The organism is Streptomyces sp. NPDC030245 (assembly GCF_055572995.1).
Genome location: NZ_JBVICF010000009.1, coordinates 1 through 57,671 on the forward strand (window position 1 = coordinate 1; position 57,671 = coordinate 57,671).

Below are 57,671 nucleotides of genomic sequence, written 5' to 3' on the forward strand. Positions count from 1 at the left end.
GACCAGCTGCTCCACACCCGCCGGCACCGCAACCGCCACCACATCACCAGGACCCACCCCCCGGCCGATCAACCACCGACCCAACCGGTTAGCCAGCCCAGCCAACTCCGCGTAGGAGTAAGCCACTTCACCGCAGACGGCAGCCGCAGCCTGCGGGCACTCCCGCACCCGAGCAGCGAACAACTCCGGCAACGTCACCAGTTCAGGCGCAGCACCAGTCGCCGACCACCCCAACAACCGATCCCGCTCGCCCTCCCCCAACACATCCAGCTCGCCCACGCGCGTGTCAGGTCCGGCAACCACCCCACCCAGCAACCGTTCCAGCCGCTCACCGAACAACTCCACGGTGCCCGCGTCATACAAGTCCGTCGCGTACTCGATGAACCCGGACATGCCGAGCGGCCGGCCGTCCTCGTCGAAGGTCTCGGACAGGCTCACCGTTACATCGAACTTCGCCGTCCCGGTGCCCACCGACTCCGTCCGGACCCCCAGGCCGGGCAGTTCGAACTGGGCCTCCTCGTTGTTCTGGAGGACCAACGCCACCTGGAACAGCGGGTGTCGGCCACCCGACCGGGCCGGGTTCAGCCGCTCCACCACCAGCTCGAACGGCACATCCTGATGCGCGAACGCCTCCAGACACCCCTCACGCACCCGACCCAGCAACTCGCTGAACGAAGGGTCGCCGGACACGTCCGTCCGCATCACCAACGTGTTCACGAAGAAACCGACCAGGTCGTCCAAGGCCTCGTCCATGCGCCCGGCGACCGGTGAACCGACGACGATGTCGGTTCCGGCGCCCAGCCGTGACAGCAGGCTCGCGAGCCCGGCGTGCAGCACCATGAACAGGGTGACGTCCGAGGAGCGTGCGAGGTCACGCAGTCCGGCGTGCAGGTCGGCGCCGATCTCGAAGCCGATCACTTCGCCTTCGTACGACGCCGAAGCGGGCCGCGGGCGGTCGCCCGGGACCGTCACCTCGGCCGGTGCGTCCTCCAACTGGCGCTTCCAGTAGCCGAACTGGCGGGCCAGCTCGGTTTTGGGGTCGTCCACGTCCCCCAGGACCTCGTGCTGCCACACGGTGTAGTCCGCGTACTGGACCGGGAGTGCGGTCCACTCCGGTTCCGCACCGCCGCGCCGGGCCGCGTACGCCGCCACCAGGTCGCGGGCCAGCGGTCCCGCTGACCACCCGTCCCCCGCGATGTGGTGCAGCACCAGCACCAGGACGGCGTCATCGGTTTCGGTGACGTCGAGCAGGTGGGCGCGCAGCGGCACATCGCGGTCGAGACGGAAGCCGTGCCGGATCGTCTCGGTGATGCGGGGGGTGACCTCGTCCTCGGCGACCGGTTCCACGGTCAGGAGTACTCGGGAGTCCTCCACCGGCAGCACTCGCTGGTACGGCAGGCCGTCACTCTCGGGGAAGACCGTGCGCAGCGCTTCGTGGCGTGCCACGACGTCGTTGATCGCGGCTTCCAGCGCGTCGCGGTCGACGTCGCCGGTGAGCCGGAGGGAGAAGGGCATGTTGTAGGTCGCCGAGGGGCCTTCGAGCTTGTGCAGGAACCACAGCCGCTGCTGGGCGAAGGAGAGCGGCAGCAGCTCCGGGCGCGGGCGCGCCTCCAGTGCCGGACGTGCCCGTCCCGTGCCGAGGTGGTGGGCCAGGCGTGCGACGGTCGGCGCCTCGAACAGCATCCGCAGCGGCAGTTCGACGCCCACGACGCGGCGGACCCTGCTCACCAGGCGGGTGGCGAGCAGCGAGTGGCCGCCCAGGTCGAAGAAGCTGTCGTCGACCCCGACCGACGGCACCCCGAGGATGTCCGCGAACAGGGCGCACAGGATCTCCTCCTGCGGTGTCCGGGGCGCTGTGGCGGTGTGCCCGGCGTATTGCGGGGTCGGGAGCGCGGCCCGGTCTGTCTTTCCGTTCGGCGTCAGCGGCAGCGCGTCCAGGAGGATGACCGTGGACGGCACGAGGTAGCCCGGCAGCACCTCCTGGAGGTCGGCGCGCAGGGACGCGGGAGTCACCGCGGCGCCGCTGGCCGGCACGGGGACAGCGTATGCGGCGAGCCGTGTCTCGCCCGCGTGGACGAACGGCGTCACGACCGCCTGGCCGACCGCGGGGTGGCGCCGCAGCGCCTCCTCCACCTCGCCCGGCTCCACGCGGAATCCACGGATCTTCACCTGGTCGTCGGCCCGGCCGAGGTATTCCAGCTGGCCCTCGGCGTTCCAGCGGACGATGTCACCGGTGCGGTACATCCGCTCGCCCGGCGCCCCGAACGGGCACGCCACGAACCGCTCCGCCGTCAGGCCCGGCCGGCCGACGTACCCGCGTGCCAGGCCGGGGCCCGCCAGGTACAGCTCGCCGGGCACGCCCGGGGGCACCGGGGCCAGACCGCTGTCCAGGACGGACACGCGGGCGCCGACGACCGGTGTGCCGATGGGGGCGTGCGCCCCGGTGAGCGGCCGGCTGGTGGTGGCGTAGACGGTGGCCTCGGTCGGGCCGTACGCGTTGATCATCAGGCGTCCGGGGGACCAGCGTTCGGCCAGGGCGGGCGGGCATGCCTCGCCGGCGACGACGAGGGAGGCGAGGTCGGGCAGGGCGGTCTCGGCGTCGGCCGGGAGGGTCGCCAGGACGGACGGTGGGATGAAGAGGTGGGTGGCCCGGTGGTCGGCGAGCGCGGTGGCCAGTTGCTCTCCGACCAGGTGCTCGGTGCCGGTCTGCACGAGCGCGGCGCCGACGGTGAAGCCCGTCAGGAGTTCCATGACGGACACGTCGAAGTTGGACGAGGTGAACTGGAGGGTGCGGCTGCCCTCGGTGAGGCCGAAGCGTTCGGCGGTGGCGGTCAGGCCGGCGAGGCCGGAGTGCGTGACGGTCACGCCCTTGGGGGTGCCGGTGGAGCCCGAGGTGTAGATGACGTACGCGGCGTTGCGCGGGCTCAGGGGTGCCGTGCGGTCGCTGTCCCGGGGCGCCCGTGTCGGCTGTCGGTCCCACGCGGTGACGGTGGCGGGGTCGTCGGTGAGGTGGAGCGGTGCCCTGACGTCCAGGGGGCGCGTGGACAGGACCAGTGCGGGCCGGGCGTCGGAGATCAGGTAGGCGATCCTGTCGGCGGGGTATCCGGGGTCGATCGGCAGGTAGGCCGCTCCGGCCTTGAGGACGCCGAGGATGACGGCGATCTGGGTGCGGGAGCGGTCGACGGCGACGCCGACCGGGGTCTCGGGGCCGGCGCCGCGGGCGATGAGCCAGTGGGCGATCTGGTTGGCGCGCGCGTCGAGTTCGGCGTAGGAGGCCGTGCCGTCGGCGTCGATCAGTGCGGGTGCCTGCGGGGTGGCGCGTACCTGCTTCTCGAAGAGTTCGGGCAGGGGCGCCGCTGTCTCGGTGCGCGGTGAGGTGCTCCAGGCGGTCAGGGCGCGCCGTTCGTCGGTGTCGAGGATGTCCAGTGCGCCGACGCGCCGGTGCGGGTCCTCGGCCGCGGCGGCCAGCAGGCGGGTCCAGCGTGCCGCGAAGGCGGTCACGGTGGTGGGGTCGTAGAGGTCGGTGGCGTATTCGATCGTGCCGGTGAGTCCGGCGGGCCCGCCGTCCGCGTCGACGCTCTCCACCAGGTTGAGGGTGAGGTCGAACTGTGAGCCGCCGGGCGCCGGGTGGAGGAGTTGGGTGTGCAGGCCGGGCAGGTCGAAGCGCAGGTCCGTGTTGTTCTGGAGGGCCAGCATGACCTGGATGAGGGGGTGGTGGGCGGTGGAGCGTTGCGGGTTGAGCTTCTCCACCAGGTATTCGAAGGGGATGTCCTGGTGGGTGTAGGCGGCCAGGCTCACCTCCCTGACCTGGGCGAGCAGGTCGGTGAACGCGGGGTCGCCGGAGGTGTCGGTGCGCAGGATCAGGGTGTTGACGAAGAAGCCGACGAGGTCGTCCAGGTTCTCGTCGGTGCGGCCGGCGATGGGCGAACCCACCGCGATGTCCGCGCCGGCGCCCAGCCGTGAGAGCAGGGCAGCGAGGCCCGCGTGCAGGACCATGAACAAGGTGGCGTCCGCCGAGCGGGCCAGCTCCCGCAGCGCGGCATGTGTCGAGGCGTCGAGCGAGAAGGTGATGTCGGCGCCCCGCTTGGAGGCGACGGGGGGCCGCGGCCGGTCCGTGGGCAGACTCACGACCTCGGGCAGGCCCGCCAGGTGCTCGGTCCAGTAGGCGGCCTCGCGGCTGAAGAGGGCGTCGGGGTCGGTGTCGTCGCCGAGCAGGTCGTGCTGCCAGAGGCTGTAGTCGGCGTACTGGACCGGCAGTGCGGACCACCTCGGCGGCTCCCCGTCGCGGCGGGCGGTGTAGGCGCTCTTGAGGTCGTCGGCGAGCGGGCCGAGGGACCAGCCGTCACCCGCGATGTGATGGATCGTCAGTACGAGTACGTGCACGTCCGGGCCGGTGCTGAGCAAGCGGGGCCGGACGGGGATCTCGCGGTCGAGTTCGAAGCGGTGGCGGACGCAGTCCTCCACCTCTGCGTCGAGCCGGTCGGCGGGGACCCGCTCGGGCGTCAGCTCCAGGCGTACGTCCGCGACGTCCAGGACCCGCTGGTGGGGTTGTCCGTCGGTGTCGGGGAAGACCGTGCGCAGCGGCTCGTGGCGCGCGACCACGTCGTTGAGCGCGGCCTGCAAAGCACCCACATCCAACTTCCCCGTCAGCCGCAGAACCAGCGGCATGTTGTACGTGGCCGAGGCGCCCTCGAACTTGTACAGGAACCACAACCGCCGCTGAGCAAACGACAACGGCAGCATCTCCGGCCGCTCACGCCGCACCAACACCGGACGCGAACCCCCACCCGACAACCGACCCGCAAGCCCCGCCACCGTCGGAGCATCGAACAACGCCCGCAACGGCAACTCCACCCCCAACACCGCACGCACCCGACTCACCAACCGCGTCGCCAACAACGAATGACCACCCAGATCGAAGAAGCTGTCGTCGACGCCCACCACCGGCACACCCAGGACGTCCGCGAAGAGGGTGGCGAGGATCTGCTCCTGCGGTGTGCGGGCGGCCCGCCTGGAGGTGCCGGTGAAGTCGGGGGCGGGCAGCGCGGCCCGGTCGAGCTTGCCGCTCGGCAGGCGCGGCACGGCGTCGAGCACGACGAAGGCCGAGGGCACCATGTAGTCGGGCAGCCGGTCGCGTACCGCGTCCCGTACCGCGGCCACCGACAGGCCGCTCCGCTCCTCCGGCACCAGATAGGCGACGAGCCGGCTCACGCCGTCCCGCTGTTCGTGCGCGGTCACCACGGCCTGGGCGACGTCCGGCCGGCCGCGCAGCACGGCCTCGATCTCACCGGGTTCGACGCGGAACCCGCGGATCTTCACCTGGTCGTCGGCCCGGCCCAGGTATTCCAGCTGCCCGTCGGCGTTCCAGCGGGCGAGGTCGCCCGTGCGGTACATCCGCTCGCCGGGGCCGGTGAAGGGGCAGGCGACGAACCGCTCTGCCGTCAGGCCGGGCCGGCCGACATAGCCGCGGGCGAGGCCTGCTCCGGAGATGTACAGCTCCCCCCATACGCCCGCCGGGGCCAGGTCGAGTCGTTCGTCGAGCACCAGCGCGGCCAGTCCGGGCAGGGGGCGGCCGATCGGGACGACACCGGTGCCCCGGCCGGCCGGCAGCGGGCTCATCGCGGCGCCCACGGTCGACTCGGTGGGGCCGTACGCGTTGATCATCCGACGGCCGGGGGCCCAGCGCGCGGCCACGTCGGGCGGGCATGCCTCGCCCGCGACGGCCAGCGTGGTCAGGTCGGTGAGCCGGTCCGGCCCGTGGGTGTCCTCCAGGGTGACCAGGACGGATGGCGGGAGGGTCGCGTTGGTGATCCGCTCGCGGTGGAGCAGTTCGCCGAGCTCCTGTCCGGCGAGGCCGGTCTCCTCGGGGATCACCAGGGTCGCCGCGGCGCTGAAGGTGGTGACCATCTCGGAGACCATGGCGTCGAAGCTGGACGGCGAGAACTGGACCACCCTGTCACCGGGGCGCAGCGCGAAGGCGGCCCGCTTGGCCGCCGCGAGCCCGGCGATCCCGGCGTGCGTGACCTCGACGCCCTTGGGGCGCCCGGTGGAACCGGACGTGTAGATCACATACGCGGTGTGTGCCGGGTCGACGGTGACGCCGAGGGCGGTGCCGGGGCAGTCCGCGAAGTCCTGCCGTACCCAGGCGTCGTCGAGGACCACCGACGGCGCCGCGTCGTCGAGCATGTACGTCCGCCGCTCCGCCGGGTAGTCCGGATCCACGGGCACGTAGGCGGCGCCGGTCTTCACCACGCCGAGCAGGGCGGCGAGCAGGCCGGGGCCGCGCCGCATCAGCAGCGCCGCCCGCTGTCCCGGCCCGAGGCCGCGGCCGGCGAGCAGCCGTGCGATCCGGTTCGACCAGGCGTCCAGTTCGGCGTACGTCACCTCTTGGTCGCCGCTCACGAGCGCGGGAGAGGCCGGGGCGCGCCGCACGGCGTCCGCGAACAGACCGGGCAGGGTGAGCGGTTCGGGCCGCGCCGCGCCGCGCGCACCCGACCAGGTGAGCAGTTGCCGGCGCTCCTCCGGGGCGAGCAGGTCGAGGGTGTCGACCGACTGGCCCGGGGCGGCCGCGGCGGTGTTCAGGAGCCGTATGTACCGCGCCCCGAAAGCCTGCACGGTCGCGGGGTCGTAGAGGTCGGTGGCGTACTCGACGAAGCCGGTGACACCCGCCGGGTCGCCGTTCTCGTCGAAGGTCTCGCCGATGTTCAGCAGCAGGTCGAACTGCGAGCTGCCCTGTCCCGGGTTCTCCAGCCGTGCCTCGAGTCCGGGCAGGTCGAAGTGCACCTCCGCGGTGTTCTGGAGGGTGAGCATGACCTGGACGAGGGGGTGGTGGGAGGGCGAGCGCTGCGGGTTGAGCTTCTCCACCAGGTACTCGAAGGGGATGTCCTGGTGGGTGTAGGCGGCCAGGCTGGTCTCGCGGACCTGTGCGAGGAGGTCGGCGAAGGACGGCCGTCCCGAGGTGTCGGTGCGTATGACGAGGGTGTTGACGAAGAAGCCGACCAGGTGGTCGAGGCCCTCGTCGGTGCGGCCGGCGATGGGCGAGCCCACCGCGATGTCCTGTCCCGCGCCCAGCCGCGAGAGCAGCGCCGCGAGGCCCGCGTGGAGCACCATGAACAGCGTCGACTCGTTGGCCCGTGCCAGCTCACGCAGGGCCGCGTGGGTCGAGGCGTCGATCTCGAACGGCACCATCTCGCTTCTGTGGGACGCCTCGGCCGGCCGCGGCCGGTCGGCGGGCGGTGACACGACGTCGGGCAGACCGCGCAGGTGCTCGGTCCAGTAGGCGGCTTGGCGGCGCAGCAGGCTGTCGGGGTCGGTGTCCTCGCCGAGCAGGTCGTGCTGCCAGAGGCCGTAGTCGGCGTACTGCACCGGCATCGCCGTCCACTGCGGCGGCCGGCCCTCGCGCCGGGCCGCGTACGCGGTCACCAGGTCCTCGGCCAGGGGTGCCATGGACCATCCGTCGCCGGCGATGTGATGCATGGTCAGCATCAGCATGGAGGTGTCGGCTCCCACCGTCAGGAGCGTCGCGCGCAGCGGCATTTCCCGGTCCAGCTCGAAGCCGTGCCGTGCCATGTCGTGCACCAGCCGCTCCCGCCGCTCCGTCGACCGGGCGTCCTCGACGGCGAGGGTGAGGTGGGCTTCGGCGGGTGTGAGGATGTGCTGGTAGGGCTCACCGTCGAGGTCGGGGTAGACCGTCCGCAGCGGCTCGTGCCGGGCGATCACGTCGTTGAGTGCCGCTTCGAGAGCGGCTGTGTCGACCTCACCGGTGAGGCGCAGGACGAGGGGAATGTTGTACGTCGCCGACGCACCCTCGAACTTGTACAGGAACCACATACGGCGTTGCGCGAAGGACAATGGCAGCCGCCCCGGCCGCTCACGCCGCTCCAGCACCGGACGCGACCCGACGCCCGACAGACGCCGCACCACACCGGCCACCGTCGGCTCGTCGAACAACGCACGCAGCGCCAGATCCACCCCCAGCACCGCCCGGACCCGGTTCACCAGCCGCGTCGCCAGCAGCGAATGACCGCCCAGCTCGAAGAAGCTGTCCTCGACCCCGACCGCCGGCAACCCCAGCACCTCGGCGAACAGACCGCACACGATCTCTTCCTGCGGCGTCCGCGCAGCCCGCGACACGGTCAACGCATACTCCGGAGCAGGCAGCGCACCCCGGTCCACCTTGCCGCCGACCGTCAACGGCAACGCCTCCAGCACCACGAACGCCGCCGGCACCAGATGCGACGGCAGCCGCTCCCCCAGACTGCGCCGCAACACCGACACCAGCTCGCCCGCCACCCGGGTGCGCACCGGATCACTCGCCAACGCCCCCAGCGACCGCACCCCCACCGACACGAACGCGTCCGACACCACACCCGTGCCGTCGGAAACGAACACCACGTCCATCGTGTCCGCGCCCTCGGACCCGATGGTCACCACCGCGTCCCACCCTCGCGCCCGTGCCCAGGCACACGCCGCTTCCGGGTCCAGCCCGCTCCGGGCGTCCAGCAGCTCCCGGACGCGCTCGACGGGCTCGCCCTCGACCACCGCGCGGGCGGCCGCGACCTCCCCGGTCAGCCGCGCGTTCGGCACCCCGGACACCCGCACCGGCAGCGACACATCACCCAGGTCGTCCAGGGAGTGGATGTCCCTGTTCCAGGCAAGTACCTGTACACCGGCCAGTGAGAGGGGCCGAGCGGGGGATTTGTGGATGACCGCGTCGTAGCGGTGCCGGGTCAGCTCGTTGTGCGCCGCACCCCGCTTCCACCGCACGTCCACTCCTACCGCCTCCGGCCGTCCGGCCGCCCAGGCAGCGAAGAAGGCGGGATCCAGGAGCAGTTCCTTCTCCGTGGTGACGGCCTGCTCCACCGCCGCCCGCAGCCGGGCCGTGTCCTGTATGCCCTCCTGGTGTGCATGCACTGCGGTCTGCAAGGCTCGCAGCAGGCCCCGGTGCCGTACGTCTCCCACGATCAGCCGGCCACCGTCGGCCAGCAGACCGAACGCCTGGTCCAGCACCCGCTCCAAGTACTCCCAGCCCGGGAAGTACTGCACCACGGAGTTGATGACGATCGTGTCGAACTCACCGGCCGGAAGCCCCGACACATCATCGGCGGCCTGGCAGCGCACCTCCACATGATCCCAACCGAGCCCCACCACCTGACCACGCAAGCGCTCCACGACCGACGACGAGAAGTCCGTCGCCCAGTACGACTCCACCCCCGCCGCCAGATGCCCCATCAACAACCCGGAACCGACACCGATCTCCAACACACGGCGAGGGGCGAACCCTCGGATGCGTTCCACGGCCGCACGGCGCCATTCCCGCATCTCCCGCAACGGGATCGGTTCGCCCGAGTAGGAGCTGTTCCACCCCTCGAAGCTCTCCCCCAGCGCATTCGACCCGGCCTCGTCGTACACCGAGTCGTAAATCTGCCGCCACTCCTCGACCTGCTCACCGGTCGTCCCCTCCGCCCCTGCTGAGGACGGCACGACATAGGCGACGAGGCGGGTGTCGTCGTTGTGGGGGCGGGCGACGACCAGGGCTTGGGAGACGCCGGGTTCGGCCTCCAAGGCGGCCTGGATCTCGCCGGGTTCGATACGGAAGCCACGGATCTTCACCTGATCGTCGGCCCGGCCCAGGTATTCGAGCTGGCCGTCGGCGTTCCAGCGGACGAGGTCACCCGTGCGGTACATCCGCTCGCCAGGCCCACCGAAGGGGCTGGCCACAAAGCGTTCGGCGGTCAGCGCCGGACGGCCCGCGTAGCCGCGCGCCAGGCCCGCACCGGATACGTACAGCTCTCCTGGGACGCCCATGGGGGCGAGACCGAGGTGCTCGTCCAGCACGAACAGGCCCGCACCCGGCACGGGCCGCCCGATCGGGACGCCTCCGTCAGTGGTCAGCGGGTCGCTGATCGCCGCAGCCACGGTGATCTCCGTCGGACCGTACGCGTTGACCACCCTGCGACCGGGTGCCCAGCGGGACACCAGCTCCGGCGGGCACGCCTCCGCACCCACCCCCAAAGCCACCAAGTCACCCAGGCGCTCCCACGCACCCTCGGGCAGCGTCGCCACCACCGACGGCGGCAGGAAGGCGTGCGTCACCCCACCCTGCGCCAGGGCTGCTTCCAGTTCCTCGCCCGCCAGACCCGAACGCTCGGGCAGGACTAGTGCCGCTCCGGAACCCCATGCCAGGACCAGTTCCAGCACCGATGCGTCGAAACTCAGCGAGGCCGTACGCAGCACCCGGCCCCCGGCACCAACACCCATCCGCTCCACCAGACCTGCCGCGAAGCCTGCGACACCCGCGTGCGTGACCTCCACGCCCTTGGGACGGCCTGTCGAACCAGAGGTGTAGATCACATACGCCGGATGCGAGGCCAGCAACGGCGCCACCCGGTCGCCGTCGGTGATCTCCTCTCCCGGCAGAGCTTCCACAGCGACCTCGTCGAGCAGGACGACCTCCGTCGGCAGCCCCTCGGGCAGACTCGACGCGGCCGCCCGCGTGCTCAGCACCAGCCCCGGCCGCGCGTCCTCCAGCAACCAGCCGATCCGCGCCCCCGGATACTCCACATCCACCGGCACATACGCAGCCCCCGCCGACAGCACCCCCAGCACCGCGAACAGCTGCTCCACACCCGCCGGCACCGCAACCGCCACCACATCGCCAGGGCCCATCCCCCGGCCGATCAACCACCGACCCAAACGATTCACCCGCACGGCCAACTCCGCGTACGAGTGCGTCGCTTCACCGCTGACCACAGCCACCGCGTCCGGGCACTCCCGCACCCGCTCGGCGAACAGCCCCGGCAACGTCACCGGCGCGGGCACACCGCCCGCCGCCGACCAGCCCAGCAGCCGCTCCCGTTCCTCCCCACCCACCACAGGCAGCTCGCCCACGCGTGCATCGGGACTGGCAACCACCCCACCCAGCAACCGAACCAGCCGCTCCCCGAACAGCTCCACCGTGCTGGCGTCATACAAGTCCGTCGCGTACTCGATGAACCCGGACATGCCGGCCGGCCGACCGTCCTCGTCGAAGGTCTCGGACAGGCTCACCGTCACATCGAACTTCGCCGTCCCCGTCCCCACCTGCTCCGAACGCACCCCGAGGCCGGGCAGCCCGAAGCGGCCCTCCTCGTTGTTCTGGAGGACCAACGCCACCTGGAACAGCGGGTGCCGGCCACCCGAGCGCGACGGATTCAGCCGCTCCACCACCAGTTCGAACGGCACATCCTGATGCGCGAACGCCTCCAGGCACCCCTCACGCACCCGGCCCAGCAACTCGCTGAACGAAGGGTCGCCGGACACGTCCGTCCGCATCACCAACGTGTTCACGAACAGGCCGACCAGGTCGTCCAGCGCCTCGTCCGTCCGTCCCGCGACCGGTGATCCCACCACGACGTCCGGGCCCGTGCCCAACCGGGTGAGCAGCGCCGCAAGCGCGGCCTGGAGCACCATGAACGGGGTCGCGTCCGTCAATCGGGCCAGGTCACGCAGTTCTGCGTGCAGCTCGGCGGCGAGCTCCAGGGGCACCAGGCGGCCCTCGTACGACGCCGAAGCGGGGCGCGGCCGGTCGCCCGGGACCGTCACCTCCTCCGGTACGTCCTTCAACTGGGCTGCCCAGTAAGCGAACTGGCGCGCCATTTCGCTTCCGGGGTCGTCCACATCGCCGAGAACCTCGTGCTGCCACACGGTGTAGTCCGCGTACTGCACCGGGAGTGCGGTCCACTCCGGTTCCGCACCGCCGCGCCGGGCCGCGTACGCCGTCACCAGGTCGCGGGCCAGTGGGCCCGCCGACCACCCGTCCCCCGCGATGTGGTGCAGCACGAGAAGCAGTACGGCGGTGTGCGGGGCTTCCTCGGTCCGGAAGAGCCATGCCTTGGCGGGGGTGTCGGTCGCGAGGTCGAAGGGGTGGCGGGCCGCGGCGCGGATCTCCGTTTCGAGGTGGTCCTGTGCGACGGTGAAGGTGTGCAGGGGCAGGTGTGCCTCGTCCGCGGGCAGGACGCGTTGGAAGGGCCGGTCGGCGGTTTCGGAGAAGACCGTGCGCAACGGCTCGTGCCGGGCGACCAGGTCGTTGATCGCGGTTTCCAGCGCGTCGCGGTCGATGTCACCGGTGAGGCGGAGGGCGAGCGGCATGTTGTAGGTCGCCGAGGGGCCTTCGAGCTTGTGCAGGAACCACAGCCGCTGCTGGGCGAAGGAGAGCGGCAGCAGCTCAGGGCGCGGGCGCCCCTCCAGTGCCGGGCGTGCCCGTCCCGTGTCGAGGTGGTGGGCCAGTCGTGCCGCGGTCGGCGCCTCGAACAGCACCCGCAGCGGCAGCTCGGCGCCGAGCACCGTGCGGACCCGGCTCGCCAGGCGTGTGCCGAGCAGCGAGTGGCCGCCCAGGTCGAAGAAGTTGTCGTCGGCCCCGACCGACGGCACCCCGAGGATGTCCGCGAACAGGGCGCACAGCGCGGCTTCGGTCTCCGTGCGGGCAGCGCGGGACGTGCTCTCGTACTCGGGGGTGGGGAGCGCGGCGCGGTCGATCTTTCCGTTCGGTGTCAGCGGCAGCGCGTCCAGCAGGACGGCGGCGGAGGGCACGAGGTGGTCCGGCAGCGCTTCCCGGAGGTCGGCGCGGAGCGCAGCGGGAGTCACGTCGGCGCCGGTGGCCGGGACGGCGTAGGCGACGAGCCGTGTGCCGTCCGTCGGGTGGGTGAGGGGCAGCACGACGGCCTGGGCCACCGCGGGGTGGCGCCGCAGCGCCTCCTCCACCTCGCCCGGTTCCACGCGGACGCCGCGGATCTTCACCTGGTCGTCCGCCCGGCCGAGGTACTGAAGCTGTCCGTCGGCGTTCCGGCGGACGAGGTCACCGGTGCGGTACATCCGCTCGCCCGGCGCCCCGAACGGGCACGCCACGAACCGCTCCGCCGTCAGGCCGGGACGCTCCACGTATCCGCGTGCCAGGCCGGGTCCTGCGACGTACAGCTCTCCTGTCGTGCCCGCGGGCACCGGGGCCAGTTGGTCGTCGAGGACGCAGACCTGGACCCCCGCCACCGGTGTCCCGATCGGGGGCTGCGCGAAGTCGCCGTCGGGGGCGGTGAGGGGTTCGGTCAGGGTGGTGGCGACCGAGCACTCGGTGGTGCCGTAGCCGTTGACCAGCTCGTGGTCGGCGGACCACCGGCGTACGAGGTCGGGCGGGCAGCTCTCGCCACCGATGTGCACCCGGCGCAGGTTCACCAATGTGGACTCGGTGCCGGCGGGGAGGGTGGCGAGCACCGAGACCGGCAGGGTGACGTGGGTGATGCGTTCGTCGGCCAGCACGCCGGCGAGTTCCTCACCGAGCAGGCGGTGCTGTGCGGGGACGACGAGGGTGCCGCCGCCGGCGAAGGTGGTGAGCACTTCCCAGATCGCCACGTCGAAGGTGGGTGGCGCCAGTTGGAGCACGCGGGAGCCGGGGCCGGTGGTCCGGTGCCGGTCCGCTGTGGCGACGAGGGCGGCGAAACCCGTGTGCGGGACGCCGACCGGCTTCGGGGTGCCGGTGGAGCCCGAGGTGTGGATGACGTAGGCGAGGTCGCTCGGGAGCAGCGGCGCGGTGCGGTCGCCGTCCCGGGGCGTGGTGGTGGGGCAGGCGGCGAGGGCGGCGCCGGTGGCGGGGTCGTCGAGCGTCAGTGGCCGGGCCGCGCCGGCCGGGAGGCGACGGGCGACGTCCGAGTGGAGCAGGACCGCTCGGGGGCCGCTGTCCCGCAGCAGGTGGGCGAGGCGTCCGGGGGGCTGCTCGGGGTCCAGCGGGAGGTAGGCGGCGCCGGCCTTCATGACGCCGAGGAGGGCGGCGATGTGTTCGGCGCCGCGCGGCAGGGCGACGGCGATGCGGTCGCCGGGGCCGAGGCCCTGGCCGATGAGCCACCAGGCGATGCGGTTGGCGTGTGCGTCGAGTTCGGCGTACGTCCAGGTGGTGGTGGACGTGCTGAGGGCGGTGGCCTGCGGGGTCAGCGCCGCCCGGGACCCGAAGATGTCCGGCAGCGTGACGGGGTCGAGTACCGCGCCGCGGTGTCCGTTTCCGTCCGTGGACCGACCGCTCGTGTTCGGCTCGTCAACGTTTCGCATGATGATGTCTTCTGCCCCTGGGGTCCGAGTGGTGCGCGACGCGGCGGAGTTGTGGTGGACGTGGGTGTTCGGGCGCTGTCGGCGGCGGGTCGGCGTCAGCCTCGTGCGACGGCGACGGGGAAGGATCGGAGTCCGGCGATGCTCGGGTTCCGGTAGTACTGGAGGGGGCCGTCGGTCCGCTCCAGGACGGGGAACCGCCGCAGCAGCGACGTGAGCGCGATCCGGATCTCGGTGCGGGCCAGAGGTGCGCCCAGGCAGTAGTGGACGCCTTGTCCGAAGCCGACGTGCTGGTTGTGCTGCCGGTGGATGTCGAAGCGCTCGGGGTCGTCGAACTGCCGTTCGTCGTGGTTGGCCGACAGCGCGGAGAGCGACACGAACTGGCCGGCGGGGATGTCCACGTCGCCGAGCCGGGTGTCACGCGTGGTCAGGCGCAGACTGTTCGGCACGGCGGGGCGGTGGCGCACCGCCTCCTCCACGGCGGCCGGTATCAGGCCGGCGTCCTGGCGTACGGCGGTCAGCGCGTCGGGGTGGCGCAGGAGCTCGAAGACGAGGCTGGCGAGGGAGCAGGCGGTGGTGACGTGCCCGCCGATGAGCAGCAGTTTGCCGATGTTGACGACCTCCTCCTCGGTGAGCCGTTCGCCGTCCACCTCGGCCTGGGCGAGCCTGCTGAAGAGGTCGTCCTTGGGTGCGCGGCGCCGCAGCCGGTAGTGCTCGCGCAGGTAGGCGAGCAGTTCGGCGCCCGCCGCGTCGATCGCCTTGACGAGGTCTTCGCCCGCCAGGTCACCCGCCTCGAAGGAGAGCAGCCGGTCGGCCCACCCGCGCAGCAACTCCCGGTCCTCGAAGGGGAGTCCGATCAGCTCGGCGATCACCATGACCGGCAGGGGGTCGGCGAGATCGCGGGCCACGTCGATCTCGGACCGGTCCGCCACGGCGTCCAGCAGGCTTTCCACGGTGGCCTCGATCTCCGGTGCGAGGCCGGCGACCGTCCGCTGGTTGAACGCCTTGCCGATCAACGCGCGCAGCAGCCGGTGCCGTGGCGGGTCCATCTCGGTGAGGCGGCCCTGGCTCCAGGCGTCGGACTTGCCCCACTCGGCGGGATAGGCCCGCCACAGTTCGGACGAGTACGTGGCGTGGTCCAGGCTGGCCGTGACGACGTCGGCGTACCGCAGGACCAGCCAGGCTCCCGTCGCGGGGTCCTGGTGGACGGGGCGCTGATCCCGCATGACACGGAACCAGTCCTGGAGGGCTTTCCCGTCGTCCTCGGAATAGGGCGGAGCCGGCGTCATATTTTTCTCCCCGCAGAATGAAGGAAACAAGACAGGTGACATTCGTCCCGAGACTCGATCACGGGCGGGCCGGTGTCAAGATTTCCGAATTTGAACAGTCGCCGCCCGAAGCCGGGCCAGGGAAACACCGCGGGGAGCAAAAGCGCGATTATTTTCGGATTCCCGCTCCGCTGCTAACGTCGCCGCATGACTCTTCCCGAGAATCGGCCGTTCCGTTTCGGCGTCAATCTCGTCACGCCCGCTCCGCGGCGCGCCTGGGCAGAAAAGTCCCGCAAGGTCGAGGACCTGGGATTCGATGTGCTCGGGGTGCCGGACCACTTGGGCGCGCCCGCCCCGTTCCCCGCCCTGGTGGCGGCGGCCGAGGCCACGGAGCGGATCCGGGTGACCACGTTCGTCCTCAACGCCGCGTTCCACAACCCGGTGCTCCTGGCCCGGGAGGCGGCCACCGCCGACCTGCTGACCGACGGGCGCCTGGAGGTGGGGCTCGCGGCGGGCTCCATCCGGCAGGGCACCGGTTCCGACGGGGTCCCCTTCCCGTCCGCCGGTGAGCGCGTCAGCCAGCTGGAGCGCACCGTCAAGGAACTGCGCGGCCTGATGGTGAACCCCGAGCACTCACCGCAGCCGGTGCGGCCGGGCGGCCCGCCGCTGCTGGTGGCGGGCAACGGCGACCGGGTGCTGCGCCTGGCCGCCGAGCACGCCGACATCATCGGCTTCACCGGGATCTTCGCGGGCCGCGGGGAGTTCCCCCAGCTCGCGAGCCCGGAGGAACTGGGCGAGCGGGTGGCTCTGGTCCGCGAGCAGCTCGGCGCCCGGGTCGCGGAAGTGGAGCTGAACCTTCTGGTGCAGCAGGTGCTCATCACGGACGATCCGCGGGGCACCGCCGAGGAGTGGGCGCGGCACCCACTGGCCCACTTCACCCCTGAGCAGGTGCTCGCGGCGCCGGCCTGGCTGATCGGATCGCAGCGCGAGATAGCCGATCGGCTGACGGAGTACCGGGAGCGGTTCGGCCTCAGCTACATCGTGGTCCTGGAGCCGTGGCTGGAGGCGTTCGCCCCGGTCGTCGAGATGCTGAAGTGACGCGGTCCTGAAGGGACGCCGCACATCGGGTGCCGGGCGGGCGGGCTCACCGTCCGCCCGGCTCCGTGCCGTCGTCGCCCGCTTCGATCGCGTCCGCGGCGCGGCTGATCCTTTCCAGTGCCTCCTCGCGCAGCTCGAGACCGTGCCGGTAGTACTCGCCCTGGCCCTCGGGGTGCTCGTGCAGGACGTCACGGACGGCGAGGAGTCCGGCCGGCCGGACCGGTTCGAGACACGGCAGAGGGCCGCCGACGGTGCCGTTGAGCAGGTCGACCGTGCGCCAGGCGAAAAAGTAGAAGGCGTCGGTGTACACCGACGCCCAGTCCCATGCCGCAAGGAATTGCCGACGTTCTTCGTCGGCGCTCCGCCCCTCGTTCGCCGATGCCCATGACGAGGAATCCAGAACCGCCACGATGGATTCCATCAGCATGTCGAGCTGTCCGAAACGGGTATGGATTTCCGCCAACACCCCCGGCGGAACACGCCAGGGGGTGCCGGGCCTGTCCACCAGTTTTGAATATCGCTTCCACGCGTCGATCACAGGCTCATACACGAGGCCTGATTATGGCATGCGCGCAGCGGCGGCCGTCAGTCTTTCGACGGTTATTCCTGGCCGTCGATGGCGTAACGCGCCGACGGGTCCGTGTGCCGCAGTTCAGGAGAGAAGTACGCCTTGAGCCGGGGGCGGCCGGGGCCCGGCCGCCACGCCACGTAGTTGTGGATGCCCCGGCCCGCGGCCGGCGGGCGTGACGACACCGCGCGCAGGGCCCGCTCGTAGAGGCCGGAGGGCCGGTCGCAGGCGGCCAGCGCCTCCTTCATCCGGCGCTGCACCGCCTCGTCGTCCGGGGCGTAGGTCCACATCGGGAGGTAGACGGTCGCCCCGCCGACCACGGCGGGGCGCTCCCCGGTGAACGACAGGCAGGTGACCGGGGGTTGGGCGGAGAGGTCGGCGGCCGCCTCGGGCAGCATCGTCCCGCAGAACTCGCGCACGGGCGCGGACGCGAACCCGGGATGGGGGGCCATGAGTTCGGCCAGGCCGTCGGCGTCGGTCGCGTAGTGCCGGAAGTACAGCTTCACGCGGGCCGCCGGGTCCGCCGAGAGATCGAGCGAGAACATCACCGGCCGGTCGAGCCGCTCGCCCCGCGCCATGTGCGCGGTCACCGCGGGCCAGGCCGCGCCGAGCCCGACGGCCGCGAGACCGCGTTCGCAGAGCTCGGCGGCGCGTTCGGGGCCACCGACGGCCGGGTAGAACCAGACCTTGAACTGGGCGTCCCCGCTCCGTCGCACCTCGGCACCGAACATCGCCACGTGCTCGGTGGCCGGCTTCTCCGGCAGGTACAGATCGGCGACCCGCGCCCACCGCCGCTCGTCCGCGCCGTGCCGGCGGACCAGGGCCGCCATCGTGGCGCGGGCGGAGACGACCCGGCCCACCGGGCAGTCACGGGGCCGCAGGGCCTCCACCGCGAATTGCAGGGCGGGATCGTCGTCGAGGCCGATCGCGAACTCCAGCGGCGACCCGTCGGACGACACGTCGGACTCGGGCAGTTCCGCGGGCGTCGCCGTCCCCCACGATCCCGTCAAGGTGTCGAAGGCCTCCGCGCACGGGCCGCTCCGCCCATGGAGGCCGAGGCCGGCCGCCAGCCGTGTCAGACGCGCCGCGCCCACCGCCCTGGCCGACGGGGCCGGCCCGGTGTCCGTCCCGCTGCTCGCGCTCACCCTCTTCATCGCCGCCGGTCCTCCTTCCGGTCAGCCGAGCGCGAGAGGCAGTCGGGACAGGCCGCGCAGCGTGCCGTTCGGCCGCACCACCGCTTCGCCCGCGGCGTGGGCGGCGGGGTGCCGCACCAGGGCCGCGAGCGTCACACGTGCTTCGATGCGGGCGAGGTTGAGGCCGAGGCAGGAGTGCGCGCCGCGGCCGAAGCTCAGGTGGTTGTTGGGCTTGCGGTCGAGCTTGAGCGTCTCGGGGTCGGGGAACTGCGCCGGGTCGCGGTTGGCCGCGCCGATCAGCGCGGTCACCACTTGGCCGCTCTTGACGGTCACTCCGCCCAGTTCGGTGTCCTCGGTGCAGGCGCGTGCCAGTGCCTGCACCGGGCCGACGTAGCGGATCAGTTCCTCGACGGCGGTGTCGAGGTCCACGTCACCGCGGACCAGGGACTCCCAGGCGGTCCGGTCGGCCAGCAGGGCCGCGAGGGCGTTGCCGAGGAAACGGCTCGGCACCTCGAATCCGGCGTGGAAGAAGGCGCGTACGGAGTTGACCAGCACGTCGTCGGCCTCGACACCGGAGGTGGGCAGGCCGTGCACCACCGCGGGCAGGACGCCCTGCGGGCCGGGGTCGGCGAGCCAGGTGCGCACCAGGTCGTTGAAGTGGGCGCGGGCGCGCAGGCCGGGTTCCTCCGCGTCGGGGTCGAGCTGCGCGTCCATGCTGTGGTCGAGGTCGTCGTTGAAGCGGGCGAACGCCTCATCGGTCTCGGGCGGTTCGACGCCGATGAACCGGGTGATGGCCCGCAGGGTGAACACGTCGGCGTAGTCGTGGATGAAGTCGAAGGACGGCCGCTCGGCCAGCTCGTCGAGCAACTGGTCCGCGAACGCCGCGAGTTCCTTGCGCAGGGCGTCCAGATCCTGTGCGCGGACCGCGTTGAGGGCGAGGTGGCGCAGCGGGGTCTGGTCGGGCGGGTCGAGGGTCTGGAGGCTGAGCAGGGTCGGCGGGGTGGGTATGCCGATCTTCCGGAAGTCGGTGCTGAACCGGGCGGAGTCGCGCAGGATCGCCGTGCAGTCGGCGTGCCGGGTCATCAGCCAGGAGTCGATGCCCGCGTGCCAGTGGACCGGCTGGGTCTCGCGCAGCCGCCGGTAGACCGGGTAGGGGTCGGCGAGCACCGCGGGGTCGAGGGGGTTGAACAGGGGGTCGGTGGCCTCAGGGGCGGGCGATACGGTCACGGCTGTCTCCGGTGTTGGCGCCGACGCCGACGCTGACGGGCGGCTTGGGGTCCGGTCCGGTGGTCTCGCCGTCGGGCGTCGGAGCGTGTCCGGCGACCGGGCAGCGGCCGGGGGCCGGTGCTTGCAGGAACGCGGGCGACGACTCGTGATCGTCGTAGTACCGGTGGAAGACGGGGGTCACCCCGCCCGAGAGCGGGGGCACGATCCAGGACCAGTCCGCGGGCACGGTGCGGCCGGCCTTCTCCTCACGGCGCAGGTGGCGCAGGAAGCGCTCCGACTCGGTGTGGTGGTCGGTGATGGTGATGCCGTCCTGTTCGAACGACCAGAGCACCGCGACGTTCAGCTCGACCAGCGCCCGGTCCTTCCACAGGGTCCTGTCGCTGGTGCGGTCCAGGCCCAGGTGGTCGGCGATCTCGGGCAGCAGGTCGTAGCGCTGGGTGTCGACGAGGTTGCGGGCGCCGATCTCGGTGCCCATGTACCAGCCGTTGAAGGGGGCGGCGCCGTACCGTACGCCGCCGATCTCCAGGACCATGTCGGAGATGACGGGCAGCGCGTGCCAGCGCAGGCCGAGGCCGGCGAACCAGTCGTGGTCGGGGTGGCGCAGCGGGACCTCCCGCACGGCTGCGGGCGGCAGGTCCAGGATCCGGGGCGGTCCGCCCCGTTCCTGGACGAGCAGCGGCAGGACGTCGAAGCGGGTGCCGGGACCGCCGGGCCAGCCGAGGGCGCGGAGTCGGTCGGTGAGGTCGGCGGACGCGGGGTCGCCGATGACCCCGCCGTCGGGGCGGCGGTAGCCGGCGTAGCGGATGAGCTGCGGGTTGTGGATGCGAGGTCCGGTGCCGTCGGGTCCGTCGGCGGCGAAGACACTGATCGTGGGGCGGATGCGGCCGCCGTTGAAGGCCGTTCGCAGGTGTTCGACGCACGCGCGGTGGATGTCCTCGGCCGTACGCAGGTGCCGCAGGTCGCGGACGACCAGGCCGGGCCAGTACAGACGGCCGATGCAGCGTCGGCTGTTGCGCCAGGCGACCTTGGCGCCGAAGGCGAGCTCCTCGGCGGTGTGCACATAGGTGCCGCTCTGGCGGATCTCGTGGCGGATCTCGGCCATGCGGTCGGCCGGCGGGCGGTCGACGGTGTTCTCCGAGCTGTAGAGCCGGATGAATTCATCGGCGCGGGCGGTCAAGCCTGCCGTGTCGATGTCTGCGGGCCCTGCCATTCGCAACCCCCCGTAAGCGGTGCCGTAGCCCGGCAAGTCTCCTTGCCGGGCTACGGCCATATGTGCTCATCTCTGCTTTCAGTGCAGGTAACGCATATCGGTTCACCTCCCTGCATGGTCCGCTTTTCCGCGGCACCTCCCCGCACTCTCGAATTTCTCGGGAGCGGTGCAATCAATTGCTTTTCGGGGGGCGGGAAATTCGGGCAGTCGTTAATCTATGGCCCGGTCCGGTGGCCGTCAATGAAGCACTTGAACACCGGGGGAATTCGGGACCGGCCATACCTCGCCTCGCCGAGGCATTTTCAGTGCTGTTCTCAGCGGACGGGTCAGGTGGCCCGGAGGGTGACCGGGAGCGCGGTGAGGTGCCAGCTCCCCGGGTTGGGCAGCCGCGGCACCTCCTCGGGCGGCACCGCGAGCGCGAGTTCCGGGAAGCGGCTGAGCAGCGCCTCGAGCGCCACCTCCGCCTCGACGGCCGCCAGGGAGGCGCCGATGCAGTAGTGGGCTCCGTGGCCGAAGCCGAACTGGACCGCGGTGCCGGCGGGCCGGGTGATGTCGAGCGTGTCGGGGTCGTCGAAGACGCGTGGGTCGCGGTTGGCGGAGGCGATCACCGCCACCACGGAGTCCCCGGCGCGCACCGGCGCGCCGCACAGCTCGAAGTCCTCCAGGACGTAGCGGATGGCGGTCAGCAGCAGCGGGGGCCGCCACCGCATCAGCTCCTCCACGGCCCGGGGCATCAGGGACGGGTCGGCGCGCAGCGCCGCGAGCTGCTCCGGGTGGGAGAGCAGGGCGACGACGGAGTTGGCGATGAAGTTGGCGAGGTTGTCCTGGCCTGCGAAAACGGTGTGCCAGACCATGGTGGTCAGCTCGGTGTCGCTGATCCGGCCCGCATCCTCGGCCTGGGCCCGCAGCAGGTCGGAGACGAGGTCGTCGCCGGGCTCCCGGCGGCGCAGTTCGATGACCCGCTTGGCGCCTTCGACGGCGTCGCGCAGGGCTTCCTCGTAGGTCTGTCCGGAGCCCATCCGGGCGACGTAGGCGCGCCACAGGGGCCGGTCCGCCTCGGGAATGCCCATGACGTCGCCGACCACGTGGGTGGGCAGCGGCTGGGCGAAGTGCTTCAGGAGGTCGACGGTGCCCTCTTCGGCGAGGCCGGGCAGGCCGTCGAGCAGGCGGTCGGCGCTGCGCCGGATCATGTCGCGGCGGGCGGCGGCGCGACGGGCGGTGAACGCCCGCACGGCGAGCTTGCGCAGCCGGCCGTGGTCGGCGCCGTCCATGTGCGACATGGTCAGCATGTACGGACGTACGTCGTCCGGTATCCGCTGGTTCCAGCTGTCGGCGGTCATGGCCAGGCGCGGATCGCTCAATATTGCTTTTGCGTCGCTGTGGCGGGTGACCGCCCATATCGACCCGAATCCCGGCGCCATGAGACGCACGATGGGAGCCTGTTCCCTTGCCCTCCCATAGGCAGCGATCGGATCACGCAATACCTCGGGGTCGACCATCGCCATCTCGGGGACGTCGACCCGGGAATTCTCACTGTTGAGCACGGCGCTCCCCCAATAAAATTCGGACGATTTCCGGTGCGGTGGGGACGATGTTATCCACGGTCGTCTCCACCGGCGGCAAACGTTCAAATTTATGGGGGAACGCCGGTCGGCGGGCCGGTGAAAGGCCCGCTCTTCTATTCGCTCTTGTTGTATCGCAGCAGGCTGAGCGGCACGAAGACGATGAGCAGCACCGCGCAGGAGATGAGGGCGGGGCCGAGATCGGCCGCGCCGTCCCCGCTCATGAGGGAGCGGCTCGCGGTGACCACGTAACCGATGGGGTTGATGTCGACGAACGCCTTCAGCCAGCCGGGCATGGTGGTCGGCTCGGCGAAGATGTTGCTGGCGAAGGTCAGCAGCGACAGCAGCAGCATGCCGAGCGCGGAGACGGCCTGGGGGGTGCGCAGCACCAGGCCGAGGAACGTCCAGATCCACGAGACGCAGAAGCCGAAGAGCACGGCGAGGAGCACACCGCCGGTGACGCCGAGCACTCCGCCGTCGGGCCGGAAGCCGAGCGCGAGCCCGACGGCGACCACGACGGCCGACGAGATCAGATAGCGCACCACGTCACCGATCAGCGCGCCGGTCAGCGGGGAGGGCCGCCAGATCGGCAGGGACTTGAAGCGGTCGAAGATGCCCTGTTGAAGGTCGGTGGTGAGGGCCACCCCGGTCTGCGTGGAGATGAACAGGACGCCCTGCACGAGGATGCCGGGCAGCAGGAACTGGAGGTACTCGCGGCTGCTGCCGGAGATCGCGCCGCCGAAGAGGTAGGTGAAGATCAGCGTGAACATCACCGGGGTGAGGGTCGCGTTGAACATCTGTCCCGGCGAGCGCTTGATCTTCACCAGCGCCCGCCAGCCCAGCGTGAGCGACGTGGACAGCGCCCCCGGCCGGTGTGCGGGGCGGGTGTCCTCGCCCAGGACCCGGTGCAGCCTCTCGTCCGCTTCGACGGGGCGTGCGGCGGTCGTCATCGGCTCTCCTCGGGGGTGGCGGGCCTGCGGCCCTGCTTGCGGCCCGGCTTGCGGGCGGAGGGCACTTCGGTGGTGGGGGGACGCCCGGTCAGCGCCAGGAACACTTCGTCCAGGCTCGGGCGGTCCATGGCGAAGTCGTCGACCTCGATGGTGCGGGTGAGTTCGCCGAGGGCGCGCGCCACGCTGCGGGGATCGGTGCCGCGCGCGGTGAGTTGGGCCGGTCCGGTGGTCTCGGCGGGCACACCGAGGGCGCCGACCAGGATGCGGCTCGCCGCCGGCAGGTCGTCGGGGTCCGTCAGCTCGACGCGCAGGGAGCCGCGCCCCACCGAGGACTTCAGCTCGCCGGGGGTGCCCTCGGCGACGAGCCTGCCGTGATCGATGACGGCGACGCGCTGCGCGAGCTGGTCGGCCTCTTCGAGGTACTGGGTGGTGAGCAGGACGGTCGTGCCGCGTTCGACGGTGGCTCGGATGATGGCCCAGACCTCGTTGCGGCTGCGGGGGTCGAGCCCCGTGGTCGGCTCGTCGAGGAACATCAGCTGGGGCCGGACGATGAGTCCGGCGGCCACGTCGAGCCTGCGGCGCATGCCGCCCGAGTAGCCGCGGGCCGGCCGGTCGGCGGCCTCGACCAGGTCGAACGCCTCCAGCAGGTCGCGGGCGCGCTCCCGCGCGGCGGTGGCGCGGTAGCCGTGCAGCCTGGCGAGCAGCAGCAGGTTCTCCATGCCCGTGAGGTCGTTGTCGACGCTGGCGAACTGGCCGGTGAGGCTGACCCGTTCCCGTACGCGGTTCGCTTCGCGGACGACGTCGTGGCCGAAGACCCGGGCGCTGCCCGCGTCGGGGGCGAGCAGGGTCGCCAGGATGCGCAGGGTCGTGGTCTTGCCCGCGCCGTTGGGTCCGAGGACTCCGTAGACGGCGCCGGCCGGGACGGACAGGTCGAGGCCGTCGACGGCCTTGGTGGCCCCGAAGGACTTCACCATGCCGACGGTCTCCACCGCGAGTTCAGTGCTCACATTCACCCTTGGGTTCGCTTGCGGCTGGGGTCTCGGGCCGGGCCTGTGGGGCTCCGGCCGGGCTCTGGGTGCCGCGTCCGGCCCGCTTCTGTGCCGCCTGGGGGGACCTGAGTCCGAGGCCGTAGGCGATGTCCTGCCAGGTGACCCCCATCTCCCGGGCGATGAACAGCAGGCTCGCCTCCAGTACGTCCAGGTCGGCGCGGGCGCGCGGCAGCAGCGTCAGGGCCGCCATGACGTCGGTCCTGTCCATCTCGGGCGCGTCGGCGGGCCGCCCGCCTCCGCCGGCCCAGGAGGCGATGAGGTGCACGGCCTGCTGGGCGGTGAGCCGGGCGGACGGTCCGGCCGGTTCCGGCCCGCCGCCGGCGGCCAGGCGCTCGGTCACGTGCCGCAGCGCCAGGTGCTCCCGACGGGCGCGGGCGTGGTCGGGGTCCTCGGCGCGGCTCAGGGCGTCGGGCCCCTCCGGTTGATCGGTCATGGGAGCGAGCCTGGCGACTTCAACCGTCGGTTGTCAACCATAAGTTGAACTCCAACGGTTGAAGTCACTCGTCCGGAGGAAGCGCTGCCCGTGTTCCTCGTCAGCCGACCGGCGCCCGCCGGACGGTGGTCCCGGTCCCGGCGGGTGTGAAGCGCGCCGCGGCGGCCAGGAAGACGTCGTTCTCGGCGGCCGTACCGACCGTCACCCGCACTCCTTCACCGGGGAAGGCCTTGACCAGGACCCGCTGCTCGCGGCAGTGCGCGGCGAAGGCCTCCGCAGCCGGGCCGATGGGCATCCAGAGGAAGTTGGCGCCGCTGACCGGCACGTCCCAGCCGCGGCCGAGCAGGGCGGCCCGGAGCCGCTCCCGCTCCCGGATGAGCTGCCGACAACGCGCCCGCACCTCCTGCTCGCACTCCAGCGCGGCGATCGCGGCCCGCTGTGCGAGGGTGCCGACCGCATAGGGAACCGCGACCCGGCCCAGCAGCTCGGCCACCGGCGGGGCGGACAGGCAGTAGCCGATCCGCAGCCCGGCCAGCCCGTACGCCTTGGAGAAGGTGCGCAGCGCGACCACGTTCGTACGTCCCTGCCGCAGCCGGTCGCGCACCAGGCCGAAGCCGTCGAGCGGGTCGGCCTCCTCCTCGGTGAACTCCGCGTACGCCTCGTCCAGGACGACCAGCACGTCCGGCGGCACCTCGGCGAGGAAGCGCTCCACGTCCGTCCGGGACACGGATGTCCCGGTCGGGTTGTTGGGCGAGCAGACGAAGACGAGCCGTGTGCGGTCGGTGACCGCCGCGGCCATCGCCGGCAGGTCGAGGGCGTGTCCCGCGGTCAGGGGCACCCGGCGCACCACCGCGCCCGCGGTGCCCGCGATGGACGGATAGACCTCGAACGAGCGCCAGGGGACGATCACTTCGTCACCCGCCGCGCAGGTGATCTGGATCAGCTGCACGCACAGGCCCACCGAGCCCGGCCCCAGCGAGAGCGTGGCGGGCGGCACCCCGTGGCGTTCGGCGAGCCGGCCGGTGAGGTCGGCGGACGCGTTGTCCGGATAGCGGTTCAGCTCCTGGACCGCGCCGGACAGCGCGCTCTGCACGGCGGCGGGCGGCGCGAACGGCGATTCGTTGCAGTCCAGGCCGATCGTCCCCGCCGCCGCGGTCCGCCCCCGGAACAACGGCAGGCCGTCCAGATCCGACCGGACCCGCGGCCGGGCCGCGGCCGGACGCTCCGGGCCGGGCGGGGTGTTCATTCCGCGCGGCCCTCGGCACCGGCGGCCGCGCTCACCGCGTCCACCAGGCTCTTGGGGCGCATGTCCGTCCAGTGCTGGTCTATGTACTCCAGGCACTCGGCCCGCGGGGCCTCACCGAACACCGTGCGCCAACCGTCGGGAATGTCGACGATGACCGGCCACAGCGAATACTGCAGTTCGTCGTTGATCAGGACGACGTACGTGGCGTTTTCGTCCTCGAACGGATTCGACATCGCCTCTCCAGTTCTCTTCGCGCTTTTCTCTTCGATGGCGTCGAAAAGACTCTCACGGGCGTTGCGGCATAACAAGGCTGCTCTGTACGAGATCCAGCAATTCCGCGGCGTTCTCTTCGATGAAGAAATGGCCGCCGGGGAGAACTCTGAATTCGAAGCCCGCGTCGGTGTGCGGCTGCCAGTCCACGGCGTGCTCCGGCCCGGCCTTCGGGTCCGCGCGCCCGACGAGCACGGTGAGCGGCAGCCCGACGCGCGCGCCGGGAGAAGGCCGGTAGGCGGCCAGTGCGCGGTAGTCGTCGCGCAGGGCCGGCAGCGCCTGCCGCAGTGCCTCGTCGTCGGAGCCCGGCCGGTCGCCGGTGCCGGCGAGTGCGCGTACCTCGGCGATGATCCGCTCGTCGGTCCAGTGCGCCCGCCGGTCCTCCTCCCGCGGGTGGGACGGCGCGCGGCTGCCGGACGCGAAGAGGTGCCCGACGGCTCCCGGCCGCTCCCGCTCCAGCAGCCGTACGGTCTCGAAGGCGACCAGCGCGCCCATGCTGTGGCCGAGGAACGCCGTCGGCAGGTCCTGCCCGGCCGGCAGCGCGTCGGCCACGCCGCGGGCCAGGCCGTGGATGTCGGTGACGGCCGGTTCGGTGCGCCGCCACTGGCGTCCGGGGTACTGGACGCCGACCACTTCGAGGCCGGGCGGCGCGGCGCGCGCCAGCGGGAAGAAGGAGGCGGCGGAGCCACCCGCGTGGGGAAAGCAGACCAGGCGCAGCCGTGCGTCCCGCCCCGGATGGAAGGACATGGTCCAGCCGCCGGTGTCACTGCTCATGGCTCGCCTCCTGCATGCCGTCGGTTTCCTCTCGGTCGCTCTTCCGCTGTTCTCCGCCGTTTTCTCCGCCGTTTTCTCCGCCGTTTTCCCTGCCGCTTTTTGTGCCGTTCGGATTTCCCTCCGCGGGGCGGGGCGCACCGCCGTCCGGCCAGTTGGGGCATTCCTCCCGCAGATGACCTGCCAATGCTTTCGGGGACGGAAAGTCGTAGATGAGGGTGGAGAGCAGCGGTACTCCGGTCGCGGCGACGATGCGGTTGCGCAATTCGATCGCCCCGAGCGAGTCGAAGCCGAGCTGCGGGAAGAGCGCCTCCGGCGCGATGGCGTCCGGGGAGTCGTGGCCGAGCACCGACGCGGCTTCCGCAAGCACCAGTTCGAGCAGCGACCTGCGGGCGTCGGCCGTGGGCGGCGCGGTGGGTCCGGCGCCGTTCGCCTCCACGGGGGCACTTGCGTGCACCGTCGCGGTGGCGGTGGCGGGCGGGGGTGTGGTGAGGCGGGCCGCGACCACGACCGGCGCCGCGGTGACCAGGGCCTCGTCGAACAGTTCCAACCCCCGGTCCGCGGACAGGGCACGGATGCCCTGACGGGCGAGCCGCTCGTGGTCCTCGGCGCGCAGCCGTCCGGTGATGCCGCTGGCCGGCTCCCACAGTCCCCAGGCGATGGACAGGGCGGGGAGCGACCGGGCGCGGCGGTACTCGGCCAGGGCGTCCAGGAACGCGTTGGCCGCGGCGTAGTTGCCCTGCCCCGCCGAGCCGGTGACTCCGGCCACCGAGGAGAACAGGACGAAGGAGGTGAGGCCGAGGTCCGCGGTCAGTTCGTGCAGGTTCAGGGCGGCGAGCGCCTTCGTCCGCAGGACGTCGGTCCACGCGTCCGGGGTCAGGGAGCCGATCGGCGCGTCCCGCGTCGTCCCGGCGGCGTGCACCACCGAACCGATGCGGATGCCCCGTCCCAAGAGCCCGTCCAGGAGTGCCGCGAGGGCCGTCCGGTCACTCGCGTCGCAGGCGGCGACGGTGACCCGGGCCCCCGATGCGCGCAGCTCCTCGGCCAGTTCGGCGCTGCCGGGGGTCGCCGCGCCGCGCCGCCCGATCAGGACGAGGTCCCGTACCCCGTGCCGCGTCACGAGATGCCGGGCGACGAGCCCGCCGAGTGTCCCGAGGCCACCGCTGACCAGGACCGCGCGCTCGGTGTCGAAATCCCTGACGGCGAGGACGACTTTGCCGACGTGCCGCGCTTCGGCGACGTACCGGTACGCGGCCGGGGCGTCACGCACGTGGCGCAGGGTGAGCGGTGGGGGCGTCAGCGTCCCGTCCTCGAAGAGCGGCAGCAGTTCGGCGAGCATCCGCTGGATGCCGTCGGGTCCTGCCTGCCGGATGTCGAAGACGGTGTACTCGGCTCCCTCGTGCGCGGCGGCCACCTGCTCGGGGTCGCGCGGGTCCGTCTTGCCCATCTCCAGGAACCGGCCGCCCGGCGTGAGGAGCCGCAGGGACGCGTCGGTGAGCGGTCCGGCAAGGGAGTTGAGCACCACGTCCATGCCGGCGCCGCCGGACGCGGTCCGGAAGTCGCTCTCGAAGGTGTCGTCGCGGGAGGAGGCGATGTGGTCGGAGGCCAGGCCCGCCGCGCGCAGCACGGGCCACTTCGCCGGACTGGCGGTGGCGAAGATCTCCGCCCCGGCGTGCCGGGCGAGCTGCCGGGCGGCGAAGCCGACCGCGCCGGTCGCCGTGTGGACGAGTACCCGTTCGCCGGCGCGGAGCCGACCGAGTTCGTTGAGGCCGTAGTACGCGGTGAGGAACGCCACCGGCACGGCGGCCGCCTCGGCGAACGACCAGTGCTCCGGCACGGGGGCGAGCAGACGCTCGTCAGTGACGGAGACCGGACCGATCCCGTCGAAGAGGCCCATCACCCGGTCCCCCGCCCGCAGACGGCCTGCTCCGGGGCCGACCTCGACGACCACGCCCGCGCCTTCCACGCTCTGCCGGCCCTCGCCCGCGGGCACACCGGCCCCCGGCTCGACGACGCCCAAGGTCAGCAGTACGTCACGGAAGTTGACGCCGGCGGCGTGCAGCGCCACACGTACCTGTCCCGCACCGAGAGGCGCCGCGGCGTCGGGCCACTCCACCAGGGCCAGCTCGTCAGGGGTCCCGCGGCCGACGAAGTCCAGCCGCCAGTTCACGTCGCCGGCCGGCACGTCGAGCGGTCGGCCGCTCACCGGCGTCAGCTCCGGGGCGAGCGGTACGCCGTTCCTCAGGGCGGTCTGGGGAAGACCGGAACGCACCACCCCGTCGAGCGCCCGCGCCGACTCCTCGCTCGCGTCGACGTCGATCAGCCGGACTCGTCCCGGCTCCTCCTGTTGCGCGCACCGGCCGAGTCCCCACAGGGCGGCGGCCACGGGGTTCGTCGCCGGGCCGTCGTCGGCGGTGCCGACCGCCCCTCTGGTCACCAGGGCGATCCCGCACCGGGCGAGTGCCGGTGCCGCGAGGATCTCCTGGAGGACGGCCAGCACGTCGGCGGTCACGGCACCGACCTCGCCCGGCGCGCCCGCCGGGCAGGGAATCACCACGGTTTCGGGCACTTCCCCGGGTGCCCGGCGCACCAGTTCGGCGACGTCGGCACAGCGCTCGGCGTCCAGGGCGTCCAAGGCGGACAAGGCGTCGTGGGCCTCGTGTGGGGTGGCGGTACCGGGGACGATCAGCGCGAGCCTGCTTGGCCGTTCGGCATGGTCGGCCCCTTGCCCGGCCGCGCCTGCGGTGTGCGGGCCGGCCGGGCGCCAGTCCAGGCGGCGCAGTCTGCTGTCGTCCGCGGTCGACGGCGAGCGCAGGGCCAGGCGCCCGACCGACAGGACCGGGTGACCGTCGGTGTCGGACAGTTCCAACGCGACCTCGTCGCGTCCCACGGCCGTGAGCCGAACCCTCAGCCGAGGGGTGCTCGCAGGCGCGTGGAGGGTCACGTCGCGCCAGCTGAAGGGGATGCGGAAGCCGAGGTCACGGACGCCGGTGGGGGAGGCCTCGTCGGCCAGGCCGAAGAGTTCGACCGGGTGCAGGGCGGCGTCGAGGAGGGCGGGGTGCAGGCCGAAGAGCGTGGTCTGCGAGGCGATGGGCGCCGGTGGTTCGAGTTCGGCGCAGATGCCGTCGGCCGTACGCCACAGGGCTCGCAGCCCCCGGAAGGCGGGGCCGTACGCGAGGCCCCGGGCGGCGAGGCGGGCGTAGTCGCCCTCGTGGTGCAGCGGCAGGGGCTCGGCGTCCGGTGGCGGCCAGGTCACCGACGGTATCGGGGCGGCGGAGCCGGCCAGCGCGGCGGCCAGTACACCGGCGGCCGTGGACTGCCAGGCGAGGGCGGGGTCGGCGGACGGGCGGGCGTGGAGGGTGAAGGGGCGGCGGCCGGAGCTGTCCGCGGCGCGTGCCACCACTCGCAGTTCGATCGCCGTCCGGTCGGCCACGACAAGGGGGGCGGCCAGGGTGAGCTCCTCCACCCGGTCGCAGCCCGCCTCGCGCGCCACCTGGCAGGCCAGTTCGGCGAGGAGTGCGCCCGGCACCAGGGCCTGTCCGGCCACCACGTGCTCACCGAGCCAGGGAAGTGCGGCCGGGTCGAGCCGCCCTGACCACACCATTTCGCCGGTGTCCGGCAGGTCGAGCGGGCGGTCGAGCACGGGATGGCCCGTGGCGCGCGGACCGCTGGCGCGGGACGGCTCGGTCGCGGGCTCGGTCGGATCGAGCCAGTACCGCCGGCGTTCGAAGGGGTAGGTCGGCAGGGTGGTCAGTTCTCCGCCCCAGGCACCGGCCACGGCGGGCCAGTCCACGTCGAGGCCGGCGGTGAAGCCCGCCGCGAGTCCCTCCGCCGCGGTCCGCGCCTCGTCGTGGGCGCCGCGCAGCAGCGGCACCGTGACGGCGCGGCCGTGTGTCTCGTCCTGCCCGGGGTCCCCGGCAAGGTCCGCGAGGACCGTCGACGCCATGGACGTGAGGGTGCTGTCGGGGCCGATGTCCACGAAGTGCCGCCCGCCTTCCGCGCGGGCCGCGGCGATGCCGTCGGCGAAGCGGACCGGGCGCCGTATGTGGTCCGTCCAGTAGTCGGGCGACATCAGCTCCGCCGCCTTCGCCATCTCGCCGGTCACGTTCGACACGAGGGGCAGCACCGGCCGCCGGTACGTGAGTCCCGCCGCGACCTCTCTGAACGCGGCGAGCATCGGCGCCATGAGAGGCGAGTGGAAGGCGTGGCTGACCGAGAGTGCCGTGGTCCGGTGCCCGGCGGCCTTGAGCTGGGTGACCACGGTCGACACCGCGTCGCTCGCGCCCGAGACCACGACCGCGCGGGGGCCGTTGACGGCGGCGATGCCCACCTGGTCCTCGAGGCCGTCGAGCAGCGGTGCCACCTCCGTGAGGCCCGCCCGTACCGCGACCATCGCGCCGCCCGAGGGCAGTGACTGCATCAACCTGCCGCGTGCCGCGACGAGTTCGGCCGCGTCGGCGAGGGAGAAGACGCCCGCGACGTGCGCGGCGACCAGTTCACCGACGGAGTGCCCCATGACGATGTCCGGCCGTACGCCCCAGGAACGCACCAGTTCGTACAGCGCGTACTCGGTGGCGAACAGCGCGGGCTGGGTGAAGGCGGTCCGGTGCAGTGCCGCCGCCTCGGCGGAGGCGTGGTCCGCGAAGACGACGGAGGCCGTCGGGCGCTCCAGGTGCGGGTCGAAGGCGGCGCACGCCTTGTCGAAGGCATCCGCGTACGCCGGGAAGCGCTCGTACAACTGCTTGCCCATGCCGGGGCGTTGCGTGCCCTGTCCGGCGAACATGAAGACCCGGCGTCCGTCGGCGGGACCCGCCGTGCCTCGTGTCAGGGCAGCGGCCGGGCGGTCCTCGGCCAACGCCGCGAGGCCGTCGAGGAGAGCCGCCCGGTCCTCGGCGACGACGGTGGCGCGGTGGTCGAACCCGGACTGGACACGGGCGGCGGTGTACGTGACCGCCGCGACGTCGGGGGTGTCCGGGGCGTCGTCCGTGGGGTTCTCCGACGAGGGTGAGGTGCTCGGCGGATTCTGCGATCCGGACGGCGTGCTGTGCGGGCGCCGCGATCCGGACGCTCCGCTCAGCAGGTCATGGAGACGGCGGGCCTGCGTGCGCAGGGCCTTCGGTGTCTTCGCGGACAGCACCAGCGGCAGCGCGTCATCGCGGTGGCCGGCCGCAGGGTCGCCGGGCACGTCCAGGGCGAAGGGGGCGCCGGGCACGTCGGGGGCCGCGGCGACATCGCGTGGGCCCGCGACCGTGAGGGCGTTCCGCACGCCCCGGCGAGTGGAGGCCGACGGCTCGGCAGGTGGTTCTTCGAGGATGACGTGCGCGTTCGTCCCCGAGATCCCGAACGAGGACACCCCCGCCCGACGCGGCCTGCCCTCCTCCCCCACCCACGGCACCGCCTCCCGCAACAAGCGGACACAACCCCACTCCACCCCACCCACCGGCTCCACCACATGCAACGTCCGCGGCAACACCCCATGCCGCAACGCCTCCACCATCTTGATCACACCACCCACACCCGCAGCCGCCTGCGCATGCCCGATATTCGACTTCAACGACCCCAACCACAACGGCCGCCCCACCGGCCGCCCCCCACCAAACACCTCCACCAACGCCCCCACCTCCACCGGATCCCCCAACACCGTCCCCGTCCCATGCCCCTCCACCACATCCACCCCCGACGCCGACACCCCCGCATCCGCCAACGCCCGACGAATCACCCGCTGCTGCGCCACCCCACTCGGCGCCGTCAACCCATTCGACGCACCATCCGAACCCACCCCACTCCCCGCCACCACCGCCAACACCCGATGACCCAACTCCCGAGCCACCGACAAACGCTCCACCAACAACATCCCCACACCCTCGGACCACCCCGTCCCCGAAGCATCCGAAGAAAACGAACGACACCGCCCATCCCCCGACAACCCACCCTGACGAGAAAACTCCACAAACGCCCCCGGAGTCCCCATCACCGTCGCCCCACCCACCAACGCCACATCACACTCACCCGACCGCAAAGAACCCACAGCCAAATGCAACGCAACCAACGACGACGAACACGCCGTATCCACCGTCAAAACAGGACCCTCAACACCCAACACATACGCCAAACGACCCGACAACATCCCCCCAGCCGAACCCGTCAACAAATAACCAGCCGAACCCCCACCCCCCTCCCACAAACGCGGCCCATACTCATAACCCATCCCCCCCACAAAAACCCCCACCCCACCACGCCCACGCAACGAACCCGGCGCCACCCCAGCCCGCTCCAACACCTCCCACGACACCTCCAACAACAACCGCTGCGCAGGATCCATCCCCGCCGCCTCCCGCGGCGACACACCAAAAAACCCCGCATCAAACAAACCCACACCCTCAACAAAACCCCCCTCACACACACCACACACCTCCCCCGACAACACCCCAGCACCCCACCCCCGATCCACCGGAAAACCAGACACCACATCCCCACCCGACACCACCACATCCCACAAACCCTCCGGCGACACCACCCCACCAGGAAAACGACAAGCCATCCCCACAATCACCACCGGATCATCGGAGGAAGCCACGTTCTCTGATTTCGGGTGCGCTTTCGCGCGTGCCGGTGACGCAGGCGCGATTGTTTCGGCAGACGAATTGCCGGAAGGCGGGTCGGCGAGGAGAGAACCCAGGAACGTGCCCAGTGCGACGGGCGTCGGATGGTCGAACACCACGGTCGGCGGCAGCCGCAGGCCGGTCACCTCGCAGAGCCGGTTGCGCAGTTCGACCGACAGCAGTGAATCGAAGCCGGCGTCCCGGAAGGCGATGGCGCCCTCGACGCCGCGCCCGCCCAGCACCTCGCCGGCGATCGACATGACGAGGCGGCGGCTCTCCGTCGTCCGTTCACCCTCCGGCAGTTCGGCCAGCCGTCGTGACCAAGGGGTTCCCGTCCGGTCGGCGGCGCGGGCAGCGACGGTGGCGGCGGCCGGGGCCGGAGCGGGGTCGAGCGCCGCGGCGACCACGGTCGGCAGGTCCGGGTGCAGGGCGCGGGCGGCGTCGTACATGCGCAGGCCCCGCGCCACGTCGAGCGGTCGCAGCCCGGTGCGGCGCCCGAGGCGTTCGACGTCGTCAGCCGTCAGCCGCCCCGCCATCCCGTCCGGCAGGTCCCACAGGCCCCACGCCAGCGAGCGGCCCGGGAGGCCGAGGTCGGCCCGGTGCTGCGCGAGGGCGTCGAGGAACGTGTTGGCCAGGGTGTAGTTCCCCTGTCCCGCCGCGCCGAGCGTCCCGGTGGCGGAGGAGAAGAGGTCGAAGAAGGCCAGCGGGGCCGAGCGGGTCAACTCGTGCAGGTGCCACGCGGCCTCGGCCTTCGGGCCGAGCACGGCGTCGAGTTGCTCGAACGTCAGCGAACGGACGGTGGCGTCCTGGACGACGCCGGCGGCGTGGACGATCCCGGTCAGCGGGTGGTCGGCGGGGACGGCGGCGAGGACCGCGGCGAGCGCCTCCCGGTCACCGCAGTCGCAGGCGGCTATCCGCACCTGGGCGCCCATGCCGCGCAGCTCCCGTGCCAGCTCCTGCGCTCCTTCGGCGCGGGTGCCGCTGCGGCTGGTCAGCAGCAGGTGCCGCACGCCGTGTCGAGCCACCAGATGCCGGGCGAACCGGGCGCCGAGCGCACCGGTGCCGCCGGTCACCAGGACGGTGCCGTGCGGGAGCACCGGCACACCGGTGGTCGCGGCGGGGCCCGTCGGCGTGGCCGGCCAGGGTACGGGCACCAGCTCGGGCGCGAGCAACGCACCGTCGCGCAGGGCGAGTTCCGGCGCTTCACCGACGGTCACGGCGGCCAGCACCTCGCGTGTCAGACGGCTCTCGTCGAGGTCCCCGTCCACGTCCAGGAGCATGAAGCGGTCCGGGTGCTCCGACCGCGCGGTGCGGATCAGGCCCCACAGCGGCGCGTGGACCAGATCCACCGGCGCCTCGGCGGTCCCCGCACCCGTGCGCACCGCTCCGCGGGTGATGAACACCAGCCGCGTACCGGCGAACCGGTCGTCGCCCAGCCAGCTCCGCAGCAGCGTCAATGTTTCCCGGGCCGCCCGGCGGACGTCGGCGGGTACCTGGGGCTCCCGGTCGGTGACGGGTGACGGCGGGCAAGGCACCAGTACGGCGGCGGGCGGCGCGGCGCCGGAGTCCAGCCGGGCGGCCGCCTCCACCATGTCGGGGACGGCGGTGAGACCCGAACGCGGGGCGGATCCGAGGATCCAGCACGCGTCGGTGTCCGAGGCCGCATCCGGCGCGGCGCCCTCGGCGAGGGGGGTCCACACCGTCCGCATGAGCCCGTCGTCCGCCGGGCCGTCCGCAGCGGCCCGCAGCACCAGCGCGTCCACGGCGGCCATCGGGGTTCCGTACTGGTCCGTGATCCGCAGCGCCACCGTGTCCGGGCCGACGGGTGACATCCGTACGCGCAGCTGCGTCGCGTCACCGCCGTACAGCCGCACACCGCTCCACGAGAAGGGCAGCCGTACGCGACCGTCGGCCGCACCCTGCCACACGGTGGCGTGCAGCGCCGCGTCCAGCAGCGCCGGGTGCAGGGCGTACCCCGACGTGTCGGTCCCCTCGGGCAGCCGTACGTCGAGGTACATGTCCTCGCCGAGCCGCCAGGCGGCCTCCAGGCCGCGGAAGGTGCTGCCGTAGGTGTATCCGGCCTCCGTCAGCTCGGCGTACAGGGGGCCGATGTCGACGGGCACCGCGCCGGGAGGCGGCCAGGCCGCCGGGTCGAGGTCCGCGGGTTCCCGGGGCGCACGCGGCGCGAGGGCTCCGGTGGCATGACGGGTCCAGTCGGCGGCCCGGTCCTCGTCGGTGTCCCGCGCCGCCCCGCGGGCGCCGCCGGGACGCGCGTACACGGTGAAGGGCTGCTCCCCCGTCTCACCGGCCGCGCCGACGACGAACTGGATCTCGACCGTCCTGCCGTCCTCGGGGACGCGGACCGGCGCCTGCTGCGTCAGCTCGGCGACCGTCGCGGCGCCGTCGAGTGCGGCGATGTGCGCGGCCAGTTCCACCAGCGCCGTGCCCGGCAGCACCGTGTGCCCGCCGATCCTGTGCTCGGCCAGCCAGGGGTGGGTGAGCGTGGAGAGCGCGCCGGTGAAGGCCCGTGCGTCCCGGTCCGCGAGCGTGACGGCGGTGTCGAGCAGCGCGTGCTCCCCGCTGTGCGGCGGGCGCGGCGCTTCGGCGTTCAGCCAGTACCGCTGCCGCTCAAACGGGTACGTCGGCAGGATGACCAACGGCCGCCTGGGGATGACGGCCTGCCAGTCCACGGGAAGGCCCTGCGTGTAGGCGGTGGCCAGCGCGCGCAGGAGCCCACCGGCGCCGTCCGCGCCCGGGTGCAGGGCGTTCAGCAGCCCCGTCCCCGGGCGGTCGTCCGCAGCCGTGCCGTCGACGTCCGGGGAGTGCGGCTCGACGACGAGCCCAGAGGCGGTCGGCATCGCCACGAGGGTTCGGCGGCCACCGCCGGTCAGGTGACGCAGCGCCGCGTGCAGGTCGGCCGGCTCCCGTACGGCGCGCAGCCAGTGCTCGGCCGTCAACTCTGCTTCTACGTCCAGTGCTTGGCCGGTTCGCGGCGAGCAGAGGTCGACACTCGTACTGCGCGGGGTCACTCCGGCCATGGCAGCGCGCAGTTCCTCGTCGGTGCCTCCGCGCACGAGGGCCGCGCAGACGCGTGCCGCGTCGTCCAGGGTCAGCGCCCCCGCGACATGTGCGGCGACGATCTCTCCCACGCCGTGGCCCAGCACCGCGTCCGGCCGCACACCGCACCGCTCCCAGAGCCGGGCGAGAGCGGTTCCCGCCACGAACGCCACGGCCTGCCGGGGCTCGGCGGGGCTCAACTCGCTCACGTCGCGGCCGAGATGGGCCGCGAGGGCGGCGGCGCAGTCGCGGACGTGCTCGGCGAAGGCGGGCGAGGAGGCCAGCAGCTGGCGTACGGCGGACGCGACGTCCTGCCCTTCCGCGCCGTCACCCCCGTCCTTGCCGTCACCTTGGCCGCCGCCGAAGACGAACACGGCCCGGCCACGCCCGGTCGCGACGCCGGTCGACAGCAGCACGTCCGGGCGCCCGGCGGCCAGAGCGTCCAGTGCGCCCCGGTAGTCGCCGTCCGCCCCGGGCAGTACGGCGGCGCGGTGGTCGAACCCGGACTGCACACAGGCGGCGGTGTACGCCACGGCGGACGGATCGACGGGGCCGTCGTCTCCTGACCGGGACTCCGTGCCGCCGGAGAGGAAGTCACTCAGGCGGCGGGCCTGCGCCCGCAGGGCCGTCGGTGTCTTGGTGGACAGCACCAGCGGCAACGACATGGGGCCGCCGCCGTGATCGACAGCGCCGGGCTGGCCGCTGTTGCCGGTGGGGGCGCCGGTGCCGGGGCGGTCGGGCCCGTCGGTGCCGGGCCCGTCGGTGCCGGGCTGGTCGGGAGCGGGGGCCCGACCGCCGTCGCCGGCCGAAGCATCAGCGCCGGTCCGATCGACGCTGCCGGGCCCGTCGGTGCCGGGCTGGTCAGGAGCATCGGCGCGACCACCGTCACCGACCGGGGCATCGGCGCCGGACCGATCTACAGCACCAGGCCGGTCGGGAGCGTCGGCGCGACCGCCGTTGCCGGCCGGCACGTCGGCGCCGGGCCGACCCGCATCACCGGCCCGACCTTCGGCGCGGGCCAGCACATCAGCGCTGACCGGCGCATCAGCGCGGGCCGGGACGCCGGCGCCGGCGCCGGCCCGATCCGTACCGCCGACCGCGCCCTCGCCGGCGCGGCCCTCGGCGCCGGTTCCCTCGGGGCCCGTCCCCGGAGCACCCGCCGCGGCACCCCGCAGGTCCAGAAGGATCGGGGCCGGCGACTCGGCGGTGCCGGCCGCTCGTTCGGCGCCCGGCGCCGGGTCGTCGAACTCAGGTGGTTCTTCGAGGATGACGTGCGCGTTCGTCCCCGAGATCCCGAACGAGGACACCCCCGCCCGACGCGGCCTGCCCTCCTCCCCCACCCACGGCACCGCCTCCCGCAACAAGCGGACACAACCCCACTCCACCCCACCCACCGGCTCCACCACATGCAACGTCCGCGGCAACACCCCATGCCGCAACGCCTCCACCATCTTGATCACACCACCCACACCCGCAGCCGCCTGCGCATGCCCGATATTCGACTTCAACGACCCCAACCACAACGGCCGCCCCACCGGCCGCCCCCCACCAAACACCTCCACCAACGCCCCCACCTCCACCGGATCCCCCAACACCGTCCCCGTCCCATGCCCCTCCACCACATCCACCCCCGACGCCGACACCCCCGCATCCGCCAACGCCCGACGAATCACCCGCTGCTGCGCCACCCCACTCGGCGCCGTCAACCCATTCGACGCACCATCCGAACCCACCCCACTCCCCGCCACCACCGCCAACACCCGATGACCCAACTCCCGAGCCACCGACAAACGCTCCACCAACAACATCCCCACACCCTCGGACCACCCCGTCCCCGAAGCATCCGAAGAAAACGAACGACACCGCCCATCCCCCGACAACCCACCCTGACGAGAAAACTCCACAAACGCCCCCGGAGTCCCCATCACCGTCGCCCCACCCACCAACGCCACATCACACTCACCCGACCGCAAAGAACCCACAGCCAAATGCAACGCAACCAACGACGACGAACACGCCGTATCCACCGTCAAAACAGGACCCTCAACACCCAACACATACGCCAAACGACCCGACAACATCCCCCCAGCCGAACCCGTCAACAAATAACCAGCCGAACCCCCACCCCCCTCCCACAAACGCGGCCCATACTCATAACCCATCCCCCCCACAAAAACCCCCACCCCACCACGCCCACGCAACGAACCCGGCGCCACCCCAGCCCGCTCCAACACCTCCCACGACACCTCCAACAACAACCGCTGCGCAGGATCCATCCCCGCCGCCTCCCGCGGCGACACACCAAAAAACCCCGCATCAAACAAACCCACACCCTCAACAAAACCCCCCTCACACACACCACACACCTCCCCCGACAACACCCCAGCACCCCACCCCCGATCCACCGGAAAACCAGACACCACATCCCCACCCGACACCACCACATCCCACAAACCCTCCGGCGACACCACCCCACCAGGAAAACGACAAGCCATCCCCACAATCACCACCGGATCATCGGACGCTGAATTCCGCTCCGGCTTGGCGGTTTTCCGGGTGGAATGCGCGGGAGGGGTGTCGGTGGAGGCCTTCCGGAGCGTGGTCAGGAAATCGCTGAGGGCCAGGGGGGTCGGGTGGTCGAATACGGCTGTCGACGGGATGTCCAGGCCGGTCACCTCGGACAGTCGGTCCCGCAGTTCGGCCAGCATCATCGAATCGAAGCCCGCGTCCCGGAAGGCCGCTGCGCCGTCGAACGCGCCGCCGCCCAGCACCTCCCGGACCACGGAGAAGACCGTCTCCTCGGTGCGCAGTCCCGAGCGGGGCGCGGGCCCGGACGCCGGTCCGTCGGTCGTCTCCGCACCGGCCTCGGGCCACCAGTACGACTCCCGTTGGAAGGCGTACGAGGGCAGCTCGACGACCGCGGGTCGGGTGCCGGCGAAGGCGGGGCTCCAGTCGATGCGCACGCCCCGCACGTACAACTGCGCGACGGCCGCCACGAGGTCCGGTTCGGACGGTGCACCGCTCGGGGTGGTCCAGGACCCGGTGTCCGGCATGCGCACGCCGAGCCGCCCGGTCGCATCCACCCACAGGGCGTCGGCGGGGGCGGCTCCGGCGAACTCCGCGTATTTCGCTTGCGCTTCGCCCGCGGCGACGAGGCGCGCCCCGTCCTCCGGGGTCAGCAGGCCGCGGACGACCGCGGCGGCCACCGAGGCGGGCCCCTGCGGTGCATGGACCGCGTCCGGCCGGACCCCGTACGCCCGCCAGACCTCTGCGAGCGCGAGCGTGACGGCGAACACGCAGGCCGCGGCGGCCTCCGGTCCCGGCGTGCCGGTCCCGGTGCCGTGCAGCGCCTCGGCGACGGACGGCAGGCCGTAGGGCGCGAAGAGCCCGTCGTGCTCGGCGAGGGCGGCCTCGAATGCGGCCGAACGGGACAGCAGTGCGCGTCCGGCGTCAAGGCACGCGTCAGCCGTCTCCGGGAACACGAGGGCCAACTGCTCGTCCGGCGCAGCCGCTTCGCCGGTGGTGACCGCGTCCGTCGCCGTGCCGAGCAGCAAGGCGTCGAGAGCCGCCACGCGGTCCTCATGGGCCACCGCGAGGACAACTGCGCGGTGACTGAAGGCGGTTCGCGTGGTGGCGAGGGAGTACCCGATGTCCTCGGCTCGGCACTCGTGGTCCGCCACGACATGGTCCCGGAGCTTGCGGGCCTGGTCCCGCAGTGCCTGTGCGCCCCGCCCCGAGAGCACCCAGGGAACAGGGCACGGGGACTGGGTGCCGTCGGCGGGCCGAGCCGGGACGGCCGGGGTGGGGGCCGCGCCGGGCGGCGCCATCACGACGACGTGGCAGTTGGTGCCTCCCATGCTGAAGGAGGAGACTCCGGCCACGCGGCGAGTGCCCTTCCGCGCGGGCCACCGCTCGGTCCGGGTCTGCACGTGCAGGCCGAGCCCGTCGAGGTCGATCGCGGGGTTGGGGGACTCGAAGTTGAGGCTGGCCGGTATCACGTCATGCGTCAGGGCCAGGGTGACCTTGAGCAGGCCGGCGATGCCCGCCGCCGCTTCCAGATGGCCGATGTTGGTCTTGACCGAGCCCACCTGGAGCGGGGCACGGCCGTTCCGCCCCGGGCCGAACACCTGGCCGAGGGCGGCCGCCTCGATGGGGTCACCGACTTTCGTGCCGGTGCCGTGGAGTTCGACGTACTGCACGTCCTCGGGGGCGACCCCGGCCTGACGGTGGGCGGCGAGCACGGCGTCCGACTGCGCCACCGCGCTGGGCACGGTCAGCCCCTCGCCGTTGCCGCCGTGGTTGACGGCGCTGCCGCCGATCACCGCGTGCACGCGGTCACCGTCGGCCAGCGCCCTGGCCAGCGGCTTGAGCACGACGAGTCCGGCGCCCTCACCCCGTACGAATCCGTTGGCGCGCGCGTCGAAGGCGCGGCTGCTGCCGTCGGGGGACAGCCCGCCGAAGGCCTCGGCGAGCTCCGCGCCGTCCTCGGTCACGTTCAGGTGCACCCCGCCGGCCAGGGCCACGGACGCCTCCCCGCTCCGCAGGCCGGCGCAGGCCAGATGCACGGCGACGAGGGACGAAGCCTGGCCCGCGTCGACGGTGAGGCTCGGCCCGCGCAGGTCGAGCGCGTACGAGAGGCGGTTGGCGATGACGCTGCGGTGGGTCCCCGTCATGGCGTGGTGGGTGAGCGGCGCCGCTCCTTCACGCCGGACCACACCGGCGTAGTCGTTGGCCGAGGCACCGAGGAAGACACCGGTGTCGCTGCCGCGCAGCTCGGCGGGGAGCACTCCGGCCGACTCCAGGGCCTCCCACCCCAGTTCCAGCACGAGTCGCTGCTGCGGGTCCATCGCGTTCGCCTCGCGGGGCGATATGCCGAAGAAGCCGGCGTCGAACAGGTCCCGGTCGGGCAGCGTCCCCTCGTGCCTCCCGGTCTCGGGCGAGCGGCTGATGGCCGAGCGGCCGTCGTGGAGCAGGCGCCAGTAGTCGCCCGGCGCGGGGGCCCCGGGGAAGCGGCATGCCATGCCGATGATCGCGATCGGCTCGTCCTGCGCCGTCCTGGGCTCCGCCGTGCCGTCCGCCGAGTGTGCAGCCACTGTCGTTCCCCGCTCCTTCTGGTCCCACTGATTCCGCTGGTTCCGCTGGTTCTGTCGAGCCCACTGGTTCTGCCGGTCCTGCCGGTCCTTGTGGTCCGCGTCCCGCCGATGCGGGCGACGGTTCACCACGCCACGCGCAAGGAGCTGAGCCCCCGAGTGATCAGTCCGTCCTTCCACACGACGGCGGGTGCCGCGGGTTCGTCGTCGGCCAACCGCAGCGAGGGAAAGCGCTCGAAGAGCTCGAGGAGTGCCGTCCGCACCTGGAGCCGCGCCAGTGGCGCGCCGAGACAGCGGTGTATTCCGTGCCCGAAGGTGAGATGGGCCGACGACCTGTCGTCCCGCAGGACTTCCGGTGCGGTGAATACCTTGTCGTCGCGATTTCCGTGCAGCAAGGAGACCACCACCGCTTCTCCCGCGCGTATTCGTACGTCACCGAGTTCCATGTCCTCAAGTGCCACACGCGGGAAACTTATGGCGGTCGACGGGGTGAGGCGGAGCAATTCCTCGACGAGTGCGTCCGCCCGCGCCGCGTCCTCGACGAATTCCCGGGGAATCCGTTGCTGGAGTACGACGAGTACGGCGAGGCCGATCTGCCCGACCGTCGTCTCGTATCCCGCCGTGAGCAGGGCGAGTCCTAGGCTGACGAGTTCGGCCTTGGACAAGGCGTCGCCGTCGTGGGCCCGGATGAGGTCGGTGAGCAGGTCGTCGTCGTCCCGCAGCCGCTTGCGGTCGATGAGGGTGGACATGTAGTCGACGAGCTGGAGCCGCTGCCGGCTCTTCTCCAGGTCGCTGCTCGCGGTGATGTCGAAGAGCACCTCCACCCAGGAGTCGAAGATCGCCCGGTCCTCGACGGGCACCCCGAGCAGGCTGCCCAGTACGGCCACCGGCAGCGGTTCGGCGAAGGAGGACACCAGGTCGGCGGGGCTGCCGAGGCGCTCCATGCCGACCAGCAGGTCCACCGCCGTGCCGCGCACCAACGGGGCCATACCGGTCATCTTCCCGGTGGTGAAGGCGGCCGTGACGTTCCTGCGGAGCCGGGCGTGGTCGGTGCCGTCCAGGCTCATCATCGAGGTGGGGGACGGCGCCGCCGAGTTGAGCCGCGGGGCGTCCCCGGCCGCCGCCGCGGCCCTGCTGAAGCGGCGGTCGGTCAGCACCCGGCGCCCCAGGGCGTAGTCGCTCACCAACCACATCTCGTCACCGGGCGGCGTTCGGATTCGCTTTACCGGAACGGTATCGGCACCGGCCATGAATTCCGGTAGGGGACCCAGGTGATGTGGAGGCAGTACGGCGGACAACTCTGACACCTCAACTCTTCCGAGAAACCGGCCCGACGACCAACTCGCGTGTTCTGTGCGATATTTGGTGGCCCCGGTTGGAGCGTCAGCGTAACCGCACGCATGAGATGTGGCCACGAACGCTCATCGGATCTCCCGAACGCGTACGTCCGTCCAGAACTCGGCATTCTCCTGGCCGCCGAGTGCGTCCAGTACGAGAGGTGACCCCATGGATATAGCGACCGAGCAAGGCACATTCAGTACCGGTCTGCCCCATCTCGCCTTCGGCTCCGGAAAGCCGCTGGTCCTCCTGTCCGGATTCACGATGACGCACACGGTGCCGCCGCCCGGCGCACAGCGGCGCAGGGCGGCCGGGCTGGTGGCGCCGTTCGCCGCCGCCGGGTACGAGGTCTTCTGGACCAACCGCCGCCCCGGCATGCCGGTCGGCACGACGATCGGCGAACTGGCCGCCGAACACGCCGAGGCCCTGCGTGTGCGCTTTCCCGGCCCCGTCGCCGTGCTCGGGCACGGGACCGGTGGTTCGATCGCCCTGCAACTGGCGGTCGACCATCCCGACGTGGTCGACCGGCTGGTCCTGGCCGGCGCCGCGTACACCCTGGGGCCGGTCGGCAGGCGCTTCCACCGGGAGCTGATCGCGGCGGCCGAGCGTGGCCGGTCCGGCATGCACCGGGCGGCTCCCGCCATCACGGGCAACCCGCTGCTACAGCGCCTGCTGACGGTTCCGCTGTGGCTGGCAGGGCGTTTGAATCCGCCGCCGCGCGACATCTCGGACCTGAAGGCGACGCTGCTGGCCGAGGACGGCTTCGACGTCCGTGACCGGCTGGCCGAGGTGCGCGCGCCCACGCTCGTGCTGTGCGGCGGCCGCGACCGCCTGTGTTCTCAGGAGATGTTCGACGAGACCGCGGCCCGGATTCCGGAGGCCCGGCTGGTCCGGTACCCCCGGCGTGGGCACAACGTCCTGGGCACGCCCGAGTTCGCCCGCGACGTCCTCGCCTTCCTCGGCGCGCCCTGAGCCGTGCGCACCACGGGGACCTCCCGCATCTCGCGGGCGGTCCCCGGGCAGCCGGTTCACCCCGCCTCGGTGGTGCTTTCGGCGGTCCGTTCCGACAGTCGGTCCGCGAGATACTGCCAGGCGTTGGCACACTCCCGGGCGAGGCGGGCGACCACCTCCTGCCGGTGCGGCGGCACCGCGTCCACGATGCGGGCCCAGCCGTCCGCGTCCACCGAGGAGACCCGCAGTGCCCGCAGCAGTATCTTGCCGGCCATGGTGAGCCGCAGAGAGGGGTCCTTGCTGAGGCTCACCAGCAGGACGTCGCTGGCCTGGCCGTCCGGCCGGAGGGAGCCCCGGACCACTGCCCCGGTAGGACTCTCCCGGGCTCCGGCCTGCCGCTGTTGCGGTGTGACCAGCGGCTCGCCCCGGTTGAGCCGGGCCCGCACATCGCTGGCGGTGGCCGCCGAGATCCCCGCGAGCCTGGCTATCTCGCGCAGCGAGGCCTCCGGGTTGGCGCGCATCAGCTCCCCGGCACGCAGCCGTCTCTCGGCCCCGTTGCGCGGACGCACCCGTCCGTCCCGGCCGATGCTGGCGTTCGGCTGCTCATTTTGCGCAGTCGAACGCTGCCGTACGGCCCCCACGGTGTTCGCGGCGAGACCCACGACCTCGGCGATCCTGCGGTCGGACCACTGGGGGTGCGAGGCGACGATCCGGGCGGCGGCGGCCTTGCGGTCGGACAGCGAAAGGGGCAGCCCGTGCTCGCTGTTGAGCTGGACCGCCAGGACGAAGGCGTCCGCCTCCGCGCCGTCGAAGTAGCGGACCAGGATGCGGTCGTCGCCGCGCAGCAGGGCGGCCTGGAGTCGGTGCGCGCCGTCGATGACGCGCATCGTGGGGCGGTGCACCACGATGGGCGGGAGCGGCGTGTCCAGTGCCGCGAGGAGTTGGACGTGTTCCTCGTCCTCCCCGCCGGTGCGCGGGCCGCCCGACGTCCGCAGGGCTTCGACGGGTACGTACTCGACGGGCAGCGGCTGCGCAGACCCGGCGCCCGGGGCCGTGTTCGTCCCGCCGCCGCGTCCCGGCATGTCGGCACCGGACACCTCCGCCGTCCGAACGGCATGGGCTTCTAACCTACCGATCATGGTCAATCACCTCGGGGTGCGTGGTTGAGAGGGCCGGAGGGCGATCGTGGGTCGGTGGAAATGGGCAGCCGGACGCGGCCGCTTCTGCTGTGAGGTGTGTTTCCGCTGTGACTCATCGACGCGTCATGCCGAGCGGGCAGAGGCGACAAGTCGATAGAACGAGTACGGTTCGGTGGCGGTCTCGGGCGCCGTGAAGACGCACCGCTTCACCTTCTCCCGTACCGTTTCCGCGTCATATCATCGCGGTAATTTACACCGAGAAAGGAAAACGAAGGCGGCGGTCATGACGGTGAAACAAAATCGCAGTCCGCATAGTCGTCGCATACGAACCTCGCCCCCGTAGCAGAATATCCCCGCCCAACGAATTCCTTGCTCGCCCGTCGGTTACGGAACACCGTGACACTGCGCAAATTTGATCGCTTTCCGTCGATGTCTGTCAAGACGAAGAACCTGCGCAGAGCATTCGGCGGGCCCTCGTGGTCTGGATGCCTGAACCGTCGCGGACGCCCTGGAAGCCTGGTACCGCACGGGCGACAGGGCGACGGCGGGGGTATCCGGACAGATCTGCCGCACCGCCGGTCCAGGACGACGAAACCGGCGGTCATCATGTACGGAGGGCAGCATTCCGATTCCGGCGGCGCACCTCGGCGAGCAGGTCCGGCCATCTGAACGGGGTATCGCCATGGGTGCGCCGAAGCCGGCGCAGCAGACGCCGGCGCGCCAACCGGAATGCCACCGAGCACACCACCGACGTAATTGCGGGCACCACCGCCATGAAAGAAAGCCCGAAAAAGTAACGACGGCGCGGCCTGTACGCGCCGAGGAGGGCGCATCGTGCAATGTCGTCGATCTCCTCACGGCTGAGCAATTCATAAGCTGTTCGTTCGGCCATCGGTCGAGCATCGCAACACCGGGAAAGCCGGGCAAGAATTGTTCGAGAGCCGTTCGGAGGAGCGGTGGCCGCGAGGTGCGGAACCCCGTCACTTCAAAAATAAACATCCAATTTTCTGGAACCATTCACTGCCGCTCCGTCGATCACCGGCTGCCGGACCGCGGTACGCCGACTTCGGATGGTCCCACCATCGGGATGTTCAGTGTATCTTCGATCCTGGGCACCGACACTTGTGCTCCGGCGCAGGAACGGCTATGTGCCGAACGGCCGCGCAGCAAGGGACGGAAGGAGTCGTCGATGGGCCGGTTGACCCGGGTCCAGCAGCAGGAGCGCACCCGCGCCGCCGTGCTGACTGCGGCGAAGGCGGAGTTCACCGAGCACGGGTACGCCCTGGCGAAGGTGGACCGGATCGCCGAGCGGGCCGAACTGACGCGGGGCGCCGTCTACTCGAACTTCCCGAGCAAACGCGCCCTCTATCTGGCGGTGCTGCTCGACATGGTCGAGCGCGGCGTCGCCGCCGAGGACGGCACCGGCGCCGCGGCCCCCTCCCCCGCCTCCACCACCGAGGCCCTCGGCGCCTTCGCCCGGAGCCGGCTCGAACGGCTGCCGCTGGCCGACCACGCCCCCTCCCTCGGCCGCGTGCGGCTGCCTGCCCTGGCCGAGGTGCTCGACGACGAACCGCTGCGCGCCGCGTTCGGCCACGTCACGCGCCTGGAGGCGCTGTTGCTCGCCCTCGCGCTGGAGTCGCTGGACGCGCGCGGGTCCGTCGTCGCGCCGCCCGCGCGGCAGGTACGGCGGGCTCAACTCGTCCTGCGGCTGCTGGACGGACCGGGCACCTCGGCGGATCCGGCACTCGGCTTCGGCGACCCCTTCGACATCGCGCAGGCCTGCGCGCACCTCGCCGGTCTTCCCCTCACCGACACCTGGGACCCGCCCCACCTGCCGTACGTCCCGCCCGCGCAAGCCTGCCGCGACCCGTGGAACCCTCCACAGGAGCTGCGCGACCTGCTCGACCGGCGTCCCGTCGCATTCGCCGAGCACGGTGTGATCACTGTCCTCGGCACCCGCCGCCTCGAAGCCGCGGAAGAGGCCGTCCGCGCCGCACGCGCCGGTGACCAGGTCACCGTGGCCGTCACCACCGCGGTCCCCGCCGAGATCGGACGCCTCGTCCGACTGAGGATCGGCGACTTCGCCCAGAGCCTCTGGCGCGTGTTCGGCCCCGCCGACCGCCCCCGCCTGCGTCTCGTCCTCGACGAGCGCAACCTGCTGGCGTCGGCCGTCGGCGTTCCCGACGCCGACGACACCACCGAGTACGCCGTCCGCGTCCAGCACGACACGATCGTCACCCGAGCCCAAGGACCGGGTGCCGCGCATGCCGCGGCCACGGCCGCCTCCGACCGCACCACCGCAGACCTCTCCGACACCGAACCCGATGGGGCCGCGCCATGACCCAGCCCGTTTCGTCCAACGCCACCAGCACCGACCTGCTGGTGCTCCACACCCTTCGCTGCATCGGCTTCTCGGGCCTGTCCGCCGTCGCCGGCGCGACGGGACTGTCCGAGTCCGACGTCGAGTCGGAACTGATCGACCTCGCCGTCGACGGCCTCGTCACGCGCACCGCGGGCGACTTCGGCGGCTGGGGCCTCACGGACGCCGGCCGCGCCGCCGACGCCGAGCGGATCGCCGAGGAGGTGGCGGCGGCCGGCGTGCGGCCCGCGCTCTCCGCGGCCTTCGACCGGTTCCTCGTCCTCAACCCCGAACTGCTCGACCTGTGCACGGCCTGGCAGACCCGCAGCGTCGACGGCAGCATGACGATGAACGACCACAGCGACTCCGCGTACGACGCCCGGGTCCTCGACCGGTTCACGGAGTTCCACCAACGTGCCGAGCCGCTGTGCGCGGAGCTTTCCGCGGCGCTGCTCCGGTTCCAGCGCTACCCCGTCCGCCTCGCCGACGCGCTCGCCCGTGCCAGGTCCGGCGCGCTGGAGTACGTGACGGACAGCACCGCCTCGTACCACACCGTGTGGTTCCAGCTCCACGAGGACCTGCTGACCACCCTCGGCATCCCGCGCCACTGAGACAGTCCTTGCCCCTCCCCGCAGCCGAATCAGCAGAGGCGACGCAGAGATGACAACGCGATGACCTGGATCCATCCGCTCTCGGCAGAGGTCGAGGAGACCGTGGACGTCCTCGGCGGCAAGGCGCACGGGCTCATCGTGCTGCGGCGTCTGGGGCTGCCCGTACCACCGGGGTTCGTCATCGGTACGGAGGCATGCCGCGCCTACCTCCGCACCGGGCGGCTCCCCGACGGCCTCCGCACCGAACTGGCCGACGCCGTACGCGTCTTGGAGGGTGCGGCGCACCGTACGCTCGGCGGTCCGGTACGGCCGCTGGCCGTGTCGGTCCGCTCCGGCGGCCCCGTGTCGATGCCCGGCATGATGAGCACCGTCCTCAACCTCGGACTCACCTCCGAGGCGACCGCCGCGCTGGCCGAGGAGACGGGCGACCCGCGCTTCGCGCTGGACTCGCGGCTTCGCTTCCTGACCAGCTTCGCCTCGGAGGTGGTGGGCGTGGGCCCGCAGAGCCTGGCGGACGCGCAACAGGTTCTGGCGGACGCGGAGGGGGGCGTCGACGCCCAGGACGACGACTTGAGCGGCTTGGAGAGTGCGATCCGCGAGGTCGAGCAGCTGATCCGCGAGCAGAGCGGCGAACCCGTACCCGAGGACGCGGTGCGGCAGTTGGAGTTGGCCGTAGAGGCGGTGTTCTCCTCGTGGGACACCCCGCGCGCCAAGACCTACCGGGCGCTGCACGACATCCCCGGCGACCTCGGCACGGCGGTCACCGTCCAGGCGATGGTGTTCGGCAACCGCGACGGACGCAGCGGTACGGGTGTGGCGTTCAGCCGCGATCCCAACACCGGCGAGCCGGTTCCGTTCGGAGAGGTGCTGTTCGGCCGGCAGGGCGACGATGTCGTCTCCGGCACCTCGCTCACCGGCCCCCTGAGCGAGCTGGCCGACCGGGAACCCGCCGTATGGGCGGAGTTGTCCGCGGCACTGGACCGGCTCGAAGAGCATTACCGCGACGCCTGTTACGTCGAATTCACCTTCGAGGCAGGCGAGTTGTGGGTCCTCCAGGTGCGCCCCGGGCGGTTCGTCGGACGCGCCGCGGTCCGGCTCGCGGTGGACCTGGCCGAGGCGGGGACGATCGGACGTGACGAGGCCCTGCTGCGCGTCTCGCCCCAGCAACTCGCCCAGGTGCGGACCCCGCGGATCGCGGCGATCGATCCACGGGACGTCTTCGCCCGGGGGCTCGGGGCCTCCCCCGGAGTCGCCGTCGGCCGAGTGGCCACCACCGCCGACAGCGCGGCGCGGCTGGCGGCCGGCGGGCCGGTCGTCCTGCTGCGCCCCGAGACGTCGCCGCTCGACATGCACGGCCTGGCCGCCGCGGCCGGGGTCGTCACCGCACGCGGCGGGCCGACCAGTCACGCGGCCGTGGTGGCGCGGGCGATGGGGAAGCCCGCCGTCGTGGGCGCCGCGGGCCTCACCGTCGACGCCGCCGCGAACTGTGTGCGGGCGGGCGGGCGCACCCTGCCCGAAGGCACCCTCATCGCTCTCGACGGGACGAGCGGCGAGGTCGTCGTGGGCGAGCCCCGTGTCGCCACGGACGCGACCGACCCCCACCTGCACCGGCTGCTCGGCTGGGCGGACGACGTCGCGAGCGGCACCGACGGCGACCGCGCCGAGCCGGAACGCCTCGCCTCGGCGCAGGCCGTCCTGCGAGGTTACCGTCGCAACTCCAGCACGGCGGCGCCGAGCTCCGGACAGGAAGCACGACACGACTCATGACCCAGCAGATCCTCGAACGCGTCAACGGATACGAGCGTTGGTTCAACGCGCTGTTCGAGGAGTACTTCGTATCGTTGGACACCCGGCTCGACGTGCCGTCGTTCAGCCGGTTCACCCCGGAGTGCCTTGATCTGCTGCGGGAGTTGTCCCTGCGGGGCGGTAAACGGATGCGGGTCGTACTGCTGCGTGAAGCGGCACGTCTGGTGACGGACGAGCCCGTCGAGGGGCTGGACGCCGCCGCGCTGAGCGTCGAGTTGTTGCAGACCCACGGTCTGGTGCACGACGACCTCATCGACGACGGCCCCGTCCGCCGCGGCGGCCCGTCCACCTACTACGCCTACCGTCGGCGGTTCCCCGACCACCCGCAGGCGGCCCTGGGCTTGACCGTCCTCGCGGGTGACCTCGCCCTGGCCCTGTCGCTTCAGGTGCTGCTGGACGCGAAGGTACCGACGGACGTGCGGCAGGCCATGGTCGAGGTGCAGACGCGGGCGATGGCCGACACGTTCATGGGTCAAATCGTGGATTTGGAACGGGACTTCGCCACCGCGCCGGACGAGAGCGTTCTGCACTGCGTGGCCGACTACAAGTCGGCCCGTTACTCGATTCTCGCTCCCCTGCAACTCGGCCTGCTGGCCGCGGGCGCACAGCCGCGGCTCTTCGAGGGTCAACTGCGCGAGTACGCACGCCTGGTGGGGGTCTGCGGGCAGATGCGCGACGACTACCTGGACCTGTTCGGGGACCCTGACGCCATGGGCAAGCCGACCGGAACCGACCTCCGCGACGGCAAGCACAGCTACACCGTCCGTGCTCTCCTCGCGGCCGTCGACGACACCGAGCGGACGGTGGTGGACACCGCGCTCGGCGACGCGTCCTGCACGCCGGAGACGATCGCCGCCGTCCGTGAGATCGGTGAACGCCGCGGCGTGGCGGACCGCATGCGGGCGGACATGCGCCGCTACGCGCAGCAGGCGTCCGAGTTGGCCGCCGGCTGGCGCCCCCGGTGGCGAGAGGAGGCGGTCTGCTTCTTCGAGCAGCTGCCGCTGTGGAGCGTCGAGCGAGCCGGGTGACCAACGACCGCACTGTCGACGTGGGCTGTTCGGTCGGCGGGAGGCGGTTTCCGGCATGCGCGGACGGCATGCGCGGAGCAGGACGCGCTGAGCGGGACGGGGTCCGCCTACAAAACGCGCAGGGCTTGGCCGGTGTCGCGTTCGCGCCTCGTCAGGGCGTGCAGCACCGCCTGATCGCCGTGTCGGTCGCGGGCAGCCGCGACGAGCACGTCGATCGCCACGGCGAGTGCGGCTCCGGGGGCCGGCGTGGGGACGCCCACGCTCAGCGCCAGATCGTCCAGGTGAACCGCCAGTTCGACACAGCGTGTCTCCAGGTAGCCGTCGAGCAGCATCTCCTCTCCGGGCCGGTGCAGGACGGCCACGCGCCGACCGGCCGGTTCGCTTTCCAACCGCTCCGACAGCCGCCGCCATGCGGCCCTCGTCTGCTCGGCCACGGCGACGGGACCGGCAGCGGCGGTTTCCTCGCTGCGCGCACGCACGCCGACATTGAGCTCGGAGTCGGGAACGGACGTGCCCACGAGCCTGGCGTAGTAGCGCACCGGTGTCACCGGCTCCGCGCCGACCACGTCGCCGTCGAGGAACCATTCGACCTGAAGAACGCTGCGCGCGAGATGACCGGCCAATCCGCCCACTGACATCCCCGGCAACAGGGACTCCTTCGCCCAGTCACGCCTGAGCTCTTCCGTCTCCAGGAGCTGCACGGCCCGTTCAGCGGCCAGTAGGTACGCCTCGCGTATCTCCGTCGTCATGCAGGCATCCTGCCCCCATGAAGATCACTTCGGCCGAGCAGTCCGCATAGTGATCGTGACGAGCGCCAGCACCGCCGCGAGGGCGAAGGCGGCCGCCACCGTGTTCAGCAAGGTGTAGGGGCCGCTGCCCGCGACGACGCTGCCGTCGTCCAGCAGGCAGTCGAACCCCAGCGGAATGTAGGACGGTTCGTGCCCGGAGAGCCGGTCGAGGGTGCGGGGTGGGAGTGAGCGGCAGGGCATGGCCGGCGACGACGAGGCACCCGACTCGGCGTCGTGCGCGTCCCACTGGACCGCACCGAGGCCGATCGTATAGACGATGACGGCTGCGGCCGCCGCCATGCCCGCGCTCCAGCGCAGCAGGTCCCGGGGCCAGTCCGGGCGGCGCCCCGGCAGGGCCACCGACACCAGTTTGACCGCGACCGCGATGGCCCAGAGGGGCGCGGCGAGCAGGGCACCGTACATGAGCAGGACGAACACGCCAGCCGCCTCTCGGACGTTCCTCGACCCTCGACCGAGGCGACGGATCGCCGCCCTCTGCCGGACATCATGCCTGTGCCGCCGGCACCGGCGAGAACGCGGCCCATGGCTCGTGGCTCGTGCTTCGAGGCTCCTGGCCCGGGAACGGGCCCCTGCTGCCGCCGGATGACGCACCATGGGTCACAGGGGCGACACCGCCCCGTGTACGCGCACGTGAGCGAGGCGGAGGAGACACGGTGGACGGGGATTCCTGGATGGCGACGTCCGCGGACATGCGGGAGGCGGCGCACGCGCTGCTGTCCGTCCTGGAGCCGGAGCAGGTACGTGAGTTGCGTGTGGGCCCCGGCCGCCTGGACGCGCCCGAACTGCGCGAGTGGACGTACCTGCCCGGTTCGCGTCCGGGCCTGTCGACCGAGGGACTCGACGACGGCCAGCGCGCCGCGGTGGACGGGCTGCTCGTCGCGGCGCACAGCACGGCGGGCGCCGAGCTGGCCCGCGGTGCGATCGAGGTGGAGCGGCACCGCCGCGCCCTGGCCGGTGCCGCGGGAGCCCCCGACCGCTACTGGCTGCGGCTGCTCGGAGACCCGGACGGCGACGCCCCTTGGGCGTGGCGGATGAACGGCCACCACCTCGCGGTACACGTACTGGTCACGGCCGCGGGCGTCCGGGTGACCCCGCACTTCATCGGTTCGGAGCCGGCGCGCGTCACGCAGGGCCCGCGGGCGGGCCGTCGGCTCCTGGGGCCCGAGGAGGACCTGGCCAGGGAACTGGTCACGGACCTCGACCCCGACCGGCGGGCGGTCGCGGTCTTCGACAGTGTGGCGCCGGACGACATCCTGACCCGCGACGACCCGTTCGCCGCCCCCGACCGGCTGCCGACAGGACTCACGCACGCCGACATGACGCCAAGTCAACGCGGCATCCTAGAACGCCTGGTGCGCCGCTACCTCGACCGCGCGCCGACGGCGTACGCACGGCAGTGCTGGGACGACACCGTGGCTCGGGGGCTGGACGCCGTCGCCTTCGCATGGGCCGGCGGCCGCGCGCCCGGGGATCAGCACTACTACTGCGTCCGGGCCCCTGACTTCCTCATCGAGTACGACAACACCCAGGACGACGGCAACCACGCCCACTCGGTCTGGCGCCACCTGCGCCACGACTGGGGGATCGACCTGCTCCGTGCGCACTACGCGGACCAGCACGGGTAGGAGCGAGCCGTCCCGGAGGCTGCCAGGACGCCGCGGGAGCCGATCCCGGTTCCGGTGGCCTCACATCCGGGACCTCAGTACGTCCACCTCACAACCCGGCGCCGTCGGGTCGAAGCCGTGCTCGACCAGCCAGCGGACCGCCAGCAGGCTTCGCAGCGACCACCACGCGCGGATCACGTCGACGTCGACGTCGGTGCCGTAGCCGGTGATGACGTCGCCGAGGTGTTCCTCCTGTCCGAGTGTGAAGGTCGCGAGGTCGTACAGGGCATCGCCGCGGCCCGCTTCGGACCAGTCGATGATGCCCGTGATCCCGTCGCCGTCGGCGAATACGTGCGCGATCTGCAGGTCTCCGTGTGTGAACGCCGGGGTCCACGGCCGGAGCGCGGCCTCGGCGATGCGGCGGTTGCGGGTGACCAGGTCGGCGGGCAGGACGCCGTTCGCGACGAGCCACTCGCACTCGCCGTCGAGTTCCGCCGTCAACTCGTCACGGCTCCGGCCCGCCCGGCCGGGCCAGGGCGGCAGCGGCGCGTCGTGCAGCTCGCGGATGGCGGCGCCCGCCGCGGACCACGCCGCCGGCGACGCGGTCGACGGCTCGCCGAGGCGGCCGAGCGTCGTCCCCGGGAGCGCGGCGATCGCGAGCACGGGCGGCTTGCGCCACAGGACCTCCGGAGTCGGGACCGGTGCCAGGGCCATCGCCTCGACCTCGACGTCGACGCGCGCCTGATCGACGTCCACCTTCAGGAACACGTCGCCGACGCGCAGGGTCGCCCGCTCGGAATGGGCGACGACGATGTTGACCTCATCCATGGGCGAGCAGTATCCCGGACCGGCTCGCGCGGGGTCGAACTTGTTTGCCCGTACGGAAGCGGGTGATAGTCGGCCTCTCAGCCTGAGGTGGTGATCAGTGACATGCCGTTGCACCTTCGCACCAGTCTTGTCCGTGTGATGGAGGACTTCAGCCCTGCCCTGCTCGATCTCGTGCACGGCAGCCCCGAGCTGACGGACGAGGTGGGCGGCGTGGTCATCCACGACCCGGGGGACGAGGTCACGTACCCGCAGCGCGCCATCGTGCTGGGTGTCGGGGTCTACGGGACGGCGGAGACCGCCCGGCTCCTGCGGGAGCTCGGCCGGCACGGCGCGGCCGCCCTGGTGGTGCGCGGTCCGGTGGAGCGCGACGAGGCGCTGGCAGCCGCGTCGGCGGCCTCGGGCGTGGTGCTGATCGGCCTGACCCAGGGCGCGTCGTGGTCGCAGCTGACGGAACTCCTGCGGACGCTGCTCACCGAGGGGGACGTCGGGGACGCGGGCGCGGAGTCGCTGGGTGGTGTCCCTTCCGGTGATCTGTTCGCGCTGGCCAACGCCGTCGCGACACTGCTGGACGCGCCGATCACGATCGAGGACCGCCGCCAGCGCATCCTGGCCTTCTCCGGCCGTCAGGACGAGGCGGACCAGGCGCGCGTCGCCACGATCCTGGCCCGCCGGGTACCCGACGCGTACCTGCGGATCCTGGAGAGCCGGGGCGTCTTCAGCGAGCTGTACCGCAGTGAGCGGCCGGTGCACATCGCACCGGCCACGATCGAGGAGGGGGAGACGGCCCTCCCCCGGGTCGCCGTCGCGGTGCGCGCCGGTGACGAGTTCCTGGGGTCGGTGTGGGCCGCGGTCGAGGAGCCACTGACCCCCGACCGCGAGCAGGCCTTCCAGGACGCGGCCAAGCTCGTCGCGCTGCACCTGTTGCGCCACCGGGCGGGCGCCGACGCGCAGCACCGGCTGCGCGCCGATCTCGTGAGCACGGTCCTGGAAGGCGGAGCGGGGGCGGCCGACGCCCTGGACCGGCTGGGGCTCGTGGAGGAGCCCACGGTGGTGATGGCCATGGGCCTCAGAGGGCAGCGGGGCGACCATGCGCGTCTCGCCGCCGAACGGCAGCGGCTGACGAGTGCGCTGGGCATCCACCTCAACGCCGTGCAGCCCCGGTCGGCTCTCGCCCTGCTGGGCGACGTGGCCTATGCCGTCGTGCCGGTGCCCGCCGACCCGGAGGCCGGCCGGGAGCGGGCGGTGCACGTCGCGGACAATTTCGTGGAGCGCGCCGGCCAACGCTCCCAGGTGGTGATCGGCATCGGGTCGGTGGCCACCGACCCGATGGCTCTCAGCAGGTCGAGGACCCGGGCGGACCGGGCTCTGCGGGTGCTGATGAGCGACCGCGGCGATATTGACGGGAACGGTAGACGTGTCGCCTCGATCGGCGACGTGTACATCGACGCGCTGCTGCTGGACCTGCGGGACATGGCCGCGGCGCAGGGGGACGAGCTGATCGGCCCGGTGGCCCGGCTCGTGGAGTACGACGCCCACCATCGCTCGCACCTGGTCGAGACGCTCCGGGCGTGGCTGGACGCCTTCGGCGACGTCATCGCCGCGTCGGCGAGTGTGTTCGTCCACCCCAACACGTTCCGCTACCGCATCCGGCGGGTCGCCGAAGTGGCGCAGGTCGACCTGCGGGATCCCTCGACGCGCTTCGCTCTCATGCTGCAACTGCGGTTGATGCGTCCGTCGAACGTGCAGGGGTGACAGAACGCCCCGCCGCTACAGCTGGATCCACTCCTTGGCCGCGGTCACCCGTTCCAGGATCTCGTCGACCGGGTCGACGCCGATCCCCGGCCCGGCCGGCACGTCGAGGTGGCCCTCGCCGAGCTCGAAGGGCTCGGTGACGTCCGTGGCGAAGTAGCGGCTGGAGCCGGAGGTGTCGCCGGGCAGGGTGAAGCCGGGCAGCGCGGCCAGGGCGACGTTCGCGGCGCGGCCGAGGCCGGTCTCCAGCATGCCGCCGCACCACACCGGGACGCCGTGGGCCACGCACAGGTCGTGGATGGCCTTGGCCTCCAGGTAGCCGCCGACCCGGCCGGGCTTGATGTTGATGACCGAGGCGGCGCCCAGCGTGATGGCCGCGGCGGCGTCCTCGGCGGACTCGATGGACTCGTCCAGGCACACCGGCGTACGCAACTGCTTGGCCAGCGCGGCGTGCTGGACCAGGTCGTCGTCGGCGAGCGGCTGCTCGATGAGCAGGAGGTCGAAGGCGTCGAGCCGGGCGAGCCGGCGGGCGTCGGCCAGGGTGTAGGCGGCGTTGGCGTCGACCTGGAGGAGCAGGTCGTCGCCGAACCGCTCCCGCACGGCGCGGACCGGGGCGATGTCCCAGCCCGGTTCTATCTTGAGCTTGATGCGTACGTAGCCTTCGTCGATGAACCCGCCCACGGCGTCGAGGAGTTCGGGGATCGAGTCCATGATGCCGACCGAGACGCCGCACGGCACGCGCTCGCGCTCGGCGCCCAGGAACGACGCGAAGGACTGTCCCGACGCCCGCAGTTGCGCGTCGAGGACGGCCGTCTCCAGCGCCGCCTTGGCCATCTTGTGGCCCTTGAACGGCTTCATGGCGCGCTTGACCGCGTGGGCGTCCGCGTCGGCGGGCAGCGCGGGGACGAGGAAGCGGCGCAGGACGTCGGCCGCGCCGTCCACGTACTCGGAGCAGTAGCGGGGCTCGGACATCGCGACGCACTCGCCCCACCCCTCGCTGTCGGGCGTGACCACGCGGACGAGCAGGACGTCACGGGCGGTCTCGACGCCGAACGAGGTCCGGAACGGCGCCCGCAGGGGCATCGCGATCCGGCGCAGTTCGATGCCGTCGATCTTCATCGTCATGGTGTTCGGTCTCCTGGGGAGGACGTGCGGAAGAGGGGAGCTGGGGAGGAGCAAGGGGGGCAGACGCGTCACGTGGTGGTGTCGCGTTCGACGACGTAGGCCGTCCGGTCGTGGAAGCCCGTGACGCGGGCGCCTTCGGCGAGCAGGCCGCCGAGCACCTCGCGCATCGCGAGGCGCCAGGCCTTCGCCGCGCCGGGGTCGGCGCGGCGCAGCCCCTCGATGTCCGGCGGCACCTCGACCAGCAGGGTCGCGGCGTCACGACGGCCGATGACGGGCAGGCCGTCCCGTACCGTCAGCGCGGTCACGGCGTCGTCGGGAACCGCCGCGGGGGCGGGGCGCCCGGACGTCGCGGCGGCGGTCGCCGCGGGGCCCGCCAGCTCCCAGGAGATCAGCGCCCGGTCGGTGTCGTCGCCGCCGTTGATGGCGTCGTCCATCTCCCCGTAGAAGCTGGTGAGGTACTCCACCGGGAGCCCGCCGAGCTTGGTCAGGTTGAAGTGGGCGTTGCGCCGCACCAGGGGGTCGTACGTCCATGTGATGCGTCGTAGTCCGCGGGCCAGGGCCCACCGGCGCTGGTGCAGCTTGAGGGCGAGGCCCGCCCGATGACCGGGCAGCGCACCGGTGACGTGCGAGTGCAGGGCCTCTCCGGCGGGGGCTGCGAAGAAGGCGACGGACGCGCCGACCAGCCGGCCTTCGGTGAAGGCTCCGGCGACGTAGTTGCCC

The 57,671-nt window shown here is 72.0% G+C and carries 30 protein-coding genes (1 of these 30 running past the window's edge); 8 read left to right on the top strand and 22 right to left on the bottom strand.

What is annotated here, in order from left to right:
- Together ACZ4Z4_RS23570 and ACZ4Z4_RS23575 are read right to left on the bottom strand one after the other, a co-directional pair.
- A partial coding sequence (locus ACZ4Z4_RS23570; RefSeq protein ID WP_468330502.1) for a non-ribosomal peptide synthetase occupies positions 1-14,073 on the bottom strand: 14,073 nt, incomplete at its 3' end.
- Between the two features lie 95 nt (positions 14,074-14,168).
- Complete coding sequence (locus tag ACZ4Z4_RS23575; RefSeq protein WP_468330505.1) at positions 14,169-15,359, bottom strand: cytochrome P450; 1,191 nt, start codon at positions 15,357-15,359, stop codon at positions 14,169-14,171.
- A 186-nt stretch (positions 15,360-15,545) separates the two neighbouring features.
- On the opposite strand from ACZ4Z4_RS23575, the gene ACZ4Z4_RS23580 reads away from it, so the two are divergent.
- Positions 15,546-16,436: an LLM class F420-dependent oxidoreductase gene (locus ACZ4Z4_RS23580; RefSeq protein ID WP_468330508.1), complete on the top strand. Its 891-nt coding sequence runs from the start codon at positions 15,546-15,548 to the stop codon at positions 16,434-16,436.
- A gap of 46 nt (positions 16,437-16,482) precedes the next feature.
- Here ACZ4Z4_RS23580 and ACZ4Z4_RS23585 read toward each other — a convergent pair whose 3' ends face one another.
- From ACZ4Z4_RS23585 to ACZ4Z4_RS23645, 13 genes are all read right to left on the bottom strand, one after another.
- Positions 16,483-16,986, bottom strand: a complete 504-nt coding sequence (locus tag ACZ4Z4_RS23585; protein WP_468330511.1) for a hypothetical protein — start codon at positions 16,984-16,986, stop codon at positions 16,483-16,485.
- Positions 16,987-17,036: 50 nt separating this feature from the next.
- A complete protein-coding gene (locus tag ACZ4Z4_RS23590; protein WP_468330514.1) occupies positions 17,037-18,158 on the bottom strand; it encodes a tryptophan dimethylallyltransferase family protein in 1,122 nt (373 codons plus the stop codon).
- Positions 18,159-18,179: 21 nt separating this feature from the next.
- Positions 18,180-19,364, bottom strand: coding sequence for a cytochrome P450 (locus tag ACZ4Z4_RS23595; RefSeq protein ID WP_468330517.1), 1,185 nt, complete (start codon positions 19,362-19,364; stop codon positions 18,180-18,182).
- Entirely contained in the window at positions 19,342-20,574 is a 1,233-nt protein-coding gene (locus tag ACZ4Z4_RS23600; RefSeq protein WP_468330520.1) for a nitric oxide synthase oxygenase, read from the bottom strand. The genes ACZ4Z4_RS23595 and ACZ4Z4_RS23600 overlap by 23 nt, the downstream gene beginning before the upstream one ends.
- 326 nt (positions 20,575-20,900) lie before the next feature.
- Entirely contained in the window at positions 20,901-21,935 is a 1,035-nt protein-coding gene (locus tag ACZ4Z4_RS23605) for a cytochrome P450 (protein WP_468330523.1), read from the bottom strand.
- 317 nt (positions 21,936-22,252) lie between these two features.
- On the bottom strand, positions 22,253-23,086 hold the full coding sequence (locus ACZ4Z4_RS23610) for an ABC transporter permease (RefSeq protein ID WP_468330525.1): 834 nt from the start codon (positions 23,084-23,086) through the stop codon (positions 22,253-22,255).
- On the bottom strand, positions 23,083-24,093 hold the full coding sequence (locus tag ACZ4Z4_RS23615) for an ATP-binding cassette domain-containing protein (protein WP_468330528.1): 1,011 nt from the start codon (positions 24,091-24,093) through the stop codon (positions 23,083-23,085). The genes ACZ4Z4_RS23610 and ACZ4Z4_RS23615 overlap by 4 nt, the downstream gene beginning before the upstream one ends.
- Positions 24,083-24,568 (bottom strand): DNA-binding protein, encoded by a 486-nt coding sequence (locus ACZ4Z4_RS23620; protein ID WP_468330531.1) that lies wholly within the window; start codon positions 24,566-24,568, stop codon positions 24,083-24,085. The genes ACZ4Z4_RS23615 and ACZ4Z4_RS23620 overlap by 11 nt, the downstream gene beginning before the upstream one ends.
- A 100-nt stretch (positions 24,569-24,668) precedes the next feature.
- Positions 24,669-25,814: a histidinol-phosphate transaminase gene (locus ACZ4Z4_RS23625; protein WP_468330534.1), complete on the bottom strand. Its 1,146-nt coding sequence runs from the start codon at positions 25,812-25,814 to the stop codon at positions 24,669-24,671.
- Positions 25,811-26,047, bottom strand: coding sequence for an MbtH family protein (locus ACZ4Z4_RS23630; RefSeq protein ID WP_468330537.1), 237 nt, complete (start codon positions 26,045-26,047; stop codon positions 25,811-25,813). Before ACZ4Z4_RS23630 ends, ACZ4Z4_RS23625 begins: the two co-directional genes overlap by 4 nt.
- A gap of 52 nt (positions 26,048-26,099) precedes the next feature.
- A complete protein-coding gene (locus tag ACZ4Z4_RS23635) occupies positions 26,100-26,858 on the bottom strand; it encodes a thioesterase II family protein (protein WP_468330540.1) in 759 nt (252 codons plus the stop codon).
- Positions 26,848-41,607, bottom strand: a complete 14,760-nt coding sequence (locus tag ACZ4Z4_RS23640) for an SDR family NAD(P)-dependent oxidoreductase (protein ID WP_468330543.1) — start codon at positions 41,605-41,607, stop codon at positions 26,848-26,850. Before ACZ4Z4_RS23640 ends, ACZ4Z4_RS23635 begins: the two co-directional genes overlap by 11 nt.
- Positions 41,608-41,729: 122 nt before the next feature.
- Entirely contained in the window at positions 41,730-42,797 is a 1,068-nt protein-coding gene (locus ACZ4Z4_RS23645) for a cytochrome P450 (protein ID WP_468330546.1), read from the bottom strand.
- Positions 42,798-43,110: 313 nt separating this feature from the next.
- On the opposite strand from ACZ4Z4_RS23645, the gene ACZ4Z4_RS23650 reads away from it, so the two are divergent.
- Complete coding sequence (locus ACZ4Z4_RS23650; protein ID WP_468330549.1) at positions 43,111-43,914, top strand: alpha/beta fold hydrolase; 804 nt, start codon at positions 43,111-43,113, stop codon at positions 43,912-43,914.
- Positions 43,915-43,970: 56 nt separating this feature from the next.
- Here the strand turns inward: ACZ4Z4_RS23650 and ACZ4Z4_RS23655 are convergent, their stop codons facing one another.
- Positions 43,971-44,975, bottom strand: a complete 1,005-nt coding sequence (locus tag ACZ4Z4_RS23655; protein WP_468330551.1) for a ParB/RepB/Spo0J family partition protein — start codon at positions 44,973-44,975, stop codon at positions 43,971-43,973.
- A gap of 661 nt (positions 44,976-45,636) precedes the next feature.
- A complete protein-coding gene (locus ACZ4Z4_RS23660; RefSeq protein ID WP_468330554.1) occupies positions 45,637-45,924 on the bottom strand; it encodes a hypothetical protein in 288 nt (95 codons plus the stop codon).
- 297 nt (positions 45,925-46,221) lie between these two features.
- On the opposite strand from ACZ4Z4_RS23660, the gene ACZ4Z4_RS23665 reads away from it, so the two are divergent.
- From ACZ4Z4_RS23665 to ACZ4Z4_RS23680, 4 genes are read left to right on the top strand one after another with little or no spacing between them, the layout of a single operon-like run.
- On the top strand, positions 46,222-47,373 hold the full coding sequence (locus ACZ4Z4_RS23665; RefSeq protein ID WP_468330557.1) for a TetR/AcrR family transcriptional regulator: 1,152 nt from the start codon (positions 46,222-46,224) through the stop codon (positions 47,371-47,373).
- A complete protein-coding gene (locus tag ACZ4Z4_RS23670) occupies positions 47,370-48,002 on the top strand; it encodes a transcriptional regulator (RefSeq protein WP_468330560.1) in 633 nt (210 codons plus the stop codon). Before ACZ4Z4_RS23665 ends, ACZ4Z4_RS23670 begins: the two co-directional genes overlap by 4 nt.
- 60 nt (positions 48,003-48,062) lie before the next feature.
- Positions 48,063-49,769: a pyruvate, phosphate dikinase gene (locus ACZ4Z4_RS23675; RefSeq protein WP_468330563.1), complete on the top strand. Its 1,707-nt coding sequence runs from the start codon at positions 48,063-48,065 to the stop codon at positions 49,767-49,769.
- Positions 49,766-50,836, top strand: a complete 1,071-nt coding sequence (locus ACZ4Z4_RS23680) for a polyprenyl synthetase family protein (RefSeq protein WP_468330566.1) — start codon at positions 49,766-49,768, stop codon at positions 50,834-50,836. Before ACZ4Z4_RS23675 ends, ACZ4Z4_RS23680 begins: the two co-directional genes overlap by 4 nt.
- A 107-nt stretch (positions 50,837-50,943) precedes the next feature.
- Here ACZ4Z4_RS23680 and ACZ4Z4_RS23685 read toward each other — a convergent pair whose 3' ends face one another.
- Both ACZ4Z4_RS23685 and ACZ4Z4_RS23690 read right to left on the bottom strand, forming a co-directional pair.
- The gene (locus ACZ4Z4_RS23685) at positions 50,944-51,585 is read right to left on the bottom strand and encodes a maleylpyruvate isomerase N-terminal domain-containing protein (protein ID WP_468330569.1); all 642 of its coding nucleotides are present in this window, start codon (positions 51,583-51,585) and stop codon (positions 50,944-50,946) included.
- Between the two features lie 24 nt (positions 51,586-51,609).
- Positions 51,610-52,062 carry a hypothetical protein gene (locus ACZ4Z4_RS23690; protein ID WP_468330572.1) on the bottom strand — a complete coding sequence of 151 codons (453 nt, stop codon included), beginning with the start codon at positions 52,060-52,062 and terminating at the stop codon, positions 51,610-51,612.
- Between the two features lie 236 nt (positions 52,063-52,298).
- On the opposite strand from ACZ4Z4_RS23690, the gene ACZ4Z4_RS23695 reads away from it, so the two are divergent.
- Positions 52,299-53,270, top strand: a complete 972-nt coding sequence (locus ACZ4Z4_RS23695; protein WP_468330575.1) for a DUF3500 domain-containing protein — start codon at positions 52,299-52,301, stop codon at positions 53,268-53,270.
- A gap of 60 nt (positions 53,271-53,330) precedes the next feature.
- Here the strand turns inward: ACZ4Z4_RS23695 and ACZ4Z4_RS23700 are convergent, their stop codons facing one another.
- Positions 53,331-54,077 carry a phosphotransferase family protein gene (locus ACZ4Z4_RS23700; RefSeq protein WP_468330578.1) on the bottom strand — a complete coding sequence of 249 codons (747 nt, stop codon included), beginning with the start codon at positions 54,075-54,077 and terminating at the stop codon, positions 53,331-53,333.
- 102 nt (positions 54,078-54,179) lie between these two features.
- Here ACZ4Z4_RS23700 and ACZ4Z4_RS23705 point away from each other — a divergent pair, with 102 nt between their 5' ends.
- Positions 54,180-55,829, top strand: coding sequence for a PucR family transcriptional regulator (locus ACZ4Z4_RS23705; protein WP_468330581.1), 1,650 nt, complete (start codon positions 54,180-54,182; stop codon positions 55,827-55,829).
- A 15-nt stretch (positions 55,830-55,844) separates the two neighbouring features.
- Here ACZ4Z4_RS23705 and menC read toward each other — a convergent pair whose 3' ends face one another.
- Complete coding sequence (gene menC, locus ACZ4Z4_RS23710; protein ID WP_468331457.1) at positions 55,845-56,945, bottom strand: o-succinylbenzoate synthase; 1,101 nt, start codon at positions 56,943-56,945, stop codon at positions 55,845-55,847.
- Positions 56,946-57,019: 74 nt separating this feature from the next.
- Positions 57,020-57,671 carry the 3' portion of a GNAT family N-acetyltransferase gene (locus ACZ4Z4_RS23715; RefSeq protein ID WP_468330584.1) on the bottom strand. Its footprint extends 137 nt past the window's final position, so 652 of the gene's 789 nt are visible here — the last part of the coding sequence; its start codon lies off the right edge, out of view — the gene reads right to left on this strand; the stop codon is at positions 57,020-57,022.

What these genes read in the sequence shown, in the direction of transcription:
- ACZ4Z4_RS23665 (WP_468330557.1), top strand. Translation starts at nt 46,222, where the DNA reads ATGGGCCGGTTGACCCGGGTCCAGCAGCAGGAGCGCACCCGCGCCGCC.
- ACZ4Z4_RS23630 (WP_468330537.1), bottom strand. Translation starts at nt 26,047, where the DNA reads ATGTCGAATCCGTTCGAGGACGAAAACGCCACGTACGTCGTCCTGATC.
- ACZ4Z4_RS23635 (WP_468330540.1), bottom strand. Translation starts at nt 26,858, where the DNA reads ATGAGCAGTGACACCGGCGGCTGGACCATGTCCTTCCATCCGGGGCGG.
- ACZ4Z4_RS23625 (WP_468330534.1), bottom strand. Translation starts at nt 25,814, where the DNA reads ATGAACACCCCGCCCGGCCCGGAGCGTCCGGCCGCGGCCCGGCCGCGG.
- ACZ4Z4_RS23590 (WP_468330514.1), bottom strand. Translation starts at nt 18,158, where the DNA reads ATGAAGAGGGTGAGCGCGAGCAGCGGGACGGACACCGGGCCGGCCCCG.
- ACZ4Z4_RS23655 (WP_468330551.1), bottom strand. Translation starts at nt 44,975, where the DNA reads ATGCCGGGACGCGGCGGCGGGACGAACACGGCCCCGGGCGCCGGGTCT.
- ACZ4Z4_RS23705 (WP_468330581.1), top strand. Translation starts at nt 54,180, where the DNA reads ATGCCGTTGCACCTTCGCACCAGTCTTGTCCGTGTGATGGAGGACTTC.
- ACZ4Z4_RS23575 (WP_468330505.1), bottom strand. Translation starts at nt 15,359, where the DNA reads ATGACGCCGGCTCCGCCCTATTCCGAGGACGACGGGAAAGCCCTCCAG.
- ACZ4Z4_RS23580 (WP_468330508.1), top strand. Translation starts at nt 15,546, where the DNA reads ATGACTCTTCCCGAGAATCGGCCGTTCCGTTTCGGCGTCAATCTCGTC.
- ACZ4Z4_RS23670 (WP_468330560.1), top strand. Translation starts at nt 47,370, where the DNA reads ATGACCCAGCCCGTTTCGTCCAACGCCACCAGCACCGACCTGCTGGTG.
- ACZ4Z4_RS23600 (WP_468330520.1), bottom strand. Translation starts at nt 20,574, where the DNA reads ATGGCAGGGCCCGCAGACATCGACACGGCAGGCTTGACCGCCCGCGCC.
- ACZ4Z4_RS23680 (WP_468330566.1), top strand. Translation starts at nt 49,766, where the DNA reads ATGACCCAGCAGATCCTCGAACGCGTCAACGGATACGAGCGTTGGTTC.
- ACZ4Z4_RS23620 (WP_468330531.1), bottom strand. Translation starts at nt 24,568, where the DNA reads ATGACCGATCAACCGGAGGGGCCCGACGCCCTGAGCCGCGCCGAGGAC.
- ACZ4Z4_RS23610 (WP_468330525.1), bottom strand. Translation starts at nt 23,086, where the DNA reads ATGACGACCGCCGCACGCCCCGTCGAAGCGGACGAGAGGCTGCACCGG.
- ACZ4Z4_RS23675 (WP_468330563.1), top strand. Translation starts at nt 48,063, where the DNA reads ATGACCTGGATCCATCCGCTCTCGGCAGAGGTCGAGGAGACCGTGGAC.
- ACZ4Z4_RS23685 (WP_468330569.1), bottom strand. Translation starts at nt 51,585, where the DNA reads ATGACGACGGAGATACGCGAGGCGTACCTACTGGCCGCTGAACGGGCC.
- ACZ4Z4_RS23650 (WP_468330549.1), top strand. Translation starts at nt 43,111, where the DNA reads ATGGATATAGCGACCGAGCAAGGCACATTCAGTACCGGTCTGCCCCAT.
- ACZ4Z4_RS23700 (WP_468330578.1), bottom strand. Translation starts at nt 54,077, where the DNA reads ATGGATGAGGTCAACATCGTCGTCGCCCATTCCGAGCGGGCGACCCTG.
- ACZ4Z4_RS23660 (WP_468330554.1), bottom strand. Translation starts at nt 45,924, where the DNA reads ATGGCCGAACGAACAGCTTATGAATTGCTCAGCCGTGAGGAGATCGAC.
- menC (WP_468331457.1), bottom strand. Translation starts at nt 56,945, where the DNA reads ATGAAGATCGACGGCATCGAACTGCGCCGGATCGCGATGCCCCTGCGG.
- ACZ4Z4_RS23645 (WP_468330546.1), bottom strand. Translation starts at nt 42,797, where the DNA reads ATGTGGTTGGTGAGCGACTACGCCCTGGGGCGCCGGGTGCTGACCGAC.